Origin of the sequence: Myroides odoratimimus (assembly GCF_030326305.1) — a bacterium.
Classification (GTDB): Bacteria; Bacteroidota; Bacteroidia; order Flavobacteriales; family Flavobacteriaceae; genus Flavobacterium; species Flavobacterium odoratimimum_A.
This window is the reverse complement of the sequence record NZ_JACAKB010000001.1, coordinates 157,027-214,697: the sequence shown is the minus strand read 5'-3', so window position 1 is coordinate 214,697 and position 57,671 is coordinate 157,027. Positions and strand designations below refer to the sequence as shown.

The 57,671-nt window shown below is 34.5% G+C and carries 45 protein-coding genes and 2 tRNA genes (1 of these 47 running past the window's edge); 24 read left to right on the top strand and 23 right to left on the bottom strand.

Translation table 11 applies throughout. From position 1 onward, the window contains the following. Together HX049_RS00975 and HX049_RS00970 are read right to left on the bottom strand one after the other, a co-directional pair. Window positions 1-1,858 carry the 5' portion of a M16 family metallopeptidase gene (locus HX049_RS00975; RefSeq protein WP_286413449.1) on the bottom strand. Its footprint begins 194 nt before the window's first position, so only the first 1,858 of its 2,052 coding nucleotides appear in the window; it begins with the start codon at window positions 1,856-1,858; its stop codon lies beyond the left edge, outside the window. Window positions 1,859-1,877: 19 nt separating this feature from the next. Next, window positions 1,878-3,197 carry a M16 family metallopeptidase gene (locus HX049_RS00970; protein WP_286413448.1) on the bottom strand — a complete coding sequence of 440 codons (1,320 nt, stop codon included), beginning with the start codon at window positions 3,195-3,197 and terminating at the stop codon, window positions 1,878-1,880. 369 nt (window positions 3,198-3,566) lie between these two features. Here HX049_RS00970 and rplU point away from each other — a divergent pair, with 369 nt between their 5' ends. The 3 genes from rplU (at window position 3,567) to HX049_RS00955 (ending at window position 5,915) form a co-directional block, all read left to right on the top strand. Next, window positions 3,567-3,929, top strand: a complete 363-nt coding sequence (gene rplU / locus HX049_RS00965; protein WP_006257408.1) for a 50S ribosomal protein L21 — start codon at window positions 3,567-3,569, stop codon at window positions 3,927-3,929. Window positions 3,930-3,953: 24 nt separating this feature from the next. Beyond that, on the top strand, window positions 3,954-4,214 hold the full coding sequence (rpmA, locus tag HX049_RS00960; RefSeq protein ID WP_006257409.1) for a 50S ribosomal protein L27: 261 nt from the start codon (window positions 3,954-3,956) through the stop codon (window positions 4,212-4,214). Between the two features lie 327 nt (window positions 4,215-4,541). Next, a complete protein-coding gene (locus HX049_RS00955) occupies window positions 4,542-5,915 on the top strand; it encodes a hypothetical protein (protein WP_286413447.1) in 1,374 nt (457 codons plus the stop codon). An 89-nt stretch (window positions 5,916-6,004) separates the two neighbouring features. Here the strand turns inward: HX049_RS00955 and dgt are convergent, their stop codons facing one another. The 8 genes from dgt to HX049_RS00915 all read right to left on the bottom strand — a co-directional run bounded on the left by dgt (window position 6,005) and on the right by HX049_RS00915 (window position 17,614). Next, window positions 6,005-7,351, bottom strand: a complete 1,347-nt coding sequence (gene dgt / locus HX049_RS00950) for a dGTP triphosphohydrolase (protein WP_286413446.1) — start codon at window positions 7,349-7,351, stop codon at window positions 6,005-6,007. A gap of 14 nt (window positions 7,352-7,365) precedes the next feature. Beyond that, entirely contained in the window at window positions 7,366-8,082 is a 717-nt protein-coding gene (locus HX049_RS00945) for an AAA family ATPase (protein WP_286413445.1), read from the bottom strand. A 138-nt stretch (window positions 8,083-8,220) separates the two neighbouring features. Continuing rightward, window positions 8,221-9,300, bottom strand: a complete 1,080-nt coding sequence (locus HX049_RS00940; RefSeq protein WP_286413444.1) for a hypothetical protein — start codon at window positions 9,298-9,300, stop codon at window positions 8,221-8,223. Between the two features lie 125 nt (window positions 9,301-9,425). After that, window positions 9,426-9,650: a hypothetical protein gene (locus HX049_RS00935; protein WP_286413443.1), complete on the bottom strand. Its 225-nt coding sequence runs from the start codon at window positions 9,648-9,650 to the stop codon at window positions 9,426-9,428. A gap of 128 nt (window positions 9,651-9,778) precedes the next feature. Further along, on the bottom strand, window positions 9,779-12,172 hold the full coding sequence (locus HX049_RS00930; RefSeq protein WP_286413442.1) for a ribonucleoside-diphosphate reductase subunit alpha: 2,394 nt from the start codon (window positions 12,170-12,172) through the stop codon (window positions 9,779-9,781). Between the two features lie 29 nt (window positions 12,173-12,201). Next, window positions 12,202-13,179, bottom strand: a complete 978-nt coding sequence (locus HX049_RS00925) for a ribonucleotide-diphosphate reductase subunit beta (protein WP_286413441.1) — start codon at window positions 13,177-13,179, stop codon at window positions 12,202-12,204. 392 nt (window positions 13,180-13,571) lie between these two features. Next, window positions 13,572-14,792 carry a 2-oxoglutarate dehydrogenase complex dihydrolipoyllysine-residue succinyltransferase gene (gene odhB, locus HX049_RS00920; protein WP_286413440.1) on the bottom strand — a complete coding sequence of 407 codons (1,221 nt, stop codon included), beginning with the start codon at window positions 14,790-14,792 and terminating at the stop codon, window positions 13,572-13,574. Window positions 14,793-14,842: 50 nt separating this feature from the next. After that, window positions 14,843-17,614: a 2-oxoglutarate dehydrogenase E1 component gene (locus HX049_RS00915; protein ID WP_286413439.1), complete on the bottom strand. Its 2,772-nt coding sequence runs from the start codon at window positions 17,612-17,614 to the stop codon at window positions 14,843-14,845. Window positions 17,615-17,728: 114 nt separating this feature from the next. On the opposite strand from HX049_RS00915, the gene HX049_RS00910 reads away from it, so the two are divergent. After that, window positions 17,729-18,304: a hypothetical protein gene (locus HX049_RS00910; protein WP_286413438.1), complete on the top strand. Its 576-nt coding sequence runs from the start codon at window positions 17,729-17,731 to the stop codon at window positions 18,302-18,304. Between the two features lie 57 nt (window positions 18,305-18,361). Here HX049_RS00910 and HX049_RS00905 read toward each other — a convergent pair whose 3' ends face one another. From HX049_RS00905 to HX049_RS00890, 4 genes are all read right to left on the bottom strand, one after another. Further along, on the bottom strand, window positions 18,362-18,709 hold the full coding sequence (locus tag HX049_RS00905) for a hypothetical protein (protein WP_286413437.1): 348 nt from the start codon (window positions 18,707-18,709) through the stop codon (window positions 18,362-18,364). A 12-nt stretch (window positions 18,710-18,721) separates the two neighbouring features. Then, entirely contained in the window at window positions 18,722-19,696 is a 975-nt protein-coding gene (locus HX049_RS00900; protein WP_006266276.1) for a polyprenyl synthetase family protein, read from the bottom strand. Between the two features lie 231 nt (window positions 19,697-19,927). Beyond that, window positions 19,928-20,872 (bottom strand): hypothetical protein, encoded by a 945-nt coding sequence (locus HX049_RS00895; RefSeq protein ID WP_286413436.1) that lies wholly within the window; start codon window positions 20,870-20,872, stop codon window positions 19,928-19,930. Between the two features lie 511 nt (window positions 20,873-21,383). Continuing rightward, entirely contained in the window at window positions 21,384-21,506 is a 123-nt protein-coding gene (locus HX049_RS00890; protein WP_286413435.1) for a hypothetical protein, read from the bottom strand. Between the two features lie 378 nt (window positions 21,507-21,884). Here HX049_RS00890 and HX049_RS00885 point away from each other — a divergent pair, with 378 nt between their 5' ends. The 6 genes from HX049_RS00885 (at window position 21,885) to HX049_RS00860 (ending at window position 30,370) form a co-directional block, all read left to right on the top strand. Continuing rightward, a complete protein-coding gene (locus HX049_RS00885; RefSeq protein WP_286413434.1) occupies window positions 21,885-22,487 on the top strand; it encodes a TetR/AcrR family transcriptional regulator in 603 nt (200 codons plus the stop codon). Further along, the gene (locus HX049_RS00880) at window positions 22,487-23,806 is read left to right on the top strand and encodes a TolC family protein (protein WP_286413433.1); all 1,320 of its coding nucleotides are present in this window, start codon (window positions 22,487-22,489) and stop codon (window positions 23,804-23,806) included. Before HX049_RS00885 ends, HX049_RS00880 begins: the two co-directional genes overlap by 1 nt. A gap of 30 nt (window positions 23,807-23,836) precedes the next feature. Further along, window positions 23,837-24,898, top strand: coding sequence for an efflux RND transporter periplasmic adaptor subunit (locus HX049_RS00875; protein WP_286413432.1), 1,062 nt, complete (start codon window positions 23,837-23,839; stop codon window positions 24,896-24,898). Window positions 24,899-24,925: 27 nt separating this feature from the next. Then, complete coding sequence (locus HX049_RS00870; protein ID WP_286413431.1) at window positions 24,926-28,111, top strand: efflux RND transporter permease subunit; 3,186 nt, start codon at window positions 24,926-24,928, stop codon at window positions 28,109-28,111. Window positions 28,112-28,308: 197 nt separating this feature from the next. Beyond that, window positions 28,309-29,205, top strand: coding sequence for a helix-turn-helix domain-containing protein (locus tag HX049_RS00865; RefSeq protein ID WP_286413430.1), 897 nt, complete (start codon window positions 28,309-28,311; stop codon window positions 29,203-29,205). Window positions 29,206-29,368: 163 nt separating this feature from the next. Next, window positions 29,369-30,370 (top strand): beta-ketoacyl-ACP synthase III, encoded by a 1,002-nt coding sequence (locus HX049_RS00860; protein WP_286413429.1) that lies wholly within the window; start codon window positions 29,369-29,371, stop codon window positions 30,368-30,370. 115 nt (window positions 30,371-30,485) lie between these two features. Here the strand turns inward: HX049_RS00860 and HX049_RS00855 are convergent, their stop codons facing one another. Further along, the gene (locus HX049_RS00855; RefSeq protein WP_006262765.1) at window positions 30,486-30,770 is read right to left on the bottom strand and encodes a helix-turn-helix domain-containing protein; all 285 of its coding nucleotides are present in this window, start codon (window positions 30,768-30,770) and stop codon (window positions 30,486-30,488) included. A gap of 468 nt (window positions 30,771-31,238) precedes the next feature. Here HX049_RS00855 and HX049_RS00850 point away from each other — a divergent pair, with 468 nt between their 5' ends. After that, complete coding sequence (locus tag HX049_RS00850) at window positions 31,239-33,620, top strand: outer membrane beta-barrel family protein (protein ID WP_286413428.1); 2,382 nt, start codon at window positions 31,239-31,241, stop codon at window positions 33,618-33,620. A 30-nt stretch (window positions 33,621-33,650) separates the two neighbouring features. Beyond that, a complete protein-coding gene (locus HX049_RS00845) occupies window positions 33,651-36,020 on the top strand; it encodes a TonB-dependent receptor (protein WP_286413427.1) in 2,370 nt (789 codons plus the stop codon). 63 nt (window positions 36,021-36,083) lie between these two features. Here HX049_RS00845 and HX049_RS00840 read toward each other — a convergent pair whose 3' ends face one another. Together HX049_RS00840 and HX049_RS00835 are read right to left on the bottom strand one after the other, a co-directional pair. Beyond that, the gene (locus tag HX049_RS00840; protein ID WP_286413426.1) at window positions 36,084-38,849 is read right to left on the bottom strand and encodes a DEAD/DEAH box helicase family protein; all 2,766 of its coding nucleotides are present in this window, start codon (window positions 38,847-38,849) and stop codon (window positions 36,084-36,086) included. 108 nt (window positions 38,850-38,957) lie between these two features. Then, complete coding sequence (locus HX049_RS00835) at window positions 38,958-39,956, bottom strand: 2-hydroxyacid dehydrogenase (RefSeq protein WP_286413425.1); 999 nt, start codon at window positions 39,954-39,956, stop codon at window positions 38,958-38,960. Between the two features lie 401 nt (window positions 39,957-40,357). Here HX049_RS00835 and HX049_RS00830 point away from each other — a divergent pair, with 401 nt between their 5' ends. Further along, window positions 40,358-41,548 (top strand): hypothetical protein, encoded by a 1,191-nt coding sequence (locus HX049_RS00830; RefSeq protein WP_286413424.1) that lies wholly within the window; start codon window positions 40,358-40,360, stop codon window positions 41,546-41,548. A gap of 102 nt (window positions 41,549-41,650) precedes the next feature. Here HX049_RS00830 and HX049_RS00825 read toward each other — a convergent pair whose 3' ends face one another. From HX049_RS00825 to rbfA, 6 genes are all read right to left on the bottom strand, one after another. Further along, window positions 41,651-42,712 carry a hypothetical protein gene (locus HX049_RS00825; RefSeq protein WP_286413423.1) on the bottom strand — a complete coding sequence of 354 codons (1,062 nt, stop codon included), beginning with the start codon at window positions 42,710-42,712 and terminating at the stop codon, window positions 41,651-41,653. A gap of 3 nt (window positions 42,713-42,715) precedes the next feature. Continuing rightward, window positions 42,716-43,792 (bottom strand): hypothetical protein, encoded by a 1,077-nt coding sequence (locus tag HX049_RS00820; RefSeq protein ID WP_286413422.1) that lies wholly within the window; start codon window positions 43,790-43,792, stop codon window positions 42,716-42,718. Between the two features lie 2 nt (window positions 43,793-43,794). Further along, window positions 43,795-45,573 carry an HSP90 family protein gene (locus HX049_RS00815; RefSeq protein WP_286413421.1) on the bottom strand — a complete coding sequence of 593 codons (1,779 nt, stop codon included), beginning with the start codon at window positions 45,571-45,573 and terminating at the stop codon, window positions 43,795-43,797. Further along, window positions 45,573-48,098 carry an SEL1-like repeat protein gene (locus tag HX049_RS00810; protein WP_286413420.1) on the bottom strand — a complete coding sequence of 842 codons (2,526 nt, stop codon included), beginning with the start codon at window positions 48,096-48,098 and terminating at the stop codon, window positions 45,573-45,575. The genes HX049_RS00815 and HX049_RS00810 overlap by 1 nt, the downstream gene beginning before the upstream one ends. Window positions 48,099-48,492: 394 nt before the next feature. Next, a complete protein-coding gene (locus tag HX049_RS00805) occupies window positions 48,493-49,698 on the bottom strand; it encodes an ABC transporter permease (protein ID WP_286413419.1) in 1,206 nt (401 codons plus the stop codon). A 1-nt stretch (window position 49,699) separates the two neighbouring features. Next, a complete protein-coding gene (gene rbfA / locus HX049_RS00800) occupies window positions 49,700-50,092 on the bottom strand; it encodes a 30S ribosome-binding factor RbfA (RefSeq protein WP_006257441.1) in 393 nt (130 codons plus the stop codon). A gap of 70 nt (window positions 50,093-50,162) precedes the next feature. On the opposite strand from rbfA, the gene mce reads away from it, so the two are divergent. From mce to HX049_RS00745, 11 genes are all read left to right on the top strand, one after another. Continuing rightward, a complete protein-coding gene (mce, locus tag HX049_RS00795) occupies window positions 50,163-50,564 on the top strand; it encodes a methylmalonyl-CoA epimerase (protein ID WP_286413418.1) in 402 nt (133 codons plus the stop codon). A 69-nt stretch (window positions 50,565-50,633) separates the two neighbouring features. After that, a tRNA-Ile gene (locus tag HX049_RS00790) sits at window positions 50,634-50,710 on the top strand. 24 nt (window positions 50,711-50,734) lie between these two features. Continuing rightward, window positions 50,735-50,808, top strand: a tRNA-Ile gene (locus HX049_RS00785). A 185-nt stretch (window positions 50,809-50,993) separates the two neighbouring features. Then, window positions 50,994-51,818, top strand: a complete 825-nt coding sequence (locus tag HX049_RS00780; RefSeq protein ID WP_286413417.1) for a hypothetical protein — start codon at window positions 50,994-50,996, stop codon at window positions 51,816-51,818. 91 nt (window positions 51,819-51,909) lie between these two features. After that, window positions 51,910-52,197, top strand: coding sequence for a helix-turn-helix transcriptional regulator (locus HX049_RS00775; protein WP_006260546.1), 288 nt, complete (start codon window positions 51,910-51,912; stop codon window positions 52,195-52,197). 98 nt (window positions 52,198-52,295) lie between these two features. Further along, the gene (locus HX049_RS00770; protein WP_006260545.1) at window positions 52,296-53,537 is read left to right on the top strand and encodes a primase-helicase family protein; all 1,242 of its coding nucleotides are present in this window, start codon (window positions 52,296-52,298) and stop codon (window positions 53,535-53,537) included. Window positions 53,538-53,731: 194 nt separating this feature from the next. Then, a complete protein-coding gene (locus HX049_RS00765) occupies window positions 53,732-54,640 on the top strand; it encodes a toprim domain-containing protein (protein ID WP_286413416.1) in 909 nt (302 codons plus the stop codon). Between the two features lie 98 nt (window positions 54,641-54,738). Next, a complete protein-coding gene (locus HX049_RS00760; RefSeq protein ID WP_006257449.1) occupies window positions 54,739-55,038 on the top strand; it encodes a plasmid mobilization protein in 300 nt (99 codons plus the stop codon). A 1-nt stretch (window position 55,039) separates the two neighbouring features. Further along, the gene (locus tag HX049_RS00755; RefSeq protein WP_286413415.1) at window positions 55,040-55,957 is read left to right on the top strand and encodes a relaxase/mobilization nuclease domain-containing protein; all 918 of its coding nucleotides are present in this window, start codon (window positions 55,040-55,042) and stop codon (window positions 55,955-55,957) included. 11 nt (window positions 55,958-55,968) lie between these two features. Continuing rightward, window positions 55,969-56,481: a hypothetical protein gene (locus HX049_RS00750; RefSeq protein WP_286413414.1), complete on the top strand. Its 513-nt coding sequence runs from the start codon at window positions 55,969-55,971 to the stop codon at window positions 56,479-56,481. Window positions 56,482-56,665: 184 nt separating this feature from the next. Beyond that, window positions 56,666-57,136: a JAB domain-containing protein gene (locus HX049_RS00745; RefSeq protein ID WP_006260540.1), complete on the top strand. Its 471-nt coding sequence runs from the start codon at window positions 56,666-56,668 to the stop codon at window positions 57,134-57,136. Window positions 57,137-57,671 lie beyond the last annotated feature (535 nt).

The following is a 57,671-nucleotide window of genomic DNA, read 5'->3' as shown; positions in this document are numbered from 1 at the left end:
GTCCTGTCTCTAGATCATAGTATGTTACTACTTTTCCAGATTTGATACCTACAGCTTGTTTACCATTCACTACTTCTACTCCAGCGATAGAAGCATCGTTATTACTCTTTAATTTCAACTCTGGGAAAGGTGTTGCCTCTGACTGTAATGCTTTTAACTCTTCACCTTTCATCTCCATTTTTTGTCCTTGAGCTACGATGTATGCACCTTGAGGATTCACTACTTGTTTAGAAACAGTATTCCCCATCATCTTTTGTTCAGATAATAAGTATCCCTCTTTTAGTCTAGTAACTGACTCTAGCTTCATACCTTGTACTTCAGCTTCACTAATGATTACAAGAGATTTTACCTCAGATAATTTCTTCGCTCCACCGATAGCGTTAATGTACTTATCTACAACACTAGCAACTGTAACATCTTTAGACAATTCTTTTTTGTCAGCTGGCTTACTAGCTTCATCAGCCTCTTTAGTATAGTACTTAATCGGGTAACCTAATTTCTCTAACCCTGGTAATACATCACTACCTTTACCTACGATAACGATACGCATATTATCCTTAAGAAAATACTTCTGAGCTGCCTTCTGTACATCTGCTATTGTTACAGCATTGATATTCTTAATGTAGTTCTCATAAAAGTCTGCTGGTAGTTTAAACAATTCCTTATTAAGAGCATATCTAGCTACAGTAGCAGGTTTCTGGATTTCCATCACGAAGTTCCCTACATATTTAGCTTTGGCTAACTTCAACTCATCTTCTTTTACAGGAGTCGTACGGATAAGATCTATCTCTTTTATAAACTCTGTTACTGCACTATCTGTAACCACGTTACGCACTGCAGCTGTAGCTCTGAATTTACCTGGGTATTTACGAGCTGTACTTATAGAAGAATACGCTCCATATGTCCATCCATGAGCTTCACGCAAGTTTAAGAAAAGACGGCCTTCTCCTCCACCTCCAAGAATTTGGTTAGCTAAAATAACAGCAAAATAATCCTTGTCAGTCATCTTTAATTCCACCTCGTTCACTAATGCTATTTCTGATTGAACAGCATTAGGCATATCTACGAAGTTAATCTCTGTAGCACTAACGTTTCCTTTATAAACAACATCTTTATACTGTGTATTCGACTTATTCCAAGCCTCAAAAAGTCCTTTGATAGATTTCTCTGTCTTTTTATAATCAATATCTCCTACCACAACTAAGTAAGCATTCTCAGGTGAGTAATACTTCTTAAAGTACGCTTGTACGTCAGCAAAAGTTACATTGTTTAATGTCTTCTCTGTTTCGAATTCTCCCACTGGAGTATTCTTTCCGTACAATAATGCGTCTTCTACCCTATATGCGATATTAGTCACACTGTTCTCACCTGACTTTACTCCTTCAATAGCTTTTGCCTTAGCCTTGTCAAATTCTTCTTGTGTCAATACAGAGTTGATTACTCCATCTGATAATAAATTTAGAATAGTCTCATTGTGTTTAGACAATCCATTCGCTGAAGCACCTCCTGTATGAAAATTAATTCTAGCCCCTAAGAAGTCGATTTCTTCTAAGAACTGATCTTTATTCATCTTCTTAGTCTCATTCCCTAACATCTCTGATAAGATAGTAGCTACTCCCGCTTTATCTCCATCATAGACTAGTGGATTATCAATACTCAATGTATAAGATACTCTAGGTAATTTGGTATTCTGAACAACCATTACCTTCATACCGTTCTTTAGTACAAAAGAGGTCGGCTGTCCTACATGTACTACAGGAGCTGGTCCTGGTACAGGCTGTTTTCTATCTTGAGCTTGTACTTCTAAAGCTGCTAAAGCAAACACTACACTTGCAGCATAAATATATATTTTTTTCATTTCTAGTCTACAGTTAAAATTAGTTATTAGCTTTCTTTGTAGGGATATAATCCAAAATTAACCTTTGATTTTTATTCAGGTATTTTTTAGCTACATCGCGAATCTCTTCTCTAGTGATACTTCTATAAATATCTATATTAGTATTAATTAGATTAACATCACCATACAATAGGTAGTAAGAAGCTAGATTCTCAGCTAATCCTTCTACATTAGAGTTAGAATCAACATATTGTTTTTCGAAAACATTTTGAAGTTTTTGGAAGTCACGCTCTGAAATTAACTCAGTCTGTAATTTCTCTATTTCTTCATCAATCTCTTTAATTAAATCAGCAGAAGCAAAACCTTGCATCGGAATACCGTAAATAAAATAGATACCGTAGTCTTCTTGACTAAAGCTAAAAGAGGCCATTTCTAAAGCCATTTTCTTTTGATCAACTACTTTTTTATACAATCTAGAGCTTTTTCCACCAGATAAAATAGACGAAATCATATCTAACACACGTGCATCACGAGTCTTCATAGATGGCGTACGATATGCTTCTACTAACATTGGAAGTTGAATATTCGGATCCTGAAACTCAGCATGAATTTCTTTTGTAATAGGATCTTCTTCAAACTTGTTTTTAACCACAGGAGTACCCTTAGGTATAGGTCCGAAATATTGTTTAATCCATGTTTTCGCTTGATCTTTCTCAAAATCACCTGCCACGACTAAAACAGCATTATTAGGCAAGTAAAACTTCTTATTAAAAGCTAAGAACTCCTCAAGAGTAGCCGCATCTAGATGTTCCATAGAACCGATAGGTGCCCAACGATAAGGATGCTTAACAAATAGATTTTTTTTCACTTCTGAGAATAATTGTCCATAAGGTTGATTATCTACACGAAGCCTTTTTTCTTCTTTTACTACTTCATTCTGAGTAGTTACTCCTATCTGATTAATGATAGGGTGCATTAGACGCTCTGATTCCATCCAAAGCCCTAGCTCCAGATTATTAGAAGGGAATACTTCATAATAGTAAGTACGGTCATCAGAAGTGTTAGCATTATTATTACCACCATTAGCAGTTACTATCTTAAACCACTCACCGCGCTCAATATTCTTCGTCCCTTCAAATAGTAAGTGTTCAAAGAAGTGAGCAAATCCTGTTCTATCCGGATTTTCATCTTTAGCCCCTACGTGGTACATCACTGATGTCACTACTACAGGAGCTGATTTGTCTTGATGTAAGATCACGTGTAATCCGTTATCTAAAGTGTACTGCTCGAATTCCACTTTTTGAGCTAAGGCAGATATTCCGAAGAATAAAGAGCCTAGAACCAATAAAGATTTTTTCATTCTACAATATTTTGAAATTAGGTTATAAACTAATAAGTAGCAACTTTTTAAATTATGTTACACTATTTCTAAAAAATTTTCAAACTTTATTAAATAAACACTCAGGTAATATATAAAAATGACAATCTACGTCAGCTATAAGCAAGACCTATACACCCCGTAATATCGTTATCAAAAGTTGATATCCACTACTAATGATCTATCACAATCCGCCTTAAACAAACTTTATAAGATAACAAAGTATATCAGAACTAACTCATTTACACCAAAATAGAAATAAAAAATATTATAAATGGGAGGTGTAAAACTTTTGTAAATAAGAAATTAAATGTATATTTGCACCCTTAATAAACATTTTAATTTTTTGTTATGTACGCAATCGTAGAGATAGCAGGGCAACAATTCAAAGTTAGCAAAGACCAAAAAGTGTATGTACACCGTTTAGCAACTGAAGAAGGATCAAAAGTTACTTTTGACAAAGTTCTTTTAGTTGATGATAACAACAACATCACTCTAGGCGCCCCAGCTATAGAAGGTGCTTCTGTGGAAGCTAAAGTTTTACAACACCTACAAGGTGACAAAGTAATCGTTTTCAAAAAGAAAAGAAGAAAAGGTTACAAAAAGAAAAACGGACACAGACAAGCTTTAACTCAAATTGTTATTGAGGGAATCAATGCAGGAGGAGCTAAAAAGAAAGCAACTAAAAAAGAAACTGCTGAAGCAGCTGAGTAATTAACAAACTAAATTTAAAACGTCATGGCACACAAAAAAGGTGTAGGTAGTTCTAAGAATGGTAGAGAATCAGAATCGAAACGTTTAGGCGTTAAGATTTATGGTGGTCAAGCAGCTATCGCTGGAAATATCATCGTTAGACAAAGAGGTTCTAAGCACAATGCTGGTGAAAACGTTTACATGGGGAAAGATCATACTTTACATGCAAAAGTTGACGGTGTTGTTAAATTCCAAAAGAAAAAAGACAACAAGTCTTACGTTTCTATTTTACCATTTGAAGCTTAAGAATCAAACTTATTTATTTGTTTAATACAAATAAATAGAAAACATAGAGAAGGCGCTATAATTAATTATAGCGCCTTTTTTTGTGCACTTTAGTTTAGTATCATATCCCTTACTTTCTTTGTTCTTCAAAAAAAGTTAAATAAATCTCCTTAGTCCATCTACTTTATTTAGATTAACTACAATAAACATTAACTCGCAGAAACAACACAAATACCTATAAATCAGTATTTACTACTAATTATTTAGACAAAATAAAAATAGTTATTGTGAGTTTAGATATTTTATTTACATTTGTTCTAAATAATTAAACAATCTAACTTATTAAAAATGAAGATTAAAAAAGTACTTTCGTTATTTGCAATTACTGCATTTTTGTTGACGAGTTGTTCTAGTGATGATAATGAAATCATCAGACCAGAAGTCAAAGATCAAGTAGAAGTAAGTAAAGAATCTCCTGTAATTGGAGAATATTCTTTCAATCATGCAGGCAACCCTATTCCATTTGAATTTCAGAAAAAAACGATTACTATGAAAATGTCAGGAATGGCTGGTAGTGGTCAAGACGATGATATATTTGATGTTATTACAACATACAAAAATAAAGAAGGTGTACTAAAAACAGTTGCTAAAAATAAACAAAACGAATATAAAGCATTCTTCTTTAGAGATATAAAAGATGATAATAGTGAATTCATGTTTAACATGGATCTAACTGCTAAGAATGAAAACGAAGCAATAAAAGCTGCTTACCCTGCTAAAGATATTGTAGTAGATCACGCTGCGGGTCAATTCGGATGGTTACCTTTGACAAAAGGTACTGTAGTAGAACCGATTGCCTTACCTGTAAATGGTAAATATGTATTCTCTGCTACTACTCCTCAAGGAACATTCACCTACTATTATAATTTCTCGAATGACGTAGTAAACTTCAATGGAGATTATGATATGACGGTTATTTCTCATAACAAGAACACGAATAAGATCTTACTTCAAGGTAAGGATGAAAAAGTAAAAGATTTTTACTACGTTATTCAGCTTAAAAATATTAAGGATGATAATGTAGATATCGCACGTGCAACTTATAAGGCTGACAAGGATGGATTAACACCAAAACAACAAGCTGAAAAAGAATTCGCTAGTCAAGAAGAAATAAAAGCTAATTTCACAACATATACTAAAGATAAAGGAACAAACAATACAGCTTTCGCTAACTTAAAAGGAAGTTATGTTACAGAAAAAATGGGACCAACTAAAATAGGTTACTATACTTTTAGAATGGGAGAGGATAAAGAGGCTTTTCTTTTTGTTGCAGATATGACAGGTTCTGGAGAATTCAAAGAAAGTGCTTCTTTTAACTTAGAAAGAGTATTCGCAGATGAAAAATCAGGACAACTAATATACAAAATAATCTCTGCTAAAGGATATTATGAAGGAAGAGAAGGCCAATACCTAACTTTTTATATAAAAGAGATCGCTGCTGATGGTTCTAAAGCTACATTTGCTATAGCTACTAAACAAGTTAAAGATGACAAAGGAAACATACTAGATAGTAACTCTATTTTAAAAAGCAAAGGAGACGTTATAGGAAAAACTTTAGAAGAAGCTAAATTAATTAAAGCTCCAGAAGCGAACAAAGTATTCATTCCTAAAGATGGAATGTCAAAATACGCACATCTTTGGATACCTACTACAAGAGAGTAATTTAATTTCACTGAAATTTTAAGCTAAAAAAAGAGGTAATAGTATTAGAACTATTACCTCTTTTTGACATTATTATAAATGATATAATCTTATCTATCGTTTCCCTTTATCATATTATATAACTCTAAAGCCTTACCGTCAGTCAGCATAGAGATAAAGTGACATATATTCATTAAGCGTATATACACACTATCACTCTCTATTCTATACTTGTCTGGTAATAGAGACATAATCAATAGATCATACTGACTCTCTTCTCCATAATAGACATTATTTACAGCAGAAGTAAACGCTTCTAGCAAAGCATTGATCACCTTATACCCTACTATTTCCTTTTCTATCACTTCACGGCTCTGGTATACTTTATTAATACTCACAGAAAGAATATCTTTCATCTGAGCGATATAACTACACTTCTCCGTTAAGGCATAAGGATATTCACCTGTTAGTATCTTCTCTTCATTCTCTAAGAATACTCTACATACATCCTGTATCAAACTCCCTATCGCTAATGCTCTTAAATAACTTACCCTATCCTCTTTAGAAGTTAACTGAGCATAAGTCTGTGAATTAATACTATTCTGAACAATCTTGATTAGAAACTCTAGAGCGTGCTCTTCTGGTATCCATCCAAGATTAATACCATCTTCAAAGTCAGTAATAGTATAACATATATCATCTGCTGCTTCAACCAAGAAAGCCAAAGGGTGTCTAAAATATGCTGCTTCAGCACGATCATTCTTAGATATAAGACCTAACTCGTTCGCTACATCAATAAATGCCTCTTTATCCTCTTGAAAGAAACCATATTTCTTATCTGATATATCTCTAGTTAATTTCTTAGGCAAACTCTCTTTAGGATACTTCATAAAGGCTCCTAGAGTAGCGTAAGAAATTCTCAAGCCACCTGCCATACCTGGGCGGCTCTTCGTCAGTATAGCAAAACCATTTGCATTACCTTCAAAGTCAATTAAGTCTTGCCACTCCTTATCTGTTACCTGATCTCTATACTTAGCTCCTATTCCTCGTTTAAAGAAGTCACCTATCGCACGCTCACCTGAGTGTCCAAATGGAGGATTACCGATGTCGTGTGCCAATGAAGCAGCTGCTACTATAGCACCGAAGTCATTTACTGTATATCCGTATTCTTCTGCTAAATAAGTATACTTATTTAAAAGACTAGAACCTACTATTCGTCCTAATGAACGCCCTACCACAGATACTTCTAAACTATGTGTCAATCTAGTGTGAACAAAGTTCGTCTTAGACAGAGGGATTACTTGTGTTTTATCTTGTAAACTTCTAAATGGTGATGAAAAGATGATTCTATCATAGTCCACCTCAAACCCTATACGAGTCTCTAGCTCATCTAATCTATTTCTAACAAAAGTGTCACCATACTTCTTTAGTGATAGTAACTTTTCCCATTTCATCATAAGCAAATATTCAACTAGTTATTTTGATCAGCCTCTAACAATAATTGGCTGTTTATAATATTATCTTTTACTGTTTTGAATACATGATTTTTTGCCTCTGCATAAGACACCTCATATATCCTCGTTAATGATCTATATTCTTCTGGATATTCGTTAAGTAACTTATCGTAATAGAAGTCAAGAGCCTCTTTATTCGGAGCCGTATATTCTAACTGTAACTCAAAGCGTCTTACTAAAGCCTCATCAATCATGTGTATCTGATTCGTAGCTGCCATAAGAATAGACTTTTGCGGTAAATTATCTATCAACTGTAAGATAGCATTCACTACACGTTTCATCTCACTGTTATCCTTATTGTCATAATCTCTAATCTGACCTAATGAATCAAACTCATCAAAGAATAGCACAGAACTCTCATATTGAATTTCTTTAAACAAACTCTCAATATTCTTAGCCGTCTCTCCCAACTTAGAAGAAACAATAGTAGCAAGATTAACAATGATAAGTTTCTTATCTAAATGCTTAGCAATAGCCTTAGCTGTCATTGTCTTACCACATCCTGTCTTACCATAAAGCAATATCTTATTACTAACAGGAAGATTATACTTCATCAGTATATCACGGTATTTATACTCTTTTAAAAATTGAGTAATCTCAGCTTTTACGTTGTCATTAAACATGACATCGTCTAAAGAAATCTTAGTGCGATCTATATAATATAAAGAACTCATATTAAACAATAAATTTGTTGTGTGTTAATCCACAAATATACTGCTTATATTCCTCGATTAACTCCTCCAGAAAAGAGAAAAAAAGAACATTTTAGTATATTCACAACTAATCCCCTAAATAAAACCATTCTTCCTCGATTAGAAATAATGAGCGCGAATAGTAATCTGATAAAGAGTCATTCCACCTTCTTTATTTCTATAGAAATCAAAGTGATTAGATCTCGTCTGTTTACCTTTAATTTCCTTTATATTTACACTAAACACAGGAAACTCAGCACTTCTCCATTTGCCTTCTTCATCTAAATATAATTTTCTGTCTTGCTCAGAAGTAATTTCTGTATCATCAGTTATCACCCCATCTTCTATATAATAATCTATGTGATAACGACTATTATCCCCAGCTCTAATTAAGTCAAATGCTTGAGTTATTAGTTCTTTCTTATCTTGTAGCAACTCTTTTTTATTGATGATTACATAATCCCCTATATTATCATTATCTATTTCTAAATTCACTTTCAGATTATCTGATAAATATTTCTCCCATCTACTTCCTTCTGTACTTGGTAAGAATACCTGTTCTGTGAAATGCTGTAAATACTTTTCTAATTGAACGAAGTTATAATACTTACCATTTACCCCCTTTAAGCTAACGTAATAATTATCTTCCAGAGGTTCGTCAGTAATTTTTAAGCTAAACATATCTAAATCAATATAAGGTTCTAGCATATCTTCGATTAATACCTCTCCTTTTGTATTTAAAAGATAGGTATCTCCTCCTAGAAGTACATTATGTCTATCACCATTCCTTCCTATATTATCTTTTACAGCACCTTTTAGAGCATATAGCATACCGTTATGCACTTTGGTTAACCCTGAATATACAGGTTCTATAACTACTTGTCCTTTATCATTATATAGACCAACTAACTCTCTGTTTTTATCTGTAAAACGAATATAATTCTCACTAGAATAATCAGGAGCGACGACATCATAATAATATACATGATCTACTCTTATATCTTCTCCATTATCTTGTTTGATTAGATAATACATATCTAATCCTATATCTTTTTCATCTATTATAGTACGGATACGATTACTATTTTTTACAACTTTAGGTTTAGAAGGGTAGTTGTTCTTCTGATAATAATTCTGATACACAAAAACACCAATACCCAATAATAACAATCCTCCTACAATAGAGAATATCTTTCTCATAGCTTATTTCTTTAACAGTAAATATAACGATTATCTTACAGAACATAAACAAAAAAAGGAGTGACTATTCATCACTCCTTACCTATTCTTATCTATAGTTCTGGTATAACTCCGTCTCTATAATCTTATTCTTCACCTGCTAAGAAGAACTTCATTGACTTCATTGGGTAGTCTTCTCTACTCATATTACTAGGGTTAGCAATAGCTTTCTTAATGCTGATCACATCACCTACTTTGAAGTTTGCTTCTGTATATTGGTAATCTAATAAATAAGGCCCACAGAAATAATTCCCTTTAGCATCTTTCTCTATCTCTCCTTTAAAAATACCTTTTTTAGTTTCTTTAGACATAGTATATAATTGTTAATGGTACAAAGATACAATACTAATTGTCAATTTATCAACTTAAGAGAATTGAACAACAAAAAAAGGTAGCCAAAATGAGGCTACCTTTATATTTTATAGTGCTTTATATTCAATTAAGAACCACACATTTCACAATCTTCATCATTCATAGAAGCTTCTTTTGCTCTTCTCAACATCGCTTGATAGTCTTCTACAGACACCTGCTCTACTTCTTCTATTGCATTTGGATTAACTTTCTTCTCGTTATTTAAAGTAAACTTAATCGCATCTACAGCAGACTTCGTACGCAAGTAATACATTCCTGTCTTTAAGCCTGACTTCCAAGCATAGAAGTGCATAGAAGTTAACTTAGCATAGTTTGCTCCTTCCATAAACAAGTTTAGAGATTGAGACTGATCGATAAAATATCCGCGTTGACGAGACATATCAATGATATCTTTCATACTAAGTTCCCATACTGTTTTATACAATTCTCTAATATCAGCAGGTATAAAATCAATATGCTGAATAGAACCATTCGCACGCATGATCTCTTGTTTTAAGTCCTCGTTCCAAAGCCCTAGCTCTACAAGGTCTTTCAATAAATGTTTATTTACAACAATAAACTCACCTGATAACACACGTCTTGTATAAATATTTGAAGTATAAGGCTCGAATGCCTCATTATTTCCTAAGATTTGAGAAGTAGATGCTGTAGGCATTGGAGCTAATAGTAAAGAGTTTCTCACTCCATTAGCCATCACTTCTTTTCTCAAAGAAGCCCAATCCCATCTTCCACTTAATTCTTCATCTTTCACACCCCACATATTGTACTGGAACTCTCCTTTAGAAATAGGCGAGCCTTCAAATGTAGAATAAGCTCCTTCTTCTTTAGCCATCTCCATAGAGGCAGTTAAAGCAGCGAAGTATATCGTTTCGAATATCTCTTGATTCAATTGCTTTGCTTCTGGACTAGTAAATGGCATTCTCATCATGATAAATGCATCTGCTAATCCTTGTACTCCAAGCCCTACAGGTCTATGACGCATATTAGAATTATACGCCTCTTCTACAGGATAGTAGTTTCTATCGATTACACGATTCAAGTTACGCGTAATACGCTTCGTTACATCAAATAAAAACTGATGATTAAATTGACCATCCTCTACGAACATTGGCAATGAGATAGACGCTAGATTACATACTGCTACTTCATCAGGAGAAGTGTACTCCATAATCTCAGTACATAAATTAGATGATCTAATTACACCTAGGTTCTTCTGATTTGACTTTGCATTAGCAGCATCTTTATATAACATATAAGGTGTACCTGTCTCTATTTGAGCTTCTAATACAGCCTCCCATAACTCTCTTGCTTTTATAGTACGGCGTCCTTTACTCTCATTCTCATACTTCAGATAAAGTTGCTCAAACTCTTCTCCATAAACATCACATAGACCCGGACATTCATTAGGACACATTAGAGTCCATTTGTCATCAGCTTCTACACGTTGCATGAATAAATCATTGATCCATAAAGCAAGGAACAAATCACGCGCACGCATTTCTTCTTTACCGTGGTTCTTTCTCAATTCGATAAAGTCAAATACATCTGCGTGCCATGGTTCTAAGTAAATAGCAAAGCTACCTTTGCGCTTACCTCCACCTTGGTCTACATATCTAGCGGTATCATTATATACACGCAGCATAGGCACAATACCATTAGAAGTCCCATTCGTCCCTCTGATATAAGATCCTGTTGCACGTACATTGTGAATAGAAAGACCTATACCACCAGCTGATTGAGAAATCTTAGCTGTTTGTTTTAGTGTATCGTATATTCCCTCAATACTATCATCTTTCATCGTCAATAAGAAACAAGAAGACATCTGAGGCTTAGGTGTTCCAGAATTGAATAACGTCGGTGTAGCGTGTGTAAAATACTTCTTAGACATCAGTTCGTATGTCTCTATAACAGAATCAATATCATCTAAGTGTATCCCTACTGCCACACGCATCAGCATATGCTGAGGACGCTCTACAATCTTACCATTCAAGCGCAATAAATACGATCGCTCTAAAGTCTTAAAACCAAAATAATCATAGTTAAAATCGCGTTGATAGATAATAGTAGAATCTAATCTCTCACTGTGCTTTTTTATCACCTCATACACATCATCAGCTATAAGTGGAGCTTCCTGTCCTGTACGAGGATTGACATATCTATATAAATCTTCTACTGTTTCCGAGAAGACTTTTTTTGTATTCTTATGTAAGTTAGACACAGCTATTCTAGCTGCTAACAGTGCATAGTCTGGATGTGTAACCGTCATAGAAGCCGCTGTCTCTGCTGCTAGATTATCTAACTCAGAAGTAGCTACTCCATCATATAATCCTTCGATAACTCTCATCGCTACCTTTACCGGATCCACAAACTCATTTAGCTCATAACACAGTATTCTAATTCGGTCTGTAATCTTGTCAAAACTTACAGGCTCTCTTCTTCCATCTCTTTTTATTACGTACATCTACTCTTTTTCCTTTTTTAAGTTAACAATTAAAAATCTGCGTCGAAGCTAATCTTATTACCTCCTTCTTCTTTAGAAATCACTCCTGCCTTTTGGTATTCAGACACACGCTTTTCGAAGAAATTTGTCTTCCCTTGTAAAGAGATCATATCCATAAAGTCAAAAGGATTTCCTACATTATATTCTTTCTCACATCCTAATTCTACTAATAATCTATCTGTGACGAACTCTAAATATTGAGTCATTAAAGTAGCATTCATACCGATCAAGCTAACAGGTAGAGACTCTGTAATGAATTCTCTCTCTATATTTAAAGCATCTACTAAAATCTCTCTAATACGTTCTTTAGGAACTTTATTAATCAAGTGATGGTTATGTAAGTGTACTGCGAAGTCACAGTGTACTCCCTCATCTCTAGATATTAATTCATTTGAGAAAGTAAGACCAGGCATAAGCCCTCTTTTCTTTAACCAGAAGATCGAACAGAACGCTCCTGAGAAGAAGATACCTTCTACAGCAGCAAAAGCGATTAAACGCTCTGCAAATGAGTCAGACTCTATCCACTTCAGTGCCCATTCTGCCTTTTTCATAATAGCAGGGAACACCTCAATAGCTCTAAACAACTTATCTTTTTCTTCCTCATTCTTCACATATGTATCGATAAGCAGAGAATAAGTCTCACTGTGAATATTCTCCATCATAATCTGGAATCCATAGAAGAACTTTGCCTCAGCGTATTGCACTTCATTTACAAAATTCTCTGCTAGGTTTTCGTTTACAATACCATCAGAAGCAGCGAAAAAAGCAAGGATATGCTTGATAAAATAACGTTCATCTTCATTTAGCTTATTGTTCCAATCAGATAAATCTTGATGTAAATCAATCTCTTCTGCTGTCCAAAAGCTAGCTTCCATCTTCTTATACCAATCCCAAATATCATGATGTTTGATAGGAAATATTACGAATCTATTTTTGTTTTCAGTTAAAATTGGTTCTTGAACAGCCATACTATATTGAATATAAAAGATTAAAATATCACGAGAGTACTCCTCCTCTCTTTTACAAATATGATGCTTTTTTTGCTCTATAAAAAATTAGTGTACAAGCTACTTATTCACAAATGGTACAAGTTATTAACAATTACTAACAATCAACAACTTACACAAAAACCTAATTTACAATACTTTACAAAAAACAATATGAGTGCTTTAAATAGCCCTACCCTACTAGCACTAAGGGATAAGACACCCTATTAAGACAGCAAACCAATAGACTAAATATTGCGAAATACAGCTTAATTATTTAGCACAAAAAGCTCCGCAATGTGGAATATATAACATAAAAAAAACGGCAACTATAAATAGTTGCCGTTTCATATATTTCAAAAAGTTTCTAACTACTAAAGTTCGAAAGCTTTTTTAGGATTATTACCTAATAATAATTCTGTTGGGTTCTCTAAAGCTTCTTTAATAGCTACTAAGAAACCTACTGACTCACGTCCGTCGATGATTCTGTGGTCATAAGATAACGCTACATACATCATTGGGTGAATCTCAACTTTTCCATCTACAGCGATAGGACGCTCAATGATATTGTGCATACCTAAGATAGCAGACTGTGGAGGGTTGATAATTGGAGTAGATAACATAGATCCGAATACACCACCATTAGTAATAGTGAATGTACCACCTGTCATCTCATCTACAGTGATTTGTCCATCACGAGCTCTGATAGCTAAACGCTTGATTTCAGCCTCAACACCACGGAAAGATAATAACTCAGCATTTCTCACTACTGGCACCATTAGACCTTTTGGTCCTGATACAGCGATAGAGATATCAGCGAAGTCAAACTTGATTTGGTCTTGACCATCGATCATAGAGTTCACGTCTGGATATAATTCTAGAGCACGAGTAACCGCTTTAGTGAAGAAAGACATAAATCCTAATCCTACACCGTGCTTAGCTTTGAAAGCATCTTTATACTCAGCTCTTAATTTGTTTACGTTAGTTAAGTTAACTTCGTTGAAAGTAGTTAACATAGCAGTCGTGTTTTTAGCTTCTACTAGACGCTCAGCTACCTTACGACGCAACATAGACATTTTTTTGCGCTCTTCTCCTCTTGGTCCACCAGTTGGCGTACCCATAGAAGCTTTTGCGTTTACTGCATCTTCTTTAGTGATTCTACCATCTTTACCAGTACCAGTTACAGTAGCAGGGTTGATGCTTTTCTCTTCTAAAATTTTCTTAGCAGCTGGAGATGCACTTCCAGTAGCATAAGTAGTAGCTGCAGCTTGCACAGGTTCAGCTTTAGGAGCTTCTGCTTTAGGAGCCTCTTGAGCTGGTTTAGCTTCTGTAGAAGCACCTCCTGCAGGTTTTGCAGCACTCATATCGATTAAACAAACTACTTGCCCTACAGCAACAGCGTCACCTTCTTCTGCTTTTAAAGTGATAATACCACTTTCTTCAGCTGGTAATTCTAAAGTTGCTTTATCTGAATCTACTTCAGCAATAGCTTGGTCTTTTTCAACGTAATCTCCATCTTTTACTAACCATGTAGCGATTTCAACTTCAGTAATTGATTCACCTGGCGAAGGAACTTTCATTTCTAAGATGCTCATCTGTATATGCTTTAATTAAATATTGTTATGTAAAAATACGTTTTTTTCTATTATAAATTCTTGTCGAACACTTTTGCGATAGCTTCTGCATAACGTTTTTTAGAACGTACAGAACTTCCTGAAGCTGGCGCACTGAATGCTTGGTTACCTGCATAACGCAATGGTTTCAAGTCAAAGTTCATTAACATATGTCCATAAGCACCCATGTTACGTGGCTCTTCTTGACCCCATACGAAGTCGTCTGCATTAGTATACTTCGCTAATACTTCAGCTATTTGTTCGATTGGCAATGGGAATAACTGTTCGATACGAACAAATGCAATATCCTTTCTACCTAATTCTTCACGCTTAGCTACTAAGTCGTAGTAGAACTTACCACTACACAATACTACTGATTTTACATCTGCAGCATTTACATTAGCATCGTCTATCACGTATTGGAATTTACCATCTGTAAAGTCACTGATAGAAGATACCGCAGCTGGGTGTCTTAATAAACTCTTAGGAGACATATTGATTAATGGCTTTCTGAAGTCAGTGATCATTTGTCTTCTCATTAAGTGGAAGAAGTTAGCTGGAGTAGTTACATTCGTTACGAACATATTACTTTCAGCACATAACTGTAAGTAACGCTCTAATCTAGCAGAAGAGTGTTCAGCACCTTGATTCTCATATCCGTGAGGTAATAACATCACGATACCGTTCTGGTTACTCCATTTATCTTCAGCAGCAGAGATATATTGATCCATCATAATCTGAGCTCCGTTAGAGAAATCCCCGAACTGTGCTTCCCAGATAGTTAATGTATTAGGATTAGTCAATGCATAACCATACTCAAAACCTAAAACAGCGTACTCAGCCAATAGAGAGTTGAATATTCTCATTTGACCATTTTGCTCTTTTAATTGGTTTAATAAGATGATTGACTCTTCTGTATCTTCTGTTTTCACTACAGCATGTCTGTGTGAGAATGTACCACGCTCTACATCTTGACCTGACATACGCACATCGTATCCCTCTGTCAATAATGTACCATACGCTAATAACTCACCCATAGCCCAGTCTAAAGCATCTTTCTCGAAGAACATTGCTTTTCTATCTCCGATAAGTCTTGTCACCTTATTGATGAATTTCTTATCACTAGGCAATGCTGTAATAACTTCAGCTATAGCAGTCAATTTCTCTTTAGAAACTTTAGTGTCATAGTCAGCTACCATTTTGTCACGACCTGCGATGTGGAATCCATCCCAGTTCTCTTCCATAAATGTTCTAACCTTAGCAAATTCTTTTTCACGAGAAGTGCTTAACTCTTGTTCTAAAGCATCTTTATATTGTTGCTCTAAAGATTTTACGAAAGCATCATCTACCACCTTATCCTCTAATAATCTAGCGTTATAGATATTACGAGAGTTAGGGTGTTTAGAGATTAGCTTATACAAGATTGGTTGAGTGAACTTTGGTTCATCTCCCTCGTTATGTCCGTATTTACGGTATCCAACTAAGTCAATAAATACATCTGTACCAAACTGCATACGGTAATCTAAAGCGAATAAGAATGCTCTTACTGCAGCTTCAGTATCGTCAGCGTTAACGTGTAATACAGGAGATTGAGTTACTTTAGCAACATCTGTAGAATAAGTAGAAGAACGACCATCAGAATAGTTAGTCGTAAAACCAACTTGGTTGTTTAATACAATGTGAATTGTACCCTCTGTCTTATACCCTCTAAGTTTAGCCATCTGTACAATTTCATAAACAATTCCTTGTCCAGCGATTGCAGCATCTCCGTGAAGAGCGATAGGTAATACCTTAGATGGTTGATCTACAAAGATAGTATCTTGTTTCGCTCTAGCGATACCCTCGATAACTGCTCCTACTGTCTCTAAGTGAGAAGGGTTAGGAGTTAAGTTAACATGAATCTCTTTTCCAGAACGAGTCTTACGCGTAGAAGTAAGACCTAAGTGATACTTAACATCTCCGTCAAATCCTTCAACTGCATCATAATCTTTACCGTCAAATTCAGCAAAGATATCTTGTGCAGGTTTGTGGAATACGTTAGCTAATACATTAAGACGTCCACGGTGTGCCATCCCTACTACGATCTCCTCTACTCCTTTTTCAGCAGCAGCGTCCATCATAAAGTCCATAGCTGGTATTGCAGCCTCTAGACCTTCTAGCGAGAAACGTTTTTGTCCAACGTATTTTGTGTTTAGGAAGTTTTCAAAAGAAACTGCCTCAATTAACTTGTGCAGAATTTCTTTTTTCTCTTCACTATCAAATTTTGCCTCTGTAGCCTCATAGTGATTTTGAATCCATTGTACAGCAGCATCATTAGTGATGTACTTGTATTCAATACCTAATGTAGTACAGTAAATTTTCTCTAATTGGGCAATGATTTGTCCCAATGTAGTAGTTGGTAGTTGTATTGTTTTTGCAGCCTCAAAATTAACATTCAAATCTGCTTGAGAAAGACCAAACTTCTCTAAACTCAAATCTGGATGCTCTACTTTTCTGTCTCTTAATGGGTTTGTTTTAGTCAATAAATGCCCATAAGTTCTGTAAGCGTCAATTAATTTTAATACAGCAAACTCCTTTTGAAGTTGCCCTAACTGCGCTGAACTATCTACACCAACACTATTACTTGACGTATAAGCTTGTGATAATTGCTCAACAGGCCCACCATTGTATTCATTTGCAAAGTCAAATCCCTGAAAGAAAGCTCTCCAGCTTGGCTCTACGCTATCTGGGCTCTCTAAATATTGATCATATAAATCTGCAAAAAATGCAGTGTGTGCCGCATTTAAAAAGGAATATCTATCCATAATTTCGTCTAAAGACCTTTTGTTTAAATATTATATCTACAAAAATACAACTCTTTATGACAAAACTATAAACTTTTGCTTATTTTTATCTGATAATTATTTTATAAAATTGAAATGAAAAGATTTAACATCAACTATTTACTGTTTTTTTTATCAATATCATTTTTTTTAGGTGGCTCCTTTTCCATTCTTGCACAAGATCAAGGAAATAGCTCCAAAAATTATGATTTTAACAAAAGGTGGAAATTTGGTGGTGGTCTTGGAGTTGGCTTCGGAAGTGGTTACACAGATGTCATGGTTGCTCCGAGCGCATTATACCAGGTTAACCCTTATTTTGCAGCAGGTGTAGGACTACAGGGAAGCTATATCAGTAGTAAAAACAGAAGCTACTACAATAGTAGTATAAAGGAATACAACTCTTGGCTATATGGAGGTAGTATAATAGCACTGTCGAACCCCATACCAGAAATACAACTTTCTGCAGAATTAGAACAGCTAAGAGTAAATAACACCTATAAGTATCACACAGGAGAAAAACTAGATGACAACTTCTGGAACACTGCTCTATTCTTAGGTATAGGATACAGTAACGGACCTGTCACCATCGGTGTGCGATACAATGTCTTATATAAAGAAAAAGACATGGTGTATGGAAGTGCCTATATGCCTTTCGTTAGATTTTACTTCTAATCATTATAGTATAAAATAAAAGAAGCACCTTATAAGGGTGCTTCTTCTATTTTATATTTACAGTGTACTTCGTATATACACCTTTTGATACTCTCTTTTTAAAATCAAGTAAGTCACTTGCTTCAAGTAATCCTCTATATCCATACCTTTAATAGCCTTGATATCTGCCTCTGCGATATCTATTCTGTACAGTAGACTAGAAAACTTAGATACAGATGTCTGTGTCACTATTTTATGCAACTGATTATAAACTTCATAAACCAACTTAGAAGGTGTATCTGCCACTATCTCTATAGAAGGGTCCACAGTCATACGAAAGTCTTTCTCGACTTGCTTTACTAATTCTCCCAGTAGATTATACTCACCCACCTTCTGTTCTATATACAGTACAGCCTCTTCTATCATGACCTAGTCAGTTTATACTCTTCTATCCATTAGTTCATGACTAAATGTTCTCAATTGCTGTTTTTTATCTTCCGCAATGTCCATTTGGTCTAAGATAGCTAATGCTTTAATTGTGTACTCCTCAATCAAGTTTTTAGAATCACTAGCAGACCCCGTCTCTATAAATAACTCCTTTACACGAGTTACTTTCTCCTCTGCATTCTGTTCTGTACTAGAGAAATAGTTTACTAATTCCTCACGTTGTGATTCATTTGCATTCATTACTCCTTTTAGATATAAGAATGTCTTTTTATTTTCTAGGATATCACCTCCCACTTGTTTACCAAATGTAGCTGCATCACCGAATGCGTCAAGATAATCATCTTGTAACTGGAACGCAATCCCTAAGTTAATACCAAAGTCATAGATATCCTCAGCATTCTTCTGGCTACTACCTGCTACGATAGCTCCCATCTTTAAGGCTGCCCCTACTAGTACTGCAGTCTTAAACTTAATCATCTGAATATACTCCGGAATACTCACATCGTTTCTATTCTCAAAACAAATATCCCATTGCTGTCCTTCACATACCTCAATAGCCGTTTTACTAAACAGCTTAGCTAAGTCACGGAACGTATCGCTCTCATAGTTTTCAAAGTACTGATATGCTAATATCAACATCGCATCTCCAGACAAGATAGCCGTATTGGTATTCCATTTCTCATGTACAGTCTGATGTCCTCTTCTAAGAGGTGCATCGTCCATGATATCATCATGCATTAAAGAGAAGTTGTGAAATAATTCGATAGCCGTAGCTGCGTGAATGGCTTTCTTAGGATCAATACCAAAAACATCAGCTGCCATTAAAGTCAATACTGGTCGAATTTGTTTCCCTCCTAATGATAATATATATGAGATCGGTTCGTAAAGTTCCTTTGGAGTACCTGATAAAGAAATCGAATCTATAAATTCAGAAATCTGCTCTTTATACTTAACTATTGATTGCATTACTTAAATTATTTTGTGTAAAAATACGCGTTTTTTTCGAAGATAATCATCTATATCCCTTTTTTAAACGGTTATCACTAATGCTTATCTAAAAATACCATTCTGTTTATCCTCTTCATACTTCACTGTACAGTATGATAATTCTATTCTTAATATCTGTTGATTATGTTATTCTATCTACCACACCACTTTTAGTATAAAGAGAATATCCTTAGCACCTAAAGCTATTGCCTAGTTATCCGTCATCAATCTTTCTTCTGTATCAGGTGCTATACGATGTTCAAAACTAAAAGCAAGTGAGCTAGCACCAGCTCGTTTATATACCCTGATCATAACCTTATCTATAGGATGAGCAAATACGATAGACACTTGATTTCTCCCTTTGTGGTGTACACCTTTCTTCACTTTTTTTGTTTCACCTGTTCTAGAGACATCTCTTATGACCTTACCCTCTTCTGACATCCCATAGACCACGATATAATAATCACTATTATAAGGTAAGTCTAAAGTGACTTCCTTATCATCCGACCTCATCAGCTTTACTTCACCCAACTCTGTTTTTACAAGTGGTTCTCTATTGCTAATCTCATAAGTATCCTGTTTTAGGATATCGATCTTTCCTTTGTATACAATAGATCGTATCGGTCTATCCACTAGATACCCAAACATATTCATAGACTCATCGTACACATCCCACATCTTCATTTCTAACTGTGTCACCTGTTCTGTATCTATATCCGCAAGTATATTATTGCCCTCTTGCGCTGGATGACTACTTATTCGCTTCGTAGTAACATAAATTCCTTCTGCATCAGCAGAAGTACCATCGACATAATTAATTTTATAAGGAGTCAATACTGGTAACAATTCAGGATTATCAAAAAAATAACGTCTATCAGGTACGCCCAATACTTGATTTAAATCTATCATTTGTCTCTTAAATCTAGTAATCACACCAGGTATACTATCTGTAATTACCTCCACCTCCTGACCTGCATATAGTGCACTTAATCTCACTATTTTCTCGTCTGTGGTTAATTCTACTAATTCCCAACCAGAGCTAGTCTCATCCACACTCTCGATAGTCTCCACCATCACCTCTTCTATAGGAGTATCAATAATCACCTGCTCTTCATCATCCTTACAACTGCTAAACAGCAGTGCTAATGAGATCATGTTTATTAATAAAACTCTATACATACCCTATTCAATAATTTAGTAGTACCTCTACTACATTCATTTATACAACCTTAAAACGCAATACTTTATTAGAATCTACTATTAATCACTAAACTTTCTTTCACATTTTACACAACCCTCTAATCTCTTTTTTCACAATCTTTAATTCCTAAAAACCATCCTTTAGTTAAAAATGCCTATTTATTAAAACATATAAATTATAAACTATAAATATAATTATATTATTTTAACAATTAACTATAAATCACTAGAATAGTCTATTATGGAGATAATGCCTCCTTATGGATGTATTGCCTTACTATGACTAGCACGTATAACCTTAACTCACTAACAATCAAAATACCACATATAACAACTCTCCTACCCTTCGGATAGTATTCGGTAATATGCAGTATTTACTAGGCTTAAAAGGTTGTTTTCCGAACTGTATTCATCTAACACCCGAATCATCTCATACTAACGAATCTACCATCCCTTATTACATGAACTAAGCTCCTATAGTTACAATCATTTTAGTCTCTCTGCTATCATAAATATATACTCTGTCATACCTTATTCCCATTAGCATTGCTACCATCACGATCGCAGCTTGATGGCATAGTGATCGCATAAAAAACAGCTTTAATTATGTGACCACTATGCGATAACTATCCGATAACTATGCGAGCAGTACCAAAAATTAAAACGCAACTCAGCACTAACAACGGTTTGACTCGCATACTGCATTACTGTACTTCTGAACTCAAATTTATCTTCTAAACTAGCCAATATTGATCATAAATAAGATAGCTATAACCTATTTGTCACTTTCTTAAAAAACTTTTTTACAAACAAAAGTTTCCTACATAAAAACACCTTAATACCTTATATACAATATATTACAAAAACAAAGAAACTAAACAATACGTTAAAGTTTCCTTAATCACCAAAGAAACTAATTAAGTTTTAAAGTTTCCAAACTATATTTGCCAAACAAATAATTAAAAACATGGAAACCCAAATATTAGAAAAAGCAACCCAAATGTTTCTTAGTCAAGGATTTAAGACCGTGACTATGGATGATATAGCTGCTGAACTGAGTATCTCTAAAAAAACAATCTATCAACACTATGCTTCTAAACCAGAACTAATAGAGAAAGCATTAGCAAGTATCAATGCAAAGTTTCTAATCACATTAGAACAAACACTAAAAGAAGGTAGAGAGGCAATACCCGAAATCTTAGCTGCTCATGATGATATCAATCAGACCTTCTTAATAGACTCTTCTGCCTGCTTCTATCAGCTGACGAAATATTATCCTAAACTGGCGCAAAAGCAAAAGATATTCCATGAGAAGAAATATGTTCGCCTTATAGAACAGAACCTCGAAAAAGGAATCAAAGAAGGAGTATACCGCTCTGAGATAGATATAGACTATGTGGCTAGATTTCACATCGCATCCTTAGTCGCTATCGAAGACCTAGACTACTTCCCTGACTCAGATTACAGTCATCTAGAGATACATGCGCTGCATCTAGAATATCACATCCGCAGTATTGCTACGGAAAAAGGATTAAAAATATTCAAAGAATTAACTCAGAAGAATAAATAATGAAGACATTTAAAATAACGCTTATTACACTATTAGCGACTTTTATTGTAAATGCACAAGAACCTCTAAGTCTTAAAGATGCACTGCACTATGCCTTACAGCACAAAGCTGAGGCTAAGCAAGCTACCTTAGATATAGAGAATAGCCAGTATCAGATAGAAGAAGTAAGAGCGAATGCACTACCGCGTATAGATATAGAGGCGAACTTACTGAACAATGTGAAGATACAGGAGATGCCTCTAACGATGGGTGGACAGACACAGATGATTCCTTTTAATCTAAAGTGGAACTCTAATATCACTGCTACAGCGTCACAAGTACTGTTTAACCAAGCTGTCTTTATGGGACTTAAAGCGGCACGTACTGCTAAAGAGTTTTATATCATCAACAAAGAACTTACAGATGAGCAGATTATAGAGAAAGTGGCGAGTACATACTATCAGGTATATCAGACGAAAGCTATGCTGAAGACGATAGAGACTACCATAGAGAGTACTACGAAAATAAAGAACATTATAGAAGACCTGCATAGCAATGGACTGGCTACACAGATAGACCTAGACCGTACTAAGGTAAGTCTTAGTAATATCAAAGCTACAAGACAAAAAATCGTCAATGCGATAGACTTACAAGAGAATGCACTAAAGTTCTTTATGGGAATGGATGTAAACACCCCTATCGCGATGCCAGACACAACTTTTACAGTAGATGACAGTGGTATACTAGCAGAGAATAGAATAGATGACAGAACAGAAATACACCTATTAGAGAAACAAAAAGACCTACTAGAGTACAAGAGAAAGTCTATCGTTGCGGACTATTATCCATCGTTAGCAGCCTTCGGAAACTTCGCTTATCAAGGGCTTGGGGACAAGCTACCTTGGGGAGGTTCTACAGCAGATAAAGTGTATTGGATGAACACCTCAGCAGTAGGATTACAGTTAAAGATACCTGTGTTTAGTGGGTTTGCTACACGCTCTAAAGTGAGACAAGTAGAAATCGAACAAAAGAAAGTAGATGTACAGATACACGATGTAAAGGAGGCACTATCACTAGACTTTAGCAATGCACAGAAGTCATTAGAGAATGCTCTAATCACCATAGATATTCAAAAAGACAATGTAGGTCTAGCTAAAAGCATCCTGTCTAATATCCAGAATAACTATAAGCATGGTCTGGCTTCACTAACAGATTTACTCAATGCTGAGAATGCGTATACGGAGGCAGAGAATAACTATACTACATCTATGCTAGATTATAAGCTAGCACAGATCCAATTAATAAAAGCTCAAGGAGAATTAAAGAAACTATTAGATTAATCGTACAAAAGATCTAACATAACCATCATCATGAAAAAAATAATTATCGCCTTAGTACTAGTCGTTTTAGGAGGAGGTCTAGTCTATATATTATCAAGTAATAAAGCTAAGAATGACCGCGAAACTGCTATCGTGGCTGAGCGCAGTGCAGAGGTAACTGTGAGAGCAGAACAAGCTAAACTACAGGTATTCGATGCTTCGTATAAAGCAAATGGAAACTTCATGCCAGAACAAGAGGTAACAATCTCAGCAGAAACACCTGGGCGTATCCATAAACTATTAGTAGACGAAGGGTCTCGTGTACAGAAAGGTCAAGTATTAGCACTAGTAAATAGCGATCAGATCAACGTACAGGTACAGAATGCTGAAGCAGCCTTAGCTACTGCTAAAGCGGATGCAACCAGATTTGAGAGTGCATTTAAGACTGGAGGAGTGACTCAACAACAGTTGGATCAAGTACGTCTTATGCTAAAAAATGCAGAGGCTAACCTGAAGTCTGCTCGTATCACGGCTGGCGATGCTAATATTAAAGCACCTATCAGTGGTATCATTAATAAGAAACACGTAGAACTGGGGTCTTTCGTAGCACCAGGTGCTCCGTTATTTGATCTAGTGAATGTAGCCCAGCTTAAGTTAAGAGTGAATGTAGATGAGAGCCATGTGGCTAATCTAAAAGAAGGAGATATCATTACTGTAAAAGCAAGTGTATTGCCTAACGATACCTTCCAAGGCAAAGTGACATTCATCGCCCCTAAAGCTGACGCTGCACTAAACTATCCTGTAGATCTATTAATAGCTAATAATCAAGAAAACAAATTAAGAGCAGGTATGTATGGCTCAGCGATATTCGATGGAGAGAAAGATGCGGGTACTCCTATCCTATTAGTACCGCGTAATGCATTCGTAGGTAGTGTTAGTTCTAATCAGGTGTACACTATTATACAAGGAAAAGCAGTATCTAAAAAAGTAATAGCAGGTCGTAACTTCGGGGACTTCGTAGAAGTACTAGAAGGCCTTAAAGAAGGTGAGACTGTTATCACATCAGGACAAATCAACCTAACAGAAGGTGCGCCTGTATCAATCATTAAATAACATCCTCTAAAATCAAAGGATCGACTTATGAAAATAGCCGAAATATCAATAAAACGTCCTAGTATCATTATCGTAATGTTCATTGCATTACTGCTAGGTGGTTTATTTAGTTATAAAAATCTGAGTTACGAATTAGTTCCTAAGTTTGAAGTAAACGTAATTACAGTTGCAACAGTCTATCCAGGAGCTTCACCTTCTGAGATAGAAAATACGGTAACCAAAAAAATAGAAGATGCTGTAGCCTCGCTAGAGAATGTAAAGAAAGTAGAAGCCATGTCATTCGAGAGCTTGTCTACCGTGATGATATACTTAAACTCTACTGCTGATGTAGATTTATCTCTTAACGATGCTCAGCGCAAGATCAACGCCATTCTAAAGGACTTACCTAAGGATGTAGATCCTCCTTCGCTACAGAAATATTCACTGAGTGACTTACCTATCCTTACACTGAGTATCACGAGTGACTTAACAGAGAAAGAGCTATATGACTTATTAGACAAAAAGATACAGCCTATCTTCTCTCGTGTGAATGGAGTGGCTAAGGTAGAGCTTATCGGAGGAGAAGAAAGACAGATACAAGTATTACTAGATCCTAAAAAGCTAGAAGCGTATGGACTTAGTGTACCTATGGTACAGCAGATCATCTTAGGGTCTAACTTAGACTTCCCTACAGGTAATGTAAAGTCGAATGACAAACAAACCATCATTCGCCTAGAAGGAAAATACAAGGATGTAGAGGAAATGAGAAAGCTAGTCATTGCTTCTCAGGGTGGTATAGATATTCGCTTAGGCGATGTAGCTGATGTACAGGACGGTATTAAAGAAATCGAAAAGATCGCACGTCTGAATCAAAAGTCTACAATCTTAATGCAAGTTATCAAACAGTCAGATGCCAATGCAGTGACTGTATCAGAGCTAACGCATGAGACTATCACAGAAGTAGAACGCAACTACAGTGACCATAACGTTCAAATCAAAGTAGCGAATGACTCATCAGAGTTCACATTAGAAGCAGCGAATGCTGTAATGTTTGACTTATTTTTAGCGATAGTCTTAGTAGCATTCGTGATGTTGTTCTTCCTACACAGTTTGAGAAACGCTATCATCGTGATGGTAGCTATCCCACTATCCTTGATTGCGACATTTATTGGGATATATTTATTGGGATATACGCTAAACTTACTGAGTTTATTAGCCCTATCCTTAGTAGTAGGTATCTTAGTGGATGACGCCATCGTGGTAATCGAGAATATCCACCGACACATGGAGATGGGAAAAAACAAAGTACGCGCATCGTATGATGGAGCTAAAGAGATTGGATTCACCGTTACTGCTATTACATTAGTAATCGTAGTAGTATTCTTACCGATCGCGATGTCATCTGGTCTAGTACCGAATATCATTAAACAATTCTGTGTGACAGTAATTATAGCGACTATGTTATCGTTATTAGTGTCATTCACTATTGTACCTTGGTTATTCTCTAGATATGGACGTATCGAAGTGATTAAACCATCTACTTTCTTTGGCAAGATTATACATGGATTCGAAAAGGGGTTAAACTCATTCACACACGGGATTTCTAATTTACTAGTGTGGTCGTTAAACTCTACTCGTAATACGATCATTGTCATTGTTATCGTAGCGATATCATTCTTTGCATCGATAGCTTTATTACCGATGGGATATATCGGAGCAGAGTTCTTCCCTAAGACGGATAAAGGAGAATTCTTAGTACAGCTAGAATTAGATAAAGATGCGTCCTTACAACAGACAAACAAAGTGACTCAGAAGGTAGAAGACTTCTTAAGCACTAAACCTGAGATAGTAGATATGATCACTACAGTAGGCCAATCTTCTGAAGGATATGGTGGAGCACAAGCTACTAAATACAAGTCTGAGATACACGTAATCCTAACAGATAAGAAAGATCGTAAGGAAAACTCATTCGTATATGCTGCACAGCTTAAGAATGAGCTAGCGCCACACATCGCTGACGCAAAAGTAAAGACAGTACCCGTAGGACTAATCGGAGCTGAAGAAGCACCTCTAGCCTTAACAGTAACAGGATCTACCTTAGACGATGCTATGGACTTCGCTATACAAGCGAAAGAGCTATTAGATAAAATACCGGGTACGATGGAGACAAAGCTGACTACAGAAACAGGTAGCCCTGAGATCAATGTACAGGTAAACCGTGATAAAATGGCTGCACTAGGTCTAGATATGTACACAGTAGGGATGACCATGCAAACTGCGTTTAACGGGAATACTGATGGTAAGTTTAGAGCAGGAGAATATGAATATGATATCAATATCAGATTTCAAGAATATGCTAGAACGACGATAGATGATGTAAAAGAGATTAGCTTTAAGAACAATGTAGGTCAAGATATAAAGCTAGCTCAGTTTGCAGATATTAAGTATAGTTCTGGTCCCTCTATCCTAGAGCGTAGAGATAAGAGTCCGTCTGTGACTATTAAATCCCAAACGATAGGACGTGCTCCTGGTGCTATAGCAGAAGAGTGGGTACCGCAGTTCGAACAACTGACTATAAAACCTGGGGTTAAATACTTATGGACAGGAACGATGGAGGATCAAGAAGAAGGATTTGGTACACTAGGAGTAGCCTTATTAGCTGCTATTATATTAGTGTACTTAGTAATGGTAGCGCTATATGATAGTTTCTCTAAGCCATTTATCGTGATCTTCTCTGTACCGTTGTCATTCATTGGAGCATTATTAGCATTAGCGATAGCGAATATATCACTGAATATCTTCACGATATTAGGTATCATCATGTTGATCGGGCTAGTGTGTAAGAATGCTATTCTACTAGTAGACTTTGCTAATCACAGAGTAGATGCTGGAGATAGTGTACACGATGCATTAATCGCTGCTAACCATGCGCGTCTGCGCCCAATCTTAATGACGACTATCGCGATGGTGATTGGGATGGTGCCTATTGCACTAGCCAATGGTGCAGGTGCTGAGATGAATAACGGGCTAGCAGTAGTAATCATCGGAGGGCTACTATCCTCTCTACTACTGACCTTAGTCATCGTACCTATCATCTACTCTATCTTCGATAAGATAGGAAGCCGATTCTCTAAAAAAGAAAAAGTAGATTATAATGAGCTAATGACTGCTGACTATGACTACAATGAAGGCTTTATCGATGAGTTCACAGCTAAACATGTAGATAAAAAATAACAATACATCATAACAACAAGCAGAAACCTCTGAGAGATATTATATTCTCTCAGAGGTTTTGATTTTTAATAGATTACTTGTAGTTGCTTTATAGAGGAATAATAATAAAGCGCGCTCTTTCGTTTATTAATCTATATTAACTTCTATCTACAATCTAATTGCTAATTTTAGAAAATAATTAAAACTGTCGATTCATCGTGGATACTTCATATATACAAGTCTATTCTCTAAGCGATATAACGCATCGCTATAAGAATGTTCTAACGGACAAAAGATTAGCTATACTAGATATAGGCCCTAAGCACAAACAGTATTTCGTTATTGATAAGCCGTATCAGTTTACCACCTTTGGACTTATCTTAGTGACGGGAGGTAGATGTGAGATTACGATTAATCTAGAGCCTACTATCATTAAGAAAGACGACTTACTAGTAGTGCTACCTAATCAATTCTTTGAGATCAAAAGACTAACAGAAGACTTCTCTGTAAAAGCGGTCTTTATCGACCCGGACTTATTCTTAGAAGCGGGGTTTCATGTCAAATCTCATAGTTTGATTTCTTTCTTATCATCTGAATACCCAAAGATCATAACTCTGACTAGAGAAGCGTTCAGAGAGTTTAAGAGCAATATCAAAAGACTGACACAGCTGTCTTATAATACGGATAATATCTATGCTAAACAGCTCATCATACACCACTTCTCTATACTGATGTATGAACTAGGCAACTTCTACAGCAAAACTGTATTACAAAAAGACAATACTAAACTGATGAGAAAAGAGGAGTTGGCAAAAAAATTCATCTACCTTGTTTCAACTCATTTCAAGAAAGAGAGAAGTGTACAGTTCTATGCAGAATCTATGTATATCAGTAGAAAGCACCTTACAAAAATCATAGTAGATGTATTCCAAAAAACGCCAAAACAGATCATATCTGAAACCATAATCTTAGAGGCTAAGGTGCTCCTTAGAAACCCTAAATCATCTATCACAGACATTATTAATGAGTTGAACTTTATCGATTTGTCAGTATTCAGTAAGTTTTTTAAAACACATACTGGGGTATCTCCTACAGACTTTAAAAATAATCTATAAAGTTTATTTAGAAGCCTTTGGTATAAAAACGTCTTTTAGACAATTATTACCGTTTAATTATCTATTATAAAAATGATAATAATAACGATATTTGATGCATAAAATCTAAAGATAGCAAGAGTTAAGAAGATTTAACTCACTTGAAATAAAGACGCATAACAATATGATAAAAACAACTACTCACAAAACTATATACGCAAATATCACAGCTATCGGTGGGTATGTACCTGAGCAGAAAAGAACTAATGAGGACTTAGCTAAGGTAACAGACACGTCTGATGAATGGATTACAAAAAGAACAGGGATAAAAGAGAGAAGAATACTAGAGAAAGGACTAGCTACTTCTGATATGGCTATCAGAGCCATAGAGAATCTAATCACTACCTATAACAAAAGTGTTACAGATATAGATGCTATCATAGTAGCTACGTCTACACCTGATATGCCTATGCCCGCTACAGCTAATATTGTATGCGAAAAGTTAGGTATAGAGAATGTATGGGGATTCGATGTCAATGCTGCCTGTTCGGGATTTTTATATGCATTAGACCTAGGAGCATCTCTAGTAGAAAGCCAACGCTATAAAAACGTAGTAATAATCGGAGCAGATAAGATCAGTGCTTATGTCAATATTCATGATCGCTCTACTAATATCCTTTTTGGTGATGGTGCAGGTGCTGTATGGTTAGAACCTTCTACTGAGGTAGGTGTTATGGATGCGCTAATGCAGAGTAATGGCCAAGGAAAAGCATTCTTAAATATAGAAGGTGGAGGCTCACTATACCCTAATACTGATCTAGAAGAGGACGATGACAAAAAATATATCAAACAAGATGGTAAAGTAGTATTCAAGCAGGCTATACAGTCTATGAGTGATGCCTGTCTAAATGTTCTACAAAGAAATAACCTTACAGTAGATGATGTAAACTGGCTGGTACCTCATCAGGCAAATAAAAGAATCATCGATGCTGTAGGGAAACAAATAGAGATACAAGAAGAGAAGACATTAGTCAATATCGCTAACTACGGTAATACTATCGCGGCAACTATCCCATTGTGCATCTGGGAAAATACAGATAAGATTAAAAAAGGAGATTTAGTACTTCTAACAGCATTCGGAGCAGGGTTCTCATGGGGAGCTAGCTTATTGCGTTGGTCAATATAATCGATCCCTTAAAAACATAAAAAGTCCTTAGAAATAGATACGCTATTCTAAGGACTTTTTTATATTATCTCTTCGCAAAAAACTCTCGTCTCTGCGAAAGTTTTTTTATCTAGTTCTAGATATACTTAGCAGGATACTCTATCCCCTTCGCATCTAAATAGGCTAAAAGCTCATTGTGCTTATTTTCTATATTAGAAATACATTCACAAGAAATAGGACAAATAGCTGCAGGAGATATTTCTAAAATCTTAGCAATTTCATACAATACCTCATTCTTTAGCTTTGTTTTTCCACTTTCAATATCAGAATATGCTTTTTGCGAAATTCCTAATCTTTCAGCGACATACTCTTGCGAATAGCCTGAATTCTTTCTTATACTTTTGATTCTTTCAATATCCATAGCATTACTTTTAAAGACTGACTCTCCGTAAAACACTAATTTTACACTAATCTATCTAACAAAAGTACCACTTTTCTACATATAAAGTAAAACATATCAAAAATATACTTAATTTTGTAGAACAAATTTTCATAAACAACAAGCCAGTCTAGCTCAAAATGATTAAAACTTCAATTTGAAATTAATTAATCATATAATCTAGCCTAAGAAAACTGCTTCCCCAAGCAGTTTTCTTTGTTTATAGACCTATTGATTCGTACAACTGTACAACTTTTTTTACTTCCACAGAACATTACTGACCTTTGGTGTTCAAAAAATGTTCATTTTCAGAAAAAAGCTGTTCGATAATGAACAGTACTCTTTTTTAAAACAAACACAAACAACTAAATAACAACAACTTACATTGTTTTTAATTAATTGGCACACAAATAGAATTATACTTTCAAAACAAGTAAACTATAAAACTCAATGAAAGCATTATTTATCTCAACTGCTTTATTCTTAACTGCATTAAGTGTAAATGCACAAAATACATTAAAAGGGTCTGTGCAAAATACAGAAAAAGCTCCTGTGGACTTTGCAGAAATATACTTACTAGATACAAAAGGTAACTTAGTACAATCTGCTTTCACCAATGAACAGGGGACTTTCGAGATACACGATATAGAAAACAATACATACGCATTCCAAATACACAGTTTCGGAGTGAAAGCATATGACAAAAATATAGAGGTAAACCAGTCTGTAGACTTAGGAACTATAACCATACAACAAGATACTAAACTAGACGAAATCGTAGTAGAGTCAACTAAGAAGGTATTCGAACGCAAGGTAGACCGAACTGTGTTTAATATAGATAACTCTGTACACTCTACAAATAACGATGCTGTGGATTTATTAAAACTTACTCCTAGTCTAAAAGTAGATAACGAGAATATCTCTATAGTAGGTAAAAGTAATGTACGTGTAATGATCAATGATAAACTAGTACAGCTAACTGGTGAACAATTACTACAATACCTAAAAAGCATTCCGTCTGACAATATCAAAAAGATAGAAGTAATCACTACACCTCCTGCTAAATATGATGCTGAAGGGAATAGTGGATTAATCAACATAGTCTTAAAAGAAGCTCTTCCTGATGCGTGGAATAACCAAATCAGTGCTGGATATAAACAATCGACTAAGAACTTATTTAGAATTAGTGACGTGTTTAGCTATAATAAAGATAAAGTATCTCTAAAAGCAGGAATAACTGGTACCAAAGGAGGCTTCAATGTGGTAGAGAATTCGACAGTCTACTACCCACAAGAAACATGGAATGGAAAGAGTACGCGTTATAACAATAATGATTACTTATCAGGTAACTTCCAAATAGATTATCAAATCACTGATAAAACATCTATAGGAGCTCAATACAATGGAGGAACAGGAGATCCGAAGTTTGACGATGGTGGTCTTATCACTGTTAATAACCTTGTTAATAACCCTGTGAAACACATTAAAACTAATGCTAAAAATGACGGAGTTAATAACACTCACTCAGCTAATATAAACTTGACACATAAGATTGATACTCTAGGTACTAAGTATACAATAGATGTTGATTATTTCAACTATATCAACAACAAAGAGAGACTTTTCAACACAAATACAGCTAGTGTTGATAACTCTGTTAACAACATGTTCATAGCGAACTCTACGGGTAATCAAAAAATAGAAAACTTCAGTGCTAAGATAGACTTTGAACAACCCTTAAAATGGGCTAAGTTATCTTATGGAGCTAAGGCAAGTTTCGTTGTAACAAATAACAAGACAAACTTCTTTAATCTATCATCTGGTACACCTATAGAAGACTTGAAACAAAAAGACAACTTTGAATACAAAGAAAACACACAAGCTTTATACATTAATGCTAGTAAAGAGTTTAATGATAAATGGACTGCTCAAGTAGGATTAAGATTGGAAACAACGCAGACTACTGGGACATCTGTAGTATATGACATCAAGAATAAAAAGAATTATGCGAAACTATTTCCTACTGTATATATAGCTTATAAGGTAAATGACGATAATACACTATCTATCAACTACAACAGACGTATCTCTAGACCAGCGTTCTGGGAGTTAAATCCTTTTAAATGGTATATCACTGAATATAGTGTAGCTGAAGGAAATCCTAAACTACAACCAGCCTTTACAGATAAAGTAGAATTTACTTATAACTATAAAGGTAAACTAGACTTTAGCTTATCTTATTCGAATACGAAAGACGAATACTCTCAGTATCCAATAGTAGATCCTAATACAAATAACCAAACCTACTTAAGAGATAATATCGCTAACTCTAAAAACTATAATGCGGGTATAAGCTACACATTCAATACATTCCCATGGTTACAATCTCAGAATGGATTATACTTCTTCTATTCAGAGTCTAAGCTAGCTAAAGATGTAAATCTAGAATTGATTAATGGAGGTGGATATTACTTTACAACAAATAATACAGCTTATCTAAATTCTTCTAAGACATGGACTGCTCAAGTAGACTTCTGGTACCAACCGAGTTTAACATCAGGTATATGGGAAGTAGACCAAGCATACGGTCTTAATCTTGGGATGAAATATGCAATGCTAGATAAGAAACTAAACATCTCTCTATATGCAAATGACATCTTTAAAACTGGATCTACAACTGTACATACTAACACGAACAATGTAAATCAGAAGTACTATAACTACTATGACCAACGTTATTTCAATTTAGGTATAAGTTATTCATTTGGAAACAGTAAGATTAAAGTAAGAGATCACCAAGGTGGTAACGCTGAAGAAAGAAACAGAAAATAATATAATACACCCTACTACAACTAACTAACGATGAAAAATTTATTCACATTACTTTTAACTATTCTATGTAGTCAATTCATACTAGCACAGTCTTCTATCAAGGGGACTGTGCTAGACCAATCTGACAAACCTGTAGATTATGCAGAGATACAACTATTTCGACCTAATGATACTTTTGTAAAACAGAGTTTCTCTGACGAAACAGGTCTATTCAGTATGGAGGATATTGCCCAAGGAGATTATGTACTTAAGATATTCCACTTAGGTCAATTAATAAATGAACAACAACTAGCAGTTCATAGTGATATCGATCTGAAAAACATCTCTGTAAAAAATGAGCAACAATTAGATGAAATCGTTCTACATGCTGAAAAAAGATTAGTAGAGAGAAAAGTAGACAGACTGGTGTACAATACAGCAAATAGTATCGCTTCTCAAGGAATGGATGCACTAGAAGCACTAGCTACTACTCCAATGGTCAAAGTACAAAACGACAAAATCAGTATCAGTGGTAAAAACAATGTACGTATAATGGTAGATGATAGAATGCTAGAACTACAAGGGGATGCACTAACAAACTATCTGCGTACACTGCGATCAGATGATATCGAAAAAATAGAAGTAATCACAACTCCTTCTGCTAAATATGAAGCGAGTGGTAATGCAGGTATTATCAATATTATCTTAAAAAAGAACAAGCGTATGGGAGTATATGGAACAGTAAGTTCTAATTATTCTCATAACAACTACAACTCTGGGGGTAGTAATGGTAGTTTAAATTATCAAAATAAGAAGTGGAGTGTGATGCTTAAAGGCAATATCAATAATAGCAATAATGCCAATACAAACGACAACACTTATCAAGATGATAAGAGGTACTTAGGCAACAACTCTTTAAATGAATCTTCTTATAAAAATAGAGGAGCGAGCATCACTACGAACTATCAACTAACAGACAATGCTGTAATAGGAGGTTCATACAATTATACTAAATTCTCTGGGGATCCTAGAGCCTTTACAACTTCTACTTATAAAAGTTATCCTTTTACAGCAACTGATTCTATTATTAATTCAGTAAACCGATCTTATACTAAAAATAACTATCATACAGCTAATCTATTCTTTGATCAAAAACTAGATACATTAGGAAGTAAAATAGCGGTAGGTGCTAACTATTTCTCTAATTCGCCAGACCAATCATTTGATATCAAAGAATTTGATAATAGCTCTGTACTTAGAAGATATAATACCTATACTAATACGCTTAAGTATAGTGTATATAGTCTAAATGCGGATTTAACTTATCACTTGCCTTGGGCAGAAGTAGAGTTTGGAGCAAAGTATACTACTTATGACAACAAAGCTCAAGTAACTTATTTCAATATTAAAAATGGCAATACTACATTAGATCCTCTAAAGAGCAATCGATTTAACTACACTGAAGATAACTATGCTGCATACCTAAGTTTTACTAAACAGCTAACGGATAAGTGGAGTGTAAAAGGTGGAATGCGCTATGAGCAAACAGAGGCAAAAGGTCATCAAGTAGATAATAATGAGAAATTCACAAAGTCTTATGGTAAGTGGTTCCCTACAGCGTACGTATCATTCACGCCTAATGAGACACACTCATTTAGTTTTAATTACTCTAAGCGTATTAATAGACCATACTCTAATGTCTTAAATCCGTTTAAGTATTATTCTAACAGTTATACATATCATCAAGGTAATCCTGAACTTAATCCTTCTTATACAAACAACTACGAATTAAGTTATGTATATAATGGTGCATTATCTGTTAATCTTAATTACTACCATATGACTGATCAGTTTGATTATATGAATAAGTATGTAGATGGTGTATTTATGAGTTCTACATACAATATGCTTAACAGTGATAACTATGGTATGGACATCTCTTATAACAATGCGTTAACAGCCTGGTGGGAGACAAATTCAGGATTAGAATACATAATGTCATCTCCGTATTACAGAAATGAAGAAGCAACACAAGTAGGGTTAAAAGGGAACTTATTTGATTACTATTCACAGAACACATTCTCTGTGAATAACGCAAAGACCTTAAAACTATTACTTAACTGGTATCACCAAATACCACATAAAGAAGACAATACAAGATACAGCTCATATAGCTCACTCTCATTTGGGGCTAAGCTAGCTTTACTTGACAAAAAACTGAATATTAATATGAATATACAGGACATCTTCAATACTGGTAAGAGCAATGGTACTTCTTATTACAAAGACAATGTACAGTCTTTCAAGAACTCTTGGAACTCTCGTAGATTCAGTATAAGTGCATCCTATACATTCGGCAACTCTAAGAACAAAAAAGCAATAAAAGAAGCAAATTTCGAAGATAAAAACAGAAGTAATTAAGTGAATTGAGTTAGTTAGAACAATTATTACTTATCATCCCCTTACCTATCAGTAAGGGGATATTTATTTCCATACATCTTCTTCTAAAATAGGCCGATCAGATAATAGGTTAGCTACAGCTAATAATCTAGTGCGCAACAGCTCTTTTCTTCCTTCAGGAGTTCGGGTATAAATAATATTACACTTCCCTACTGATGCTTTCCATTCAGCTTCAAAGTACTGCACTCTTTTCTGATTCACTCCGATACATTCTGGTACTGCGTGATAATCTGAAGACGTTCCATAAAAGGCAACAAAAGATTTGCGTTCTATCACATAACGAGGATTCTCTACTGGGCTAAGTATTTCTTTTAAACTCTTGATAAATAACTTACGCTCTATAATACTTCCTCCTTTTAATGCGAAGTTTACTTCTCCTACAAAACTAACATTACCTATAATAGTAAAACTCTTATATTCTGTTTTGATTAGACCGAAGTGACATAATGTTTTCAACAAAGTTCTTGCAATAGGAAACAAATCATGGCTTACATCTCTATAGCTTCTCGCTATTTTGAGTGTTTTAATACCTTGTTTACCAAACTTAAAAATAAAACCGAATATACCTCCATTTACTAAAACCCAAATAATCCTCTTCATCGTAAGACCACCACTAATCAAGGAAGTCCATATTAGATCAAATATTTGATTGAAAAAATATAATGAGACTACCCCTACTAAAGAAAATATAGAGGCCTCTATGGTTTTACGAGTATAAAGAGACTCAACTTCGCTAGCCGTCTCTCTCTTATTGCGCTCAATAAAAGGAGCCTCTATAGCATTAATTAAAGAAGTCCCTTTCGCTATTCCTATTTGCCATCTTTTATGTAGTAAATCACGTTGTCTAGCTAATAAAAAGCTTCTGTCATTTTGTTCTTTGATTGCTTCTATAGAGTCCAAATGTAAAGGTAATCTCAATCTACTTGTTCCATTAGATATCTCTACATCTTCTAATACAGCATCATTAGACACACCAACAAAACCTCTAAAGCGTCTTGTTAAAAAAGAAATATCTGTTCCTCCATTTTCCACATAAGGATCAATACTAACCAAATGCCATATATTAGAAGTTTTGTTAGGATCATTTTTTAAGCTTCTAATAGCGCGTCCTCTCATCTGATTAGACATTACAAAAGAACCTACATAACTCGCTAAAATAAGAGAATTAATAGATGGTGCATCCCATCCTTCTCCTAGTAAAGCCTTAGTACCAATTAACACTTCTATCTCTCCTTTTTCAAAAAGCTGTGTTATTAAAGCAACAACTTGATGCCTAGTAGAGTCGCTTACAACAACCTCAACATAATTAGAATCATAAACAATAGGTTTACAGATAATCTCTTTACCAACAGCCGTAATAGACAACTCTAATAGTAAAGGTACTGCTATAATAGGAATGATTACTAATGTACCTGATAATACCCCCATCTTCAGCTCTGTACTGATAGGTGTACGCCTAAGATATTCGAATATAGGCAAGACTCCTAACTTACTTATTTCTATGTCATTTATAGCTGTACTTACATGATACTCTTTATAGATAAAGTCAGCCAAAACGACTAAACGCAAAGAAGACTGAAGCATTGAATATTCTAGCTTTATAATCTCATGAATACTCTCTAACTTATTCACACTAGAGGTCAATAAGTCATTCTGTTTGGTATTATTACTAAATTGGACTTGTCCTTGGTTCATTGCGCCATAGTGACGCAATCGATTAAAGAGCTTAGTTACTTCTTCTTTATGCTCTTCTTCGTTCTCGAAAAAGCCACTCCCTTTAGCTGAATAAAACTGTATAACCTTCTCCATCCACACAAAATTCAGTGGAGGTATTTCTATATCAGTATTCCCAAGGATATACAGCTTACTCTTTGCTAATTCAACATCAAAATGATGGATATAAACTAAGCAAGCAAAGAAGTGCTCTGTATTATCATATATCCAATTCAAATGGTTTTCTGGATCTATTAATAGTTGACTACTACTTAACTCCTCCAGCATCGCCCGCTCCTCTATAAGCTTTTGATATAACTCATATACTTTATTTCTACTTTTGAGAAGTGCCTCTCGCTCATTACTAGCAGGAACATTAAAATAAATAAAATCCTGATGTGGACATAAGTCATAATCCTTTACTAATTCAGGCACAGATATCTCTTCATCTACCTCACCGTTTAGGGCGATATATCTTCTCCATTCTGCCATTGACACATCATAAGGAGGCGTTGCTGTAAGCCCTACTACTTTAGGGTCTATCTCATCAACTAAAGCTGTAATAGCTGTCCACCAAGCGTTTTTTAAATGATGAGCTTCATCAGCTATAATAGTTTTGACTCCCTTCTTCTTTAAGACTTTGATTATTTTAGATTGTTGCTCCTTATTACTACTCTTATTTTCAATAGAATCTTCTTCTGTATCAAACTCCTCTTCTTCTTCCTTTTCTATCGTATTATTAAAAGCAGCATATAGCCCTTGGTAAGTACAAACTGTCACAAATGAAGGGTTATATATATCAGTCGATATCCAATCTGGCTTAGTTTCTACTTGCAGAAAAAGTTCACAGAAACGATCTATCCATTGCTGTTTAATAGCAATACTTGGAGCTAGAATTAGCGTAGGTTTATTTATTCTTAACATGACCTCTAACCCTAAAACTGTCTTACCAGAGCCAGGAGGCGCTATAACGTGTAATTTATGATTATCTAAATGGTATTCTAGGTTATCTAGAACACGTGCCTGATAAGAACGCCAAGGATATTTAAATGATATGTCTTCTGGAAATCTTCGCATGATAACTCTTCTATTAACATTTAAAGATATGGATATTATATAAAAAAAAACAAGTAGAGTAATCTAATTACCCTACTTGTCTTACATAAAATCTCAAAAATAAATCAGTTATAGTTCAGCATTTCTACCTACTATCTCATTATTCGTTTTAAGTTGTTTTAGGTTATCTAATGTAATAAAAGCTATCTGAGTCAGCGCTTCATCTGTAAAGAAAGCCTGATGAGCAGTTACTAATACATTTGGGAATGAAGTTAATAATTGTAAACGTTCATCCTCTAATATTGTTCCTGATAAATCTCTAAAGAATACCTTCTCTTCTTGCTCGTATACATCTATTCCCAAAGCACCTATTTTCTTTGCTCTAAGCCCTTGTATAATAGCGTGTGTATCGATCAGTTTACCTCTACTCGTATTAATCAGCATTACTCCATCTTTCATTTTACTAATCGTATCTTCATTAATCAGATGCATCGTATCTGGTGTAAGCGGACAGTGTAGTGAAATAATATCAGACTTCGTAAATAGCTCTTCTAATTCTACATAACGAATCCCTTCAGCTTCTAATTGTTCATTTTTATAAATATCATAAGCTAGCACTTCAGTACCTAAAGCTTTCATCATACGACAAAAAACTGCACCAATATTACCTGTTCCTATAATACCCACCGTCTTTTTATAGATATTCGTTCCTAACAATCCATTTAAAGAGAAATTCTGTTCTCTAACGCGGTTATACGCCTTGTGAATCTTTCTATTAATAGTAAATAACATAGCTAGCGTATGCTCTGCTACTGCTTCTGGAGAATACGCAGGTACACGACAAACTCGTATATTATGTTTATGAGCAGCATCCAAGTCTACATTATTAAACCCTGCACAGCGAAGCGCGATATATTTAACATCTTTCTTCGCTAGATTACTAATCACCTCAGCATCTACTTTATCATTTACGAATACACATACCACATCAGTCCCTTCTGTAATCACATTTACTGTTTGTTCATCCAAACCTGTTTCAAAGTATTCTAATTCAAAGCCAAATTGTTTATTCTCCTTATCAAAGAATGTTACATCATAAGGTTGCGTAGAAAAAAAAGCAATCTTCATATCTTACTATTTTTAATATTATTAGTTCTGTCTATATGAAGCAAGGTGTTTGCCTTGTTTCACTTATTAAAGTTACTGATAAAAAACCATTAAACCACGTAATGCGACTTCTTTTACCCAATAAACATAGGGTTAGAAGCAATCCTTTGAATAACAATTTTATATATCTTCATTTATATCAATAATTTCATTAGATAACTCAAGAAAAAAAGAGCTTTACAAAAACATAAAACCAAACAAATCAATTCATTACAAAAACAACTATTTATTCTAGTCTATAAATCGTCTTAACCCGCTCTAATTAATAATATTTTCCCCTAAATACGTAGCACTTACAATAATTTTTCATTATTTTGTGAACTTTCTTGAACGTAAATAAACAAGCCTTTTTCACGAATAAAATGATTGCAAAAATTCAACTTAAATTAAATAATGACGTATTGCTTACAGTCATCAAAATGGTTAAGCATACGGATGACTATATTGTAGAGAATGTCACAGACGCATTACTAATAAGCATCAAAGAAGATTTAATCAATAAGTTAGAAGATAAAGCAAAAACAATACAGAAACAAGTTTCTATTCTTGATCATAATAAAAAGCATTCATTAGTATTGAAATACCATGAAGCGTACTCTATGTATAAGCTTCTAGAAGCTGTTCACGAAAAAGAATTATTCAGTGATAACCTACATATCAAAAAGATAAAAAGACTTATCTCTGAACTACATAATAAGCTAGATATCTTCGCCAAAGAAGAAGATATCACTATTATAGACGAAGACTTAGTAGAAGATAATTCTATTGAGATTACTGAGTCTAAGCCAGAGAGAATCTTAGTACTAGAAGGTACAGAAGACACACATACAGTAGATCCTAATCAAGTAGAAATACCTATCCTATTTGATATGACAGATGCCTTTAGTGATCACGAAGAAGAAATAGATACTCCAAATGAAGAAGTGTCTCATGAGACAGTATCTACTTTGCCTCATACGTTAGAAGAGTTGTTTACTCCTTCTGTAGAGGAAGAAGTAATCCCTGATAACGAGCTCCCTTTAGACCAAACTTCATGTCAAAAGAGCGAGATGGATGTGACAGAAGAAACAATAGTTTCTACAGAGGAATCTAATACTACATCTGAAACATTCCCTACTCAAGAAACGATCTACAGCACTGAGGAAGACTTATTCATGACAAACATACCAGAAAGCCAACCTAAGTTAGATTGGGAGAGAATTACTACAGAAGACCCTGCACCGCCTTTAGAAAAAAAGAATACAGCAGAACAAGTAACCTTCAGTGACCCTAAATACAATGAGTTATTTAATATTGCTAAAACAGGTATTAATGTAGATGAACAAGATCTTATCAATCACGAACCTATCATCTCGTCACAGTCAGAACAAGAAATGAATACGCTACTTACTGAAGAAGAAGACATCCCATATAGTCAAGATGTTATGCAAATAGAAATATTTGATGTAGAAATGATCGAGGTTGAGCCTAGTGAACAAAAAGAAAAGAAAGAGAAGAAAAAAGAAAAGAAAATAGTCAAAGCTGAACAAGACGGACAGATTAGTCTATTCTAACGATACAGCCACTCCCAAAAAGAGTGGCTTTTTTTTATATAAAAAAAGCAAGACCTTATACTCTGAAGTCTTGCTGTAAATATCTAAAGTCAATAAGCACGTTTAGTTTAATGCCTTATCTACTTCTTGTTTAAAATTGGTATTGTGATTACGTTGATCGAATCTATTAGCATAATCATAAGCCGTATCCTTAAAGTAAGTATACAAATCAGATAGCTTATACACACCCGACTCTTGATAGTAAGGCAATAGTGGAGATAAGCTTAATGTTACTTCACCTCCTCCTTGCATCAACGGAGCCATTGCTTTAGCAAAGTTATAGATATGTATATCTTCAGCCCCTAACTGCCACTCACAGATACGAGAGAAGAAGCTCCACATCTCAGGATGCTTTGTTTTTGCCATATAAGACACTAACTGTCCCATAGAGTATCCTACAGAACTATCGTATTGATCATGTGCGTGATATTCTTCTAATGCTTTATCGAAGTAGATAGAAGCTCTATCATCACCAGCATCATATAACTTATTAGCAAAACTACAAAAGGTTTGGAAAGGCATTGAATAACAGGTCAACTTCTTATTAATCAAGTCTTGTGCCTTTACTAATGACTCATCTATATGACCTAAGTCTAATAAAGTCTCTACTTTAGTATCTAATTCACAAGCAGGGCAGTTAGCCATATCGTCTAAGATCTCTTCATCAGCCAAGCGAATATACTCTTGTGCTAACTTATAATCTCTTAGATGTAGTGCATATCCAGTCATTACATTATAATATGCTCTATCACTATATCCGTTCTTTTTAAGACGTCTTCTTAAGTCATCTCCTATTTCTTTAATTTGCTCTAAAGAAATAGAAGCATTGCGGTAAGCAGAACAGAACATCCACTTATACTCCCATAAAAACTCTGATTCATCGAAGTAATCCTCATTAGAATCACTCGCATTAAGTATCCATGCAAATGCAGGAAAACTCTCTTCACACTTAGAGGTATTTCTCTCTTTCTGAATCAAGGTTAATCTTAAATCAAACCCCCAATCTAAATCATTATGTTTATCGGCAAGAGCAATAGCTTCTTTTAATGCCTTTACTTTATCACTAAAACTAGGTAATTCTTCTACCTTTAATAATATCTTCTGTATTTCTAGATTATAATTCATTAACTATATTTTTATTCCATTCATCATTTTTAATTCTTTGTATTCCTTAGAACAAAAATCTGAGCCATTACGCAAGTCAAACTGTAGCGCTAATCTGTTAGCTATATTATCATAATACTTATATAACTGTGCCAAATCATACATTCCATCAGATTCATAATAAGACAGTCTAGGAGATAAAGTTAATGCCTTCACTCCTCCTTGAGCACAAATCAAAGCAGCATGTCTACTCAACATATACTGTAAATCATCTTCTGCATCTATTTCCCAATCAGCAATACGCTCAAAGGTAGACCACATCATACCATCCTTCAATAAATACATAGCATACATTAGACGTGTCATACTGTATAACATGGAGCTATTTACTTCTCTTAACGTTTCAAAAGAAGCCTTTGCCTTTTCTAAGTAAATAGATGCTCTTACATCCTCTTCTTTTGCCATACAATAAGCCATCGCACAATAAGTCTCAAAAGGTAAAGCAAAATCACTTAATTTCTTTAATTCTACTTGCTCCATTAATACAATAGCCTCATCAAATCTCCCCATTAAAACTAAATTCTCTATGCGATAATCATATTCCATTATTTCTATATTCTCATCGTCATAAGGCTCTTGCATCGCTAGTTTGATATATTCTTCACCTTTCGTATAATCTCCTATGTTTTGGACATACTCTGCCATAGTGAAGTAGTACCCACGCTTGCTGATATGATTACGCTCTAATCTTGCATACAGGTCATCTGCTACTGCTAGAATCTGTTCTGTAGACAGTGATGCATTACTATATGCAGAGCACAGCATCCACTCGTACTCTAACAAGAACTCTGACTCGTGAAAACGCTCAGGATAGCGATCACATACATCTAAAATCCATGCAAAAGCCAGTACACTTTCTGTACATCCAGAAGTAGCACGTTCTTCGTGTATTAAACTATAACGCAACTCCACTCCCCAATCGAGATCATTGTGTTTATCAGCAATCTGAATACCTTGACGAATGAAACTTAAACACAGTTCCTGATCATCTATATTTTCATCAATAGCCAATAACAGCTTTTGTATTTCTAACCGATACATACTTAAAATTTAGGTAAGAAATTAGACATCCCTAAGATCATAAACTGATATAAAGCATCGTTGAAAGTATCCATCTCTCTTTTATTAATAGTATAACCTCCTAGCATAAGAGCCTGTACATAAAGCACATTGATTAAAGCTTCGAACAACTCATCATCATCGATAAGCATTACTTTCTCTACCAACTCACTCTGTTGATTAAAACACAGCGTAGGCATTACCTCCTCTTTCTTTTTAAAATGCTGTAAAGTACTTGCAAAAGGATTTGACGTTTGAGACAAACTCTGAATATTTTTAGAAGTCAGAGCATCCTCATTAGCAATGTAAATCGCTGTCGTATCTTTTGGCTCAAATCTTTTTACCTCTGCTCTACAGAAATGTCTTTTTAATATTTTATTCGCTTTTTCTATAAAGTGCTCTATACGCTTACTATCTTCTATGGCATCTTCGAATTCCTCTAGAATATCATTAGGCGCGATACGTTCTAGCTTTAACTCTGTATGAGAGCGTTTAAGCTTCTCTATCAGATCCGTCTCATAGCTATACGCTGCATTAATCACTAACTTATTCTGAGAGCCTGCTATACGACGTATTTGTCTATAATCATCTAGAGATGGAGTATAATATATATTTTTATACATCTCTTTAATTTCTCCGAAAGCCATCATTCCCTGATTCGTCTCAAAAGGAAGGTAATCTTCGAACATAGTCATAATCTCGTTATCAGATGCAGCCAATGCCTTAATAAACATATGGTGAATACTAATAATCTTCTCTAGAATCTCAGGACTAGTAATAGAAAGCGTCTTTAAGTAATCTTTAAAACACTCACTCAGCTCCTTTTTAGATTCTTGTAAGACCGCATTATTCATTAATGACTCTCTAGAAGCCGTAGGTTGTAACGCATTCGAATTAAAAATACAACGCACAAAAGAAGTCCACTCAGGCAACAGATTAGTAGCCTGATCGCATAGATACATCTTTTTCAAAAAGATTTTATGCTCTTTGGTAGCTGTAGTATTCACCTTATTCGGGATAATATAAGCTACTCCTTGTATCTCACCTGCTTCAGAATATAGTCTAAACACATCTAAGAACTTCGTCTTAAACACTTCCTTACCATAGTCTAATAACTGTTCTTTTGAACTTTCGTTATCTAACCATACAGGATTACCATCTAAGCATTGCTCTACCTCTCCCTTTTCGATTAGGTTCACTTCTATAGGTAATGCACTACCATAAAACAGCACATTCTGTTTCACCTCATCACGCTTAAACAGACTACGCCAAGCTTTCTTTGCATCTAAGATTACCTTAGTACCTACTTCATCTAATAAAGGGATCGTTTCTACTTCATATGTACCGTCCGCTTTACCCGTCCATCTTACAGACTCGTCTTTATAGAGCGAACGCGATTCTACAACAATAGCCTCACTCACTACTAAACATGACAACAACCCAATACCAAACTTACCGATTAAGTCTTTATCAGCTAATTCTCCACGCTTAGAGCTTTGCCCAATAACAGATAAGAACTGATGCACATCATCTTGTGTAAGTCCTACTCCATTATCTTGAAAGATTAAACGATCTCCTTCAAAGGTAATATTGATCTTTCCCTTAAAGCTTTCATCGATGCCTTTTCGGACTGTCACCGCATCCATACCATTCTGTAGAAGTTCTCTGACGAATACTGTTGGAGAGCTATATATATGCTCTGACAACAGCTCTATCATGCCCTTCATATTCACTTGAAACTGAAACTGTTTCTGATTTTCCATTATCTTCTTCTTTTACGAGGACCTCCTACTATCTTCTGTGCATCTTCATTGCCATTCTCTGCAGCCTGTTGATACCATTCCATAGCAGAGTCATCACTCTGAGGAACTCCTTCTCCTTTTAAATAACAGTTAGCTAACTCATACTGTGCCATATCAAAACCTGCTTCTGCAGCTTGAATCAAATAACTCACACCATATTCAGAATCTTTCTCTGCACCATCACCTTTCACTAACATTAACCCTACATAACTAGCGGCATCCATATTACCTCTATCAGCCACTTGCTTTAAGTAATGGAATGCTTCTACTAGATCTCTCTCGGTTCCATTGCCATAGAAGTAACACAATCCTAAGCGGAAAATAGCAGCATCATACTGTCTATCAGCAGCCAATTTATAGTAGTGGAATGCCTTAGTTTCATCCACCTCTACTCCTAATCCGAATTGGTAACAAATACCAAGTCCTTCAGAAATATAGTTTCTCTCTTCTGCTGCGATATAGTATTCAAAGGCTTTATCATATTCCTTCTCTTCTCCATATCCATATAGATAATAGTCTCCTAGTGACAACATCCCTAGAGGAGAACCACTCTCTACTGATTTCTCAAACCACTCTTTACCTAGTTCTACATTTGTTTCTGCTAGATACCCATAAGAGTAATAAACTCCTACTTTATACTGTGCATAGCTAAACCCTGCCTCTGCACCAACTATCATATATTCAAAAGCCTTTTCATAATCAGGCTCTCCACCATTAATACCTTCTTCATAGAATAGAGCGATATCAACATTAGCGTCTATAAAACCTAATTCTAGTGCTTTAGAAAATAACTCAAATGATTTCTCTTGGTTCTCTTCACCTCCAGTACCATATCTATAACAGCGAGCTAAGTGATATACACCTTCTGCCATATCTTGTTCTGCAGCTAACTCGAAGTGAGCCCTTGCTTTAGCATAATCAGGTTCTCCTACACTACCTTCTTCATAGATAAACCCTAGACGAATAGCCGCATAAGTATATCCTTCATTCAGCGCATCCTCATATAAGCGAGCTGCCTCAGCTACATCCTGCTCTATACCTTCTCCTCTCTCTAATAGCATTGCTAGTTCTACCTTACAGTAATTAGAGTTAAAATATTCTATCCCTCTTTGGTAGTAGCTAACTGCTTTATCTAGATTAGGTTCTCCAGCATACCCAAAACGGTGATAACGACCAGCTAATTCTAATCCTGATAAGTTATTTCGCTCAGCTGCTAACTCAAATAAATATAACGCCTTTTCATAATCTGCCTCTTCTTCAAACTCAGCATTCTGATACGCTAGTCCTAATCGATAAGGAGCATAATCATTACCTGCTGCCATAGCTTGCTCTAACAGTGCTTTTCCTCCTTCTACATCGCGTTCTACCTCTTCGAAATCTAATAAGACAAAGCCTTTTTCAGACATTGCTCTATCGTATTTATACTCTACTCCTCTGTCTAAAAACTCCATCCCTTTAGCGATATCTTTAAACTCTTTATTATACAAGTAGATAATAGCTAGCTCTAGTGTAGCCTCACTAGAATAGTAAGCAATAGATTTCTTGAACATTTCAATACCCTCTTCTTGCTTAGCTTCTAGTCCTTCTGTTCTAGGATAGAAGTAAGAATACCCTAGTACATATCCTGCATGTGTGATACCATAGTCATAAGCATCTGCTAGTAACTCTCTACCTTGCTCTTCTGTATAGCCTAATTCTTCAAAACGACCATTACACGCCATCATTCCTAACAAGTACTTGCAGTAAGCACTATTATTCGCAATACCATCTTTTAAAGCAGCTTCAGCACTAACGTTATCATCTTCTCTTAGATAGTAATCAGCTAAGATATAAAGCCCTCTTTTCTTCACATTGATTAGTTCAGAGAACTTCTCTACCACAGCTTTACCTTCCTCACCTGAAGCACATCCTCTAAACTCGATGTTTAACAAAAATAGATTAGCGATATTTGCTCTCTCTCCATCTACGGCAGTTTTTAGAAGTGCTACTGCTCCCTCTTCATCTTTCTCATACCCTTGTGTACCATAATACATAGCATACCCTACATAACATTTACACAAGTCATCTCCTAATTCCACACCTTTCTTTAGATAGCCTACAGCTCTTTCTTCATCTCTAAATCCGTATCTAGAGTTAATGAATAATTCGTATTGATAAGCATAAGCATGCTTATATCCCCTATCTATAAATATGTCATTCAGTGCTTTCACATCTGTAAACCAGTCTGCATAATCCTCATCACTAAGGCTCATACTACTATGAAGACAGTTAGAGTCTTCATTCAGCTGATCATACAGCTTCTCCAGCACCTCATTATTCTTCCCGATTTGTTCAGCCAGCATACAGATCGCATGCGCTTTATACCACTCATGTGGATTGCTGTAATCATTCTTATTTAAAAACTCTTCAGCATGTGCTGTAATAGACATACTGTCATTTGCAAATTCTCTAACGTAATTTAAATATTCCATAGTAAACTGTTTCATAACTACCTTGTAAACAAGCTGATTTTTTTAGTTCTTTTTCATTTTATAGCAAATGTAGGAAAATGGCAATTAATACATGAAATAATAAATTCCTAAATCACACACATACCACCCCCAAACAGTTAATTAAAATACTACCAATATTTCAAAAAAACACGCTTTTTACTTAAAAATAACAGAAAAAAAAGAAAAAAAGACTCTTTCATAAAAATACTCACAATAAGTAATAGAAGTTAATTATAAAGTACACATATCGCAACTTTAGAACAGCTTACCTACGGGCTATCAAAAAGTTACAACACTAATTAAATCAACAAATAAGTAAAGAATTTACAAAAACCGTTCGAAAAACTTTCGAACAAACAATTTCCTTCTAAAGATGAAGGCTAATAAATTATAATTTTAAATAACTATTATTTACTCTTGACGAAGAGACAAGAGAGGCTAACAATCCTAGCACAATAATAGATATTAATACAACGAAGATATTTATCCAGTTAAAAGCAACTGGATAAGCAAGTCCTTCTCGGATAGAAATAAACCCAAAAGCAACTTGTAATGAGACCACAATAGCCCCCAATACCAATCCTATCACACTCCCTAACACACAGATAATCAATCCTTGGAATAAAAATATCTTGCGCAGATCACTCACAGGCACACCTATTTGGTTCAGCGTTTTAATATTAGGCTGTTTTTCAAGAATGATCATAATCATAGACCCTACTAATGTAAACAGAGCCATGATCACCACCAATACGAATATCAGATAAACAACTAGATTCTCCATATTCAACATACGGTACAACCCATCGTTTAGCTGTGTTTTATTCTTTACGATATACTCTTCACCGAGTACCTCCTTAATCTTCTGAACAGCTTTACCTTCAGACACTCCCTCAGCGATAGCCAGTTCTAGATTAGTCACCTCAGTAGTAGGTATATTCAGTAGTGCACGTGCATTATCTATATCGACGAACACATACTTATTATCCAGATCATCGTTACCTAAGACATATACACCTGTAGGGTTTAAATGCCTCTTTATAAAAGCATCTTCAGGATTTTCGATAGTTCCTTTACCAGGTTTTAAAGCCAACGCCTCAAAGGCATTCTCAGTATCGAACAGTCCCATAGATAATAAGTGAGACATACCCACTCCCACTACTGCATCATCCGTATCAGGTTCTAGCCAACTACCATACTCTACCTTTTCGTCAAAGTCAGTCACATTAACGAAGTTAGAGTCAATCCCTTTAATCATAGAGACTGCCTGCTTATCCTTAAACGAAAATAACAAGCGATCCTCTACTACCTTAGCTATACCCTTAAAATAACCTGACTCTTCTAAATCCAGAATCTGTCTGTCCTCGACTACAAAGCTTTTACCCTTTGGGGTAAAAACTTTTAAATCTGGATCTAAATCATCAACGAAAGAAAGACTATACGCTTTTAACCCACTGAATACCGATAACACGATAAACATAGCCATAGCACTCACTACAATACCTACAGAAGATATTGTCGTAATAACATTAATTGCCTTACTCTTACTTTTACTAAAGGCATAACGTTTCGCTATGTATAGGGAAAACTTCAATCTATTTTTTCTTTCTCTTTTCTAATAAATCAGGATTAGCGATAGGGTTTTCGTCACCCGTAAGCGCTTTGTCGATTTGATCGATATACTCTAAGCTATCATCCACGTAGAACAGTAAGTCTGGCACCTTTCTCATTTGGTGTTTTACTCGCTGTGCTAATTCGTGTTTAATTAACGGAGCATTAGATTTTATTCCTTTTAGTAGCTCTTCACCTTTATCGATAGGGAAGATACTTAAGTACACTCTCGCTACTGATAAATCACTTGTTATATTCACTTTAGAAACCGAAATAACTAAGTTAGTTATCCCGTTCTTACGCACCTCACCTTGCAAGATATCCACGATATCTTTTTGCAATAAGGCTCCCATCTTCTTTTGTCTATTAGTTTCCATGATGCAAAAATACAATTTTTTGAATAGCAAACTTTTTTATCTTTGTTTATATAACCCAAAACACTAAGAAATGCGAAAAATAGAACACATCGGAATAGCTGTAAAAGACTTAGAAGCCTCTAATGCCTTATTCGAAAAACTATTCGGTGCTCCAGCTTATAAGGAAGAAGCTGTAGAAAGCGAAGGCGTAAAAACTTCTTTCTTTATGAATGGCCCTAATAAAATAGAGCTATTAGAAGCAACTAACCCTGATAGCCCTATCGCCAAATTCTTAGAAAAAAAAGGAGAAGGCATCCATCATATCGCTTTTGATGTAGAAGATATAGAAGCTGAGATGAAAAGATTAGCAACAGAAGGATTCACGTTATTAAACGAAATTCCTAAAAAAGGAGCTGATAATAAATTAGTTGCCTTTTTACACCCAAAAACAACCAATGGGGTGCTTATAGAATTATGTCAAGAAATTAAATAATTTCTTTTAAAACTCTTGCATGAACCAATAAAAAACCATAATATTGCACCCGTTAAACACGTTTTAACTGGTCCTATAACTCAGCTGGTTAGAGTAGCTGACTCATAATCAGCAAGTCCCTGGTTCGAGCCCAGGTGGGACCACCACGAAATTTTTCGCTCAAAATGAGCGGTCCTATAACTCAGTTGGTTAGAGTAACTGACTCATAATCAGTAAGTCCCTGGTTCGAGCCCAGGTGGGACCACTAAAATTTCAGAGAAGCATCTATTGTAAAATAGGTGCTTTTTTTTGCCCTTTTTTCACCTTTTTTTTCATCAGTACAACAAAAGTACAACAATTTGTTTTACCCTATAAAGATAGTAAAGTTTTCATTTTCTTGCAGTTAGTTATATTTTTAGTACTTTTATTACTAACCAACAACAAGACACTATGAATACTATTATTGAAACTCCGTTTTTTTTCTTTCACCAGAAGCTTGAAAAGCTAAGCTCTGTAACTCTTTCCAAGAAGTTCACTTACATAATTGCCGCATTATTACCAATAATATCCCTGGTAACATCCACTTTTCAATTACCATATTTTTATAGTATATCTAAATGGTATATCCTTTTGCCTTTAACAGCATTGATTTACTCTATATTATTATTAAGTGCTGCAATTAATTTTCACAAAGGGCAGAACATATTTTTAATCAGTCACCTAAGTTTGATATATAAAGAATCTTTTAAATCATTTAAAAATTCCAAAGAGTATCTACTAATACCTCCTTCTAAAAAAACAATTACAATTAATATCACTACTCCTTCTAAAAAGAAACAGGAGCAAAAGAATGACAATGTATTTGTTTTTAGCACAGCACATCAGGCTATCATTAAAGAAACTTTGTATGAATTAAAGAAAGAAGTTATTAATGATGACACAACAATGGAAGATTTTAAAAGAGTTATAGAATCTTGTATTAGTAAAAAAACAGATAATCCTGATTCTTCTATTAAGTTAGAACTTCAGTCTCAACATTGTGCCATGTTCTTAGAAGCTTTCTTTATACCATTTGTACATTTATTTACTTTACACAAAACCACACTAAAAGAAAGTTGTCGCTACTTTAAATATGCAACTGTAGAAGATTATTCAGCTATAAACTATGATTCAATAAATAAAAAGGGCAGAAAGTTAATTACAAATGCTCATAAAGAAACTTATGCTAAAATCTTAGAAAATGTAAAAAGTCAGTTATCTAAAAAACTGTCCTAAGACTAAAATTAAATGTCAGTTAACTGACAAACAACCATTTCAAGTAGCTTCATTGCAATAGTTTAGCGTCATAATTCAAAAAACATTTATTATGACAACGCTAAAAATCATTCAAGAGCTTAACGAGATCAAGCTAATGATTACTAAAGGTAATCAGTTTCAAAAAGAAATCTTTACTATTAAAGATTTGATGGCTTATACTGGCTTTTCAGACAGTACTATTCATAAGTTAACTTCTAAAAACTTAATCCCTCATCACAAACCTACCAATGGCACCTTATTCTTTGACCGCCTTGAGATAGTTGAGTGGATTAAACAATATAGAGTCTTTACCGACCAAGAAGTTCTATCACAATTTTCAAAACAGTTAAAAAAATAAAAGCATTGATAGCCCTACTATCAATGCTTAAATAACTATTTCTATAACAAAAGAAAACAGTAGTAAATATAACTACTTCTTTCTGAAAATTTTTTGATATGAATACAACTGCAACAGAATATATTCGAATAGGAACAGAGTACTATGCGATAAGAAAGAAGAACGTCAACGGTAAAGAAATCATTGTTGAACGTAAACTGTGGAGAAAGTCTGAAATCATCACTGACTTTGGAAAGGATATCATCAAAGAGTTACCTAAATTCTTTGGTTATAAATGTGAACCTAATCACATTCATTACACTCATTTTATAGGAGATTACTTTAATTCCTACTCTCCTATTCTATATAACATTGACACTACTTCTGAACTTTCATTAAATTCACTTAAAGAACAGATACCTATTACTTATTATTTTCTACAACACATCTTTGGAAATCAATATCTACTTGCAATAGATTATTTTAAAATTCTATTATTCTATCCAGAACAAATATTGCCAATTATAGTGCTTGTATCTAGGAATCGTGAAACAGGAAAAACCACATTTTTAAATTGGATAAAAGAAATCTTTGATAAAAATGCTGTTTTTGTAAAGGCAAATGCATTTACAGAAAAATTCAATAGTGAGATGGATAGTAAACTTCTCTTATTAATAGAAGAAGTAAAATCTGAGAACAAAGATATTGTTGAAGCAATCAAATACATTTCAACGGCTATGTATCAATCAATTGAATACAAAGGCCAAGAAAAAGTTGAGCAGAAGTCTTTTCTTAAGATTATCATGACAAGTAATCACGAGCATAATTTTCTAAAGATAGATAAAGAAGAAACAAGGTTTTGGGTTATTAAAGTCCCTCCGATAAGAAAGAGATCTACTGAATTTTTCACCAAACTCATTCAGGAGATTCCTATTTTCTTAAACTATCTCTATAGAGTTCCTTTCACGACTGAAAAGAAAACCCGAATGTGGTTTACTCCAGAGACTCTACACACAGAAGCCTTACATAAACTAAAACACGATGTAGATCTTCAAAACAAAAACCTGGTGCTTGATATACTTGATATTATTTTCAATGAATTTGATATGGATCAAATAGACACCACTCCTTCTGATATTAATGCTCTTCTGAATTATTATAACAGAGGTCATAATATCACAATGAGAGAGATACAAACAATACTTGAAAACATAGCTTTAGTTAGATCAACTAACTCAAATAATTATGAACGAGTCAAGATAGAGGATAGTACTTTAAAACGGACTATTCACAAGGGTAAATATTACAGGATTTCAAAAGAAACACTTTTAAATCAGATGACAGATGAAATAAATAACTAATAAACTATTTACCAATAACTTAAGTATTAATAAATCATAAACTGATTGTCATCTACGATTCATCTGCGCTCATCTAAAGAAAGTAATTCACTATTAGTACAATTATGATCAGATGATCAGATGACAACTAAATGACATACAGATATTACTTTAAACACTATAAATCAATAACATACAATTAAACAACCCAAATTATGAATATTCAAGAAGCAAAAAACATATCGATTATTTCTATTTTAGATAGCCTTGGTATAAAACCAACTAAAATCAATGATAAACAAGCCTGGTACCATTCTCCTTTTAGAGCAGAAAACACCCCTTCGTTTAGTGTTAGTGTAACTAAAAATGTATTCTATGACTTTGGTGATAGTACATATAAAGGAAATGTAATTGACTTTGTAATGCTATATTACAAATGTGATATAAAAGAAGCTCTAAAAATCTTAGCAAACAATTCTTTTTCTGTTCACCAGCAACTTTTTAATCCACAGGTTAATCAAGATGAGAAAGATTATGAGATTACAGCCATTAAACCTCTGAGAAATAAATACCTTATATATTACAGCAAGCAAAGAGGCTTATGCATTAAAACAACTCAAAGGTATTGTAAGGAAATACATTATATCCTTAAAGATAAAGCTTATTATGCAATAGGCTTTCAAAATGAACTTGGTGGAGTAGAACTCAGAAACAAATATGTTCAAATGTGCTTTGGCTCCAAGTATCCTACCTATATAAATAATGATTCATCTACCGTATTTTTATTTGAAGCCTTTATCGACTTTTTATCCTTTATAACTCTTAAACCTAATTTAGAACATAGGTTTGATTACATCATTTTAAACTCCGTTAACACTTTAGAAAGTACCCTTATTCAATCCTCGAACAAGTTTTTATATAAAACCTTAGACGATTCAGAAACATTTGAATCTAAATATAAAACCATAGTTGCTTGTTTTGACAATGATACTGCTGGAGATAAAGCAACTGAGAAATTAATTGCAGCATTTCCATTAATTACAAAAGATGCAAGAGCTAAATATAAAGATTACAAGGATGTCAATGATTATTTACTGAGTATTAACCGCGATAAACTGACGTGAGAATCATCGAGATGTGTCTTTGTCCTTACAAATTGAAAATTTGAACCGGAACAAAGACCACTCGTTTTTCTCCCGAAGGTCGCAAAATTGGTAAGACGATGAAAAGAGAACACAAGATAGAATTTAGAGTTACCCTTACTGAATCTCTGCTTATAAAAAACAAAGCAAAGAAAATTGGTTGTAGCGTTTCTGAATATTTACGAAGTACTGCCCTGGGATATTCTGTAAGTTATAAACTAACTCAAGATGAAATTGAAACTTACAAACTACTAAACAAATTTGCTGATAACTTTAGAAGAATAGGTAACCTTTTTAAACTTGGAGATACCACTAAGGTAAAAGAATCCACCATTGAAACAGCAAACTTAATTAGAGCTCACCTTGAAAAACTAAAGTAATATGATAGCTAAAGCAAAAACATGTATTGGAGGAGCAGCACTTTTTAATTATGTAATCAATCCAAATAAAGGCTATGAACTTGCTAGAAACAATCTTTCGGGGGAAACTCCGAAAGATATGTATCAAACCATGCAGATTCTACAAAATCAAAACACTCGCTGTAAAAACAATACAATCTCCGTTGTTATATCTCCTACTATTGAAGATAGTAGAAAAATGACAGACCAAGATTTAGAAAGTCTCGTAAAAGATTTTTTAGTTGGTTTAAAATTAGATCCCAAAGGCGCGCAATACATCGCTTACTTACATACTGAAAAAGAGCACAAACACATTCACATTTTGATTAACCGTATTGATGAGAATGGAAAAGCACTAAAAGATAACTATATCGGATTTCAAGCACAGAGTATCGCTCACGAAATAGCCCTAAAATACAATTGGACTTCAATAAGACAAGAAAATATAAATAGAAAAGAGCTTTTAAAAACTAATCAGAAACAGACAGCTGAAATAATAAAAAAGGCTCATTATTTTGTTTTAAAAGAGCGTCCTAAAAACTTAGATCAGTACATCAATATGATGCTAGCACATCAAATAGAAGTAAAACCAACTGTAAACAAACAAGGTAATATTCAAGGCTATAGATTTATTCATTTACCAACCAACACGAACCTAAAAGCAAGTGAGGTTGATCGGAATTTAAAACTGAATGAACTCTTTGAAAATAACATACCAAAACCAAATAATGATTTATTTCATACTGTACTATATAAAGACCAAGACAAACAAATCTGTTTTGAAAATTGGAATACAAATACAGTAAGTCTATTTAGTTTTTTAAACGCTTATGGAAATTACTATGAGGATTATATGCCTGATATAACTAAAAAGAAAAAACGAAAACAAACACAAACATAAAATCTTTAACTATGACAAAGAAACAACCTACACTCACAGAACTCACTGAGTTACTATTTCAGCAGGTAGTTCACTTGCAAGAAAAACTCAAGCAAAATATTACTCTGCAAACTCAGCTTTCAAACAGGATAAATAATATTGAAGTAAAAGTAAATGTGTCTGAATTACACAAAATTGAGTCAAATAATAGACAAAGATTACAAGATGATTTCACTGCATTTCAGTCCACACTTTATGATACTAAAGAAGACCTTTTAAAAGTATATAGGGCTATTAGTCATAAGAAGATGTTCTACATCATAGCCCTTAATATTTTTCTTTTACTCACAAGTGGTTTATCAATTTACGTTGCGATTAAAAAATCAATTCATTACTCTGATTATAATCAGTTAATAGAAAATAATAAGAAATCGAATCTTGAATTAATGTATCTGAATCAGTTCTTTAAAGAGAATCCAAAGAACTTTGAGGTATATAAAAAGTGGAAAATTTCTTCTGAAAATAACACAAAAAAGCCTTTATAGTACATTGATTTTTAGTTTTATTTTTTATTAATAATTACACAAAGTTAGGCAATGCCTCGCGGTTCGCTAGCAAGAAAACCCCCATAAATGCTTGACTAAAGTCTTCGCTTTATTGCGCCCGTTTCTTGCGCTTGCTAAGCCATTACCAACTGTGGCTCCATAATTAATTTAAAAATTTAATATTATGGAAACTACAGTTTTAAACAAAGATTGGCTTATCGCTTCAGAAGTAGAATTAATTTACAAATCAAAAGTAAAGGCTTCACAGAGACCTCAAATTACATCTTCTTATAGTGCATATCAAATAGCATTAAAGGCTTGGGATGGTAATAAGATTGAATTATTAGAACAGTTTAAAGTTCTTATGCTTTCTAACAACAATAAAGTACTTGGAGTATTAGAAGCTTCAACGGGAGGAATAACCGCAACAATAGTAGATTTAAGAATTATTTTCTCAGCTTTACTAAAGGCTAATGCTACAGCTTTTATAATTATTCACAATCATCCATCTGGAAAGTTAGATCCAAGTGATGCTGATAGACAAATTACAAGAAAAATAAAAGAAGCAAGTAAGATACTTGATATTAATCTTTTAGATCACTTAATTATAACCGAAGAGAGTTACTACTCCTTTGCAGACGAAGGCACCTTATAGGTGTCTTTGTTTTTTTATATATTCTTAATTACTCTAGTTTTCACTTTTGTATTTAACTCAAATGAATTTTACTTAGAAGCTAAAAATCCCCTTTATCAAATAACCATCAAATAAAAAAACAACTGATTTTAAGCAGTTTAACTTTTAAAACTAGGTTTGTATCAAATAACCATCAAATAAAAAAAGCTTGATTTTAAGCAATTTCAATTCTTAGTTAGAATCGGGCATTTCTAGAATTTCTTAAAACTATACTAATCAATACAAGAACCTAACAATAATTATGTTACCTTAAATAAAAACTATACCTCAAACCGAACAAGATACCCGCAAAATAAAGCAAATATAAAAAGGTATATAACCTTAGTGTATTACAAAAAAAGCTAAAAGAGCAAACAGTATATATATTTCTTTTTTAGGCCATTTAATTACACAATTTAAAAAAACGCCAAAAGTTCACTACTTTCATACAAATCAGTTTGACTACAAAAAACAGCACTTTTATGTAAGCAAAAAATATTGATTACAATTTTTGAAG

Excerpts from the sequence above, each read along its gene's own strand:
- HX049_RS00775 (WP_006260546.1), top strand. The coding sequence starts at position 51,910 with ATGACAACGCTAAAAATCATTCAAGAGCTTAACGAGATCAAGCTAATG.
- HX049_RS00835 (WP_286413425.1), bottom strand. The coding sequence starts at position 39,956 with ATGAAGATTGCTTTTTTTTCTACGCAACCTTATGATGTAACATTCTTT.
- HX049_RS00745 (WP_006260540.1), top strand. The coding sequence starts at position 56,666 with ATGGAAACTACAGTTTTAAACAAAGATTGGCTTATCGCTTCAGAAGTA.
- HX049_RS00755 (WP_286413415.1), top strand. The coding sequence starts at position 55,040 with ATGATAGCTAAAGCAAAAACATGTATTGGAGGAGCAGCACTTTTTAAT.
- HX049_RS00885 (WP_286413434.1), top strand. The coding sequence starts at position 21,885 with ATGGAAACCCAAATATTAGAAAAAGCAACCCAAATGTTTCTTAGTCAA.
- rplU (WP_006257408.1), top strand. The coding sequence starts at position 3,567 with ATGTACGCAATCGTAGAGATAGCAGGGCAACAATTCAAAGTTAGCAAA.
- HX049_RS00770 (WP_006260545.1), top strand. The coding sequence starts at position 52,296 with ATGAATACAACTGCAACAGAATATATTCGAATAGGAACAGAGTACTAT.
- HX049_RS00780 (WP_286413417.1), top strand. The coding sequence starts at position 50,994 with ATGAATACTATTATTGAAACTCCGTTTTTTTTCTTTCACCAGAAGCTT.
- HX049_RS00890 (WP_286413435.1), bottom strand. The coding sequence starts at position 21,506 with ATGCGATCACTATGCCATCAAGCTGCGATCGTGATGGTAGCAATGCTA.
- HX049_RS00935 (WP_286413443.1), bottom strand. The coding sequence starts at position 9,650 with ATGTCTAAAGAAACTAAAAAAGGTATTTTTAAAGGAGAGATAGAGAAA.
- mce (WP_286413418.1), top strand. The coding sequence starts at position 50,163 with ATGCGAAAAATAGAACACATCGGAATAGCTGTAAAAGACTTAGAAGCC.
- HX049_RS00815 (WP_286413421.1), bottom strand. The coding sequence starts at position 45,573 with ATGGAAAATCAGAAACAGTTTCAGTTTCAAGTGAATATGAAGGGCATG.
- HX049_RS00955 (WP_286413447.1), top strand. The coding sequence starts at position 4,542 with ATGAAGATTAAAAAAGTACTTTCGTTATTTGCAATTACTGCATTTTTG.
- odhB (WP_286413440.1), bottom strand. The coding sequence starts at position 14,792 with ATGAGCATCTTAGAAATGAAAGTTCCTTCGCCAGGTGAATCAATTACT.
- HX049_RS00930 (WP_286413442.1), bottom strand. The coding sequence starts at position 12,172 with ATGTACGTAATAAAAAGAGATGGAAGAAGAGAGCCTGTAAGTTTTGAC.
- HX049_RS00905 (WP_286413437.1), bottom strand. The coding sequence starts at position 18,709 with ATGATAGAAGAGGCTGTACTGTATATAGAACAGAAGGTGGGTGAGTAT.
- HX049_RS00915 (WP_286413439.1), bottom strand. The coding sequence starts at position 17,614 with ATGGATAGATATTCCTTTTTAAATGCGGCACACACTGCATTTTTTGCA.
- HX049_RS00760 (WP_006257449.1), top strand. The coding sequence starts at position 54,739 with ATGAAAAGAGAACACAAGATAGAATTTAGAGTTACCCTTACTGAATCT.
- HX049_RS00855 (WP_006262765.1), bottom strand. The coding sequence starts at position 30,770 with ATGGATATTGAAAGAATCAAAAGTATAAGAAAGAATTCAGGCTATTCG.
- HX049_RS00850 (WP_286413428.1), top strand. The coding sequence starts at position 31,239 with ATGAAAGCATTATTTATCTCAACTGCTTTATTCTTAACTGCATTAAGT.
- HX049_RS00825 (WP_286413423.1), bottom strand. The coding sequence starts at position 42,712 with ATGAATTATAATCTAGAAATACAGAAGATATTATTAAAGGTAGAAGAA.
- HX049_RS00765 (WP_286413416.1), top strand. The coding sequence starts at position 53,732 with ATGAATATTCAAGAAGCAAAAAACATATCGATTATTTCTATTTTAGAT.
- HX049_RS00875 (WP_286413432.1), top strand. The coding sequence starts at position 23,837 with ATGAAAAAAATAATTATCGCCTTAGTACTAGTCGTTTTAGGAGGAGGT.
- HX049_RS00870 (WP_286413431.1), top strand. The coding sequence starts at position 24,926 with ATGAAAATAGCCGAAATATCAATAAAACGTCCTAGTATCATTATCGTA.
- HX049_RS00830 (WP_286413424.1), top strand. The coding sequence starts at position 40,358 with ATGATTGCAAAAATTCAACTTAAATTAAATAATGACGTATTGCTTACA.
- HX049_RS00880 (WP_286413433.1), top strand. The coding sequence starts at position 22,487 with ATGAAGACATTTAAAATAACGCTTATTACACTATTAGCGACTTTTATT.
- HX049_RS00810 (WP_286413420.1), bottom strand. The coding sequence starts at position 48,098 with ATGAAACAGTTTACTATGGAATATTTAAATTACGTTAGAGAATTTGCA.
- HX049_RS00820 (WP_286413422.1), bottom strand. The coding sequence starts at position 43,792 with ATGTATCGGTTAGAAATACAAAAGCTGTTATTGGCTATTGATGAAAAT.
- HX049_RS00840 (WP_286413426.1), bottom strand. The coding sequence starts at position 38,849 with ATGCGAAGATTTCCAGAAGACATATCATTTAAATATCCTTGGCGTTCT.
- HX049_RS00910 (WP_286413438.1), top strand. The coding sequence starts at position 17,729 with ATGAAAAGATTTAACATCAACTATTTACTGTTTTTTTTATCAATATCA.
- HX049_RS00900 (WP_006266276.1), bottom strand. The coding sequence starts at position 19,696 with ATGCAATCAATAGTTAAGTATAAAGAGCAGATTTCTGAATTTATAGAT.
- HX049_RS00945 (WP_286413445.1), bottom strand. The coding sequence starts at position 8,082 with ATGAGTTCTTTATATTATATAGATCGCACTAAGATTTCTTTAGACGAT.
- rbfA (WP_006257441.1), bottom strand. The coding sequence starts at position 50,092 with ATGGAAACTAATAGACAAAAGAAGATGGGAGCCTTATTGCAAAAAGAT.
- HX049_RS00845 (WP_286413427.1), top strand. The coding sequence starts at position 33,651 with ATGAAAAATTTATTCACATTACTTTTAACTATTCTATGTAGTCAATTC.
- HX049_RS00750 (WP_286413414.1), top strand. The coding sequence starts at position 55,969 with ATGACAAAGAAACAACCTACACTCACAGAACTCACTGAGTTACTATTT.
- HX049_RS00860 (WP_286413429.1), top strand. The coding sequence starts at position 29,369 with ATGATAAAAACAACTACTCACAAAACTATATACGCAAATATCACAGCT.
- HX049_RS00940 (WP_286413444.1), bottom strand. The coding sequence starts at position 9,300 with ATGAGAAAGATATTCTCTATTGTAGGAGGATTGTTATTATTGGGTATT.
- HX049_RS00895 (WP_286413436.1), bottom strand. The coding sequence starts at position 20,872 with ATGATCTCATTAGCACTGCTGTTTAGCAGTTGTAAGGATGATGAAGAG.
- HX049_RS00970 (WP_286413448.1), bottom strand. The coding sequence starts at position 3,197 with ATGAAAAAATCTTTATTGGTTCTAGGCTCTTTATTCTTCGGAATATCT.
- rpmA (WP_006257409.1), top strand. The coding sequence starts at position 3,954 with ATGGCACACAAAAAAGGTGTAGGTAGTTCTAAGAATGGTAGAGAATCA.
- dgt (WP_286413446.1), bottom strand. The coding sequence starts at position 7,351 with ATGATGAAATGGGAAAAGTTACTATCACTAAAGAAGTATGGTGACACT.
- HX049_RS00925 (WP_286413441.1), bottom strand. The coding sequence starts at position 13,179 with ATGGCTGTTCAAGAACCAATTTTAACTGAAAACAAAAATAGATTCGTA.